52 protein-coding genes and 1 riboswitch (2 of these 53 cut by a window edge) are annotated in these 57,011 nt (G+C 66.2%); of the genes, 15 read left to right on the top strand and 37 right to left on the bottom strand.

Translation table 11 applies throughout. The features are described 5' to 3' along the window. Both QRN07_RS10585 and QRN07_RS10580 read left to right on the top strand, forming a co-directional pair. Positions 1-79: the 3' end of an acyl carrier protein gene (locus QRN07_RS10585; RefSeq protein ID WP_009359314.1), read on the top strand. Its footprint begins 167 nt before the window's first position; only the last 79 of its 246 coding nucleotides appear in the window; the start codon falls outside the window, past its left edge; its stop codon occupies positions 77-79. A gap of 166 nt (positions 80-245) precedes the next feature. After that, entirely contained in the window at positions 246-1,481 is a 1,236-nt protein-coding gene (locus QRN07_RS10580; RefSeq protein WP_050687141.1) for a beta-ketoacyl-[acyl-carrier-protein] synthase family protein, read from the top strand. A 99-nt stretch (positions 1,482-1,580) separates the two neighbouring features. Here QRN07_RS10580 and QRN07_RS10575 read toward each other — a convergent pair whose 3' ends face one another. The 3 genes from QRN07_RS10575 to QRN07_RS10565 form a co-directional block, all read right to left on the bottom strand. After that, a complete protein-coding gene (locus tag QRN07_RS10575) occupies positions 1,581-2,084 on the bottom strand; it encodes a DUF3145 domain-containing protein (protein ID WP_050687138.1) in 504 nt (167 codons plus the stop codon). 241 nt (positions 2,085-2,325) lie between these two features. Continuing rightward, the gene (locus tag QRN07_RS10570) at positions 2,326-3,252 is read right to left on the bottom strand and encodes a tyrosine recombinase XerC (RefSeq protein ID WP_285240997.1); all 927 of its coding nucleotides are present in this window, start codon (positions 3,250-3,252) and stop codon (positions 2,326-2,328) included. 57 nt (positions 3,253-3,309) lie between these two features. Further along, a complete protein-coding gene (locus tag QRN07_RS10565) occupies positions 3,310-3,921 on the bottom strand; it encodes a TetR/AcrR family transcriptional regulator (protein ID WP_050687133.1) in 612 nt (203 codons plus the stop codon). 137 nt (positions 3,922-4,058) lie between these two features. Between QRN07_RS10565 and QRN07_RS10560 the strand changes: the two genes are divergently transcribed. From QRN07_RS10560 to QRN07_RS10545, 4 genes are all read left to right on the top strand, one after another. After that, positions 4,059-4,910: an alpha/beta fold hydrolase gene (locus QRN07_RS10560; protein WP_285240996.1), complete on the top strand. Its 852-nt coding sequence runs from the start codon at positions 4,059-4,061 to the stop codon at positions 4,908-4,910. Further along, positions 4,911-5,909 carry an NADP-dependent oxidoreductase gene (locus QRN07_RS10555; protein ID WP_285240995.1) on the top strand — a complete coding sequence of 333 codons (999 nt, stop codon included), beginning with the start codon at positions 4,911-4,913 and terminating at the stop codon, positions 5,907-5,909. It begins immediately after the preceding gene. Between the two features lie 47 nt (positions 5,910-5,956). After that, entirely contained in the window at positions 5,957-6,820 is an 864-nt protein-coding gene (locus QRN07_RS10550; protein WP_285240994.1) for an alpha/beta fold hydrolase, read from the top strand. Between the two features lie 88 nt (positions 6,821-6,908). Further along, positions 6,909-7,109, top strand: a complete 201-nt coding sequence (locus QRN07_RS10545; RefSeq protein WP_285240993.1) for a hypothetical protein — start codon at positions 6,909-6,911, stop codon at positions 7,107-7,109. A gap of 217 nt (positions 7,110-7,326) precedes the next feature. Here the strand turns inward: QRN07_RS10545 and QRN07_RS10540 are convergent, their stop codons facing one another. Then, a complete protein-coding gene (locus QRN07_RS10540; protein WP_050687123.1) occupies positions 7,327-7,929 on the bottom strand; it encodes a TetR/AcrR family transcriptional regulator in 603 nt (200 codons plus the stop codon). Between the two features lie 165 nt (positions 7,930-8,094). Here QRN07_RS10540 and QRN07_RS10535 point away from each other — a divergent pair, with 165 nt between their 5' ends. Together QRN07_RS10535 and QRN07_RS10530 are read left to right on the top strand one after the other, a co-directional pair. Further along, positions 8,095-9,171 carry an alkene reductase gene (locus QRN07_RS10535; RefSeq protein WP_285240992.1) on the top strand — a complete coding sequence of 359 codons (1,077 nt, stop codon included), beginning with the start codon at positions 8,095-8,097 and terminating at the stop codon, positions 9,169-9,171. 84 nt (positions 9,172-9,255) lie between these two features. Next, on the top strand, positions 9,256-9,969 hold the full coding sequence (locus QRN07_RS10530) for an SDR family oxidoreductase (protein ID WP_285240991.1): 714 nt from the start codon (positions 9,256-9,258) through the stop codon (positions 9,967-9,969). Between the two features lie 47 nt (positions 9,970-10,016). On the opposite strand, the gene dprA is transcribed toward QRN07_RS10530, so the two are convergent. The 15 genes from dprA to QRN07_RS10455 all read right to left on the bottom strand — a co-directional run bounded on the left by dprA (position 10,017) and on the right by QRN07_RS10455 (position 21,637). After that, positions 10,017-11,219: a DNA-processing protein DprA gene (gene dprA / locus QRN07_RS10525; protein ID WP_285240990.1), complete on the bottom strand. Its 1,203-nt coding sequence runs from the start codon at positions 11,217-11,219 to the stop codon at positions 10,017-10,019. Next, positions 11,216-12,760 (bottom strand): YifB family Mg chelatase-like AAA ATPase, encoded by a 1,545-nt coding sequence (locus tag QRN07_RS10520; RefSeq protein WP_056598656.1) that lies wholly within the window; start codon positions 12,758-12,760, stop codon positions 11,216-11,218. The genes dprA and QRN07_RS10520 overlap by 4 nt, the downstream gene beginning before the upstream one ends. Then, positions 12,761-13,117, bottom strand: a complete 357-nt coding sequence (locus tag QRN07_RS10515; protein ID WP_050687108.1) for a YraN family protein — start codon at positions 13,115-13,117, stop codon at positions 12,761-12,763. Positions 13,118-13,236: 119 nt separating this feature from the next. Beyond that, on the bottom strand, positions 13,237-13,563 hold the full coding sequence (locus QRN07_RS10510; protein ID WP_050687107.1) for a DUF2469 domain-containing protein: 327 nt from the start codon (positions 13,561-13,563) through the stop codon (positions 13,237-13,239). 51 nt (positions 13,564-13,614) lie between these two features. Further along, complete coding sequence (gene rnhB, locus QRN07_RS10505; protein WP_082178376.1) at positions 13,615-14,442, bottom strand: ribonuclease HII; 828 nt, start codon at positions 14,440-14,442, stop codon at positions 13,615-13,617. A gap of 2 nt (positions 14,443-14,444) precedes the next feature. Beyond that, on the bottom strand, positions 14,445-15,344 hold the full coding sequence (gene lepB / locus QRN07_RS10500) for a signal peptidase I (protein WP_050687104.1): 900 nt from the start codon (positions 15,342-15,344) through the stop codon (positions 14,445-14,447). Beyond that, on the bottom strand, positions 15,345-16,022 hold the full coding sequence (gene lepB / locus QRN07_RS10495) for a signal peptidase I (RefSeq protein ID WP_285240989.1): 678 nt from the start codon (positions 16,020-16,022) through the stop codon (positions 15,345-15,347). 86 nt (positions 16,023-16,108) lie between these two features. Further along, positions 16,109-16,468 (bottom strand): 50S ribosomal protein L19, encoded by a 360-nt coding sequence (rplS, locus tag QRN07_RS10490; RefSeq protein ID WP_050687100.1) that lies wholly within the window; start codon positions 16,466-16,468, stop codon positions 16,109-16,111. 249 nt (positions 16,469-16,717) lie between these two features. Continuing rightward, on the bottom strand, positions 16,718-17,521 hold the full coding sequence (gene trmD, locus QRN07_RS10485) for a tRNA (guanosine(37)-N1)-methyltransferase TrmD (RefSeq protein WP_050687098.1): 804 nt from the start codon (positions 17,519-17,521) through the stop codon (positions 16,718-16,720). Continuing rightward, entirely contained in the window at positions 17,522-18,073 is a 552-nt protein-coding gene (gene rimM, locus QRN07_RS10480; protein ID WP_285240988.1) for a ribosome maturation factor RimM, read from the bottom strand. A 104-nt stretch (positions 18,074-18,177) separates the two neighbouring features. Further along, positions 18,178-18,420, bottom strand: coding sequence for an RNA-binding protein (locus tag QRN07_RS10475; RefSeq protein ID WP_050687093.1), 243 nt, complete (start codon positions 18,418-18,420; stop codon positions 18,178-18,180). Position 18,421: 1 nt separating this feature from the next. After that, entirely contained in the window at positions 18,422-18,838 is a 417-nt protein-coding gene (gene rpsP / locus QRN07_RS10470) for a 30S ribosomal protein S16 (RefSeq protein ID WP_050687150.1), read from the bottom strand. A gap of 204 nt (positions 18,839-19,042) precedes the next feature. Further along, positions 19,043-19,483, bottom strand: coding sequence for a hypothetical protein (locus QRN07_RS10465; protein ID WP_050687091.1), 441 nt, complete (start codon positions 19,481-19,483; stop codon positions 19,043-19,045). Between the two features lie 103 nt (positions 19,484-19,586). Beyond that, complete coding sequence (locus QRN07_RS10460) at positions 19,587-20,462, bottom strand: VOC family protein (RefSeq protein ID WP_285240987.1); 876 nt, start codon at positions 20,460-20,462, stop codon at positions 19,587-19,589. A gap of 92 nt (positions 20,463-20,554) precedes the next feature. Next, entirely contained in the window at positions 20,555-21,637 is a 1,083-nt protein-coding gene (locus QRN07_RS10455; protein WP_050687088.1) for an amidohydrolase family protein, read from the bottom strand. A 150-nt stretch (positions 21,638-21,787) separates the two neighbouring features. Next, positions 21,788-21,895, top strand: a riboswitch (TPP riboswitch). Here QRN07_RS10455 and thiC point away from each other — a divergent pair. Beyond that, on the top strand, positions 21,890-23,707 hold the full coding sequence (gene thiC / locus QRN07_RS10450) for a phosphomethylpyrimidine synthase ThiC (RefSeq protein WP_050687086.1): 1,818 nt from the start codon (positions 21,890-21,892) through the stop codon (positions 23,705-23,707). (Overlaps the previous riboswitch by 6 nt.) Before the next feature lie 21 nt (positions 23,708-23,728). Here thiC and QRN07_RS10445 read toward each other — a convergent pair whose 3' ends face one another. Next, on the bottom strand, positions 23,729-24,463 hold the full coding sequence (locus QRN07_RS10445; protein ID WP_050687084.1) for an alpha/beta fold hydrolase: 735 nt from the start codon (positions 24,461-24,463) through the stop codon (positions 23,729-23,731). A gap of 95 nt (positions 24,464-24,558) precedes the next feature. Then, entirely contained in the window at positions 24,559-26,142 is a 1,584-nt protein-coding gene (gene ffh, locus QRN07_RS10440; protein ID WP_050687082.1) for a signal recognition particle protein, read from the bottom strand. Positions 26,143-26,226: 84 nt separating this feature from the next. On the opposite strand from ffh, the gene QRN07_RS10435 reads away from it, so the two are divergent. Further along, positions 26,227-27,630, top strand: coding sequence for a glucose-6-phosphate dehydrogenase (locus tag QRN07_RS10435; RefSeq protein WP_050687080.1), 1,404 nt, complete (start codon positions 26,227-26,229; stop codon positions 27,628-27,630). Positions 27,631-27,727: 97 nt separating this feature from the next. Here the strand turns inward: QRN07_RS10435 and QRN07_RS10430 are convergent, their stop codons facing one another. Next, a complete protein-coding gene (locus tag QRN07_RS10430; protein WP_050687078.1) occupies positions 27,728-28,066 on the bottom strand; it encodes a P-II family nitrogen regulator in 339 nt (112 codons plus the stop codon). Then, positions 28,063-29,397 carry an ammonium transporter gene (locus QRN07_RS10425; RefSeq protein ID WP_050687076.1) on the bottom strand — a complete coding sequence of 445 codons (1,335 nt, stop codon included), beginning with the start codon at positions 29,395-29,397 and terminating at the stop codon, positions 28,063-28,065. Before QRN07_RS10425 ends, QRN07_RS10430 begins: the two co-directional genes overlap by 4 nt. 226 nt (positions 29,398-29,623) lie before the next feature. Here QRN07_RS10425 and QRN07_RS10420 point away from each other — a divergent pair, with 226 nt between their 5' ends. Further along, positions 29,624-30,877: an MFS transporter gene (locus QRN07_RS10420; RefSeq protein WP_050687075.1), complete on the top strand. Its 1,254-nt coding sequence runs from the start codon at positions 29,624-29,626 to the stop codon at positions 30,875-30,877. Positions 30,878-30,942: 65 nt separating this feature from the next. Beyond that, on the top strand, positions 30,943-32,640 hold the full coding sequence (locus tag QRN07_RS10415) for a hypothetical protein (protein ID WP_157370966.1): 1,698 nt from the start codon (positions 30,943-30,945) through the stop codon (positions 32,638-32,640). A 119-nt stretch (positions 32,641-32,759) separates the two neighbouring features. Here QRN07_RS10415 and ftsY read toward each other — a convergent pair whose 3' ends face one another. Continuing rightward, the gene (gene ftsY, locus QRN07_RS10410; RefSeq protein ID WP_050687996.1) at positions 32,760-33,962 is read right to left on the bottom strand and encodes a signal recognition particle-docking protein FtsY; all 1,203 of its coding nucleotides are present in this window, start codon (positions 33,960-33,962) and stop codon (positions 32,760-32,762) included. Between the two features lie 81 nt (positions 33,963-34,043). Beyond that, positions 34,044-37,628 (bottom strand): chromosome segregation protein SMC, encoded by a 3,585-nt coding sequence (gene smc / locus QRN07_RS10405; RefSeq protein WP_197273629.1) that lies wholly within the window; start codon positions 37,626-37,628, stop codon positions 34,044-34,046. A gap of 395 nt (positions 37,629-38,023) precedes the next feature. Between smc and QRN07_RS10400 the strand changes: the two genes are divergently transcribed. Further along, positions 38,024-44,365: a DUF4082 domain-containing protein gene (locus QRN07_RS10400; protein WP_285240986.1), complete on the top strand. Its 6,342-nt coding sequence runs from the start codon at positions 38,024-38,026 to the stop codon at positions 44,363-44,365. Between the two features lie 31 nt (positions 44,366-44,396). On the opposite strand, the gene QRN07_RS10395 is transcribed toward QRN07_RS10400, so the two are convergent. The 8 genes from QRN07_RS10395 to coaD all read right to left on the bottom strand — a co-directional run bounded on the left by QRN07_RS10395 (position 44,397) and on the right by coaD (position 50,717). Beyond that, positions 44,397-45,440 carry a TolB-like translocation protein gene (locus QRN07_RS10395; protein WP_285240985.1) on the bottom strand — a complete coding sequence of 348 codons (1,044 nt, stop codon included), beginning with the start codon at positions 45,438-45,440 and terminating at the stop codon, positions 44,397-44,399. Then, entirely contained in the window at positions 45,437-46,774 is a 1,338-nt protein-coding gene (locus tag QRN07_RS10390; protein ID WP_285240984.1) for an MFS transporter, read from the bottom strand. The genes QRN07_RS10395 and QRN07_RS10390 overlap by 4 nt, the downstream gene beginning before the upstream one ends. A gap of 4 nt (positions 46,775-46,778) precedes the next feature. Then, positions 46,779-47,168, bottom strand: coding sequence for a hypothetical protein (locus QRN07_RS10385; RefSeq protein WP_157370907.1), 390 nt, complete (start codon positions 47,166-47,168; stop codon positions 46,779-46,781). Positions 47,169-47,615: 447 nt separating this feature from the next. Further along, entirely contained in the window at positions 47,616-48,575 is a 960-nt protein-coding gene (mutM, locus tag QRN07_RS10380; protein ID WP_050687047.1) for a bifunctional DNA-formamidopyrimidine glycosylase/DNA-(apurinic or apyrimidinic site) lyase, read from the bottom strand. Positions 48,576-48,581: 6 nt separating this feature from the next. Beyond that, positions 48,582-49,307, bottom strand: coding sequence for a ribonuclease III (gene rnc / locus QRN07_RS10375; protein WP_050687045.1), 726 nt, complete (start codon positions 49,305-49,307; stop codon positions 48,582-48,584). Positions 49,308-49,328: 21 nt separating this feature from the next. After that, on the bottom strand, positions 49,329-49,532 hold the full coding sequence (rpmF, locus tag QRN07_RS10370; RefSeq protein ID WP_009356569.1) for a 50S ribosomal protein L32: 204 nt from the start codon (positions 49,530-49,532) through the stop codon (positions 49,329-49,331). A 36-nt stretch (positions 49,533-49,568) separates the two neighbouring features. After that, positions 49,569-50,093, bottom strand: a complete 525-nt coding sequence (locus QRN07_RS10365; protein WP_082178371.1) for a YceD family protein — start codon at positions 50,091-50,093, stop codon at positions 49,569-49,571. A 123-nt stretch (positions 50,094-50,216) separates the two neighbouring features. Continuing rightward, entirely contained in the window at positions 50,217-50,717 is a 501-nt protein-coding gene (coaD, locus tag QRN07_RS10360) for a pantetheine-phosphate adenylyltransferase (RefSeq protein ID WP_050687040.1), read from the bottom strand. Between the two features lie 43 nt (positions 50,718-50,760). Here coaD and QRN07_RS10355 point away from each other — a divergent pair, with 43 nt between their 5' ends. Together QRN07_RS10355 and QRN07_RS10350 are read left to right on the top strand one after the other, a co-directional pair. After that, positions 50,761-51,990, top strand: a complete 1,230-nt coding sequence (locus QRN07_RS10355) for an aminotransferase class I/II-fold pyridoxal phosphate-dependent enzyme (protein WP_231686108.1) — start codon at positions 50,761-50,763, stop codon at positions 51,988-51,990. Further along, positions 51,990-52,778 (top strand): spermidine synthase, encoded by a 789-nt coding sequence (locus QRN07_RS10350; RefSeq protein WP_197273603.1) that lies wholly within the window; start codon positions 51,990-51,992, stop codon positions 52,776-52,778. The genes QRN07_RS10355 and QRN07_RS10350 overlap by 1 nt, the downstream gene beginning before the upstream one ends. A gap of 9 nt (positions 52,779-52,787) precedes the next feature. Here QRN07_RS10350 and rsmD read toward each other — a convergent pair whose 3' ends face one another. The 4 genes in view from rsmD to thiL are tightly spaced (at most 39 nt apart) and all read right to left on the bottom strand, a layout consistent with a single transcriptional unit that may run on beyond the window. Continuing rightward, entirely contained in the window at positions 52,788-53,402 is a 615-nt protein-coding gene (rsmD, locus tag QRN07_RS10345) for a 16S rRNA (guanine(966)-N(2))-methyltransferase RsmD (protein ID WP_050687035.1), read from the bottom strand. 39 nt (positions 53,403-53,441) lie between these two features. Beyond that, the gene (locus QRN07_RS10340; protein WP_056597376.1) at positions 53,442-55,709 is read right to left on the bottom strand and encodes an ATP-dependent DNA helicase RecG; all 2,268 of its coding nucleotides are present in this window, start codon (positions 55,707-55,709) and stop codon (positions 53,442-53,444) included. Further along, complete coding sequence (locus QRN07_RS10335; protein ID WP_056597375.1) at positions 55,699-56,685, bottom strand: DAK2 domain-containing protein; 987 nt, start codon at positions 56,683-56,685, stop codon at positions 55,699-55,701. Before QRN07_RS10335 ends, QRN07_RS10340 begins: the two co-directional genes overlap by 11 nt. Positions 56,686-56,707: 22 nt before the next feature. Then, positions 56,708-57,011, bottom strand: the final stretch of a protein-coding gene (thiL, locus tag QRN07_RS10330; protein WP_056597503.1) for a thiamine-phosphate kinase. 740 nt of this gene lie beyond the right edge of the window; 304 of the gene's 1,044 nt are visible here — the last part of the coding sequence; the start codon falls outside the window, past its right edge; it ends in the stop codon at positions 56,708-56,710.

Below are 57,011 nucleotides of genomic sequence, written 5' to 3'. Positions count from 1 at the left end.
CCGCATCCCCGACGAAGAGGTCAAGAACCTCAAGACCGTCGGCGACGCCGTCAGCTTCATCGCAGGCGCACAGGCCTAGCAACCAACTGCGCCGGCCACCGGCGCGGCAGGGCTGCCGGTCTGGACCACCGGACCGGCAGCCCGCGCTTTTTCCGGCACACGTGCCACGCGGCACAGCGCCGAACATCAACATGCGGGACCCTTCGAGAAACGAAGCCGGATTCCCACCGACAGAGAGTGATCCCATGACACGCAAAGTAGTCATTACCGGTCTGGGTGCCACCACGCCCATCGGCGGCGACGTACCCACGATGTGGAACAACGCGCTCAAGGGGGTCTCCGGTGCCCGCACCCTGGAGGACGACTGGGTTGCCCAGTACGAGCTCCCCGTCCACTTTGCGGCCCGCTGCAGCACCCCCGCCCTCGACGTGCTGAGCCGCGTCGAAGCCAAGCGGATGGACCCCTCCACGCAGTTCGGCGTTATAGCCGCCCGCGAGGCCTGGGCTGACTCCGGCATCACGGAGTTCGACAAGGACCGCCTGGCCGTTGCCTTCGCAACAGGCATCGGCGGCGTCTGGACCCTGCTGGACGCATGGGACACGCTGAAGGCCAAGGGCCCCAGGCGCGTCCTCCCCATGACCGTTCCCATGCTGATGCCCAACGGTGTGGCCGCTGCCGTCAGCCTCGACCTGGGTGCCCGCGCCGGCGCCCACACACCCGTGTCCGCCTGCGCTTCCGGCACCGAAGCACTGCACCTTGGCCTGGAACTCATCCGCTCCGGCAAAGCCGACGTCGTTATGTGCGGCGGCGCCGAAGCCGCCATCCACCCGATGCCGCTGGCCGCGTTCGCCTCCATGCAGGCCCTGTCCCGCCGCAACGACGACCCGCAGGGCGCCTCCCGTCCATACGACACCGGCCGCGACGGCTTTGTTATGGGCGAAGGCGCAGGCGCCCTGGTCCTCGAGGCCGAAGAGCACGCCCTGGCCCGCGGCGCCCGCATTTACGGCGAACTGGCCGGCACCTCTGTCACGGCCGACGCGTACCACATCACCGCACCGGACCCGCAGGGACTCGGCGCAACCCGTGCCCTGAAGGCTGCCATGTTCGATGGCCGCATCCAGGCCGAGGACGTGGTGCACGTCAACGCCCACGCCACCTCCACCCCCGTCGGCGACAAGCCCGAGTACACGGCGCTCCGCGCGGCGCTGGGCACCCACGTGGACAACGTGGCCGTTTCCGCCACCAAATCGCAGATGGGCCACCTCCTGGGCGCTTCCGGCGCTGTGGAAGCGGTCCTCACCGTACTCGCCGTGTACGAGCGCAGGGCGCCGCTGACCATCAACCTGGAAAACCAGGATCCGGAGATCCCGCTCGACGTGGTCACCTCCCCCCGAACCCTGCCCGGCGGCAGCATTGTGGCGCTGAGCAACTCCTTCGGCTTCGGCGGCCACAACGCCGTGGTCGCGATCCGCAGCGTGTAGTACGCCGGCCCAGGTGGCCGGTGCACAAAAGGGAGGCCCCGCCGTTGGCGGGGCCTCCCTTTCGCTATGGAGATTCAGGGCTGGAACGGCCGACGGCGGTCAGCCCACCTGGTGCAGCCAGCGGACGGGGGCGCCTTCGGCCGCGTGCCGGAAAGGCTCAAGCTCCTCGTCCCAGGCCTCGCCCAAGGCAAGAGACAGTTCGTGGTAGACCGCCGCGGGATCTCCGGCGCCAGATTCGTAGGCGTAGCGGATGCGGTCCTCGGAGACCATGATGTTTCCGTGCACGTCCGTGACGGCGTGGAAGATGCCGAGTTCGGGGGTATGGGACCAGCGGCCACCGTCTACGCCCTGGCTGGGTTCTTCGGTGACTTCATACCGGAGGTGTGCCCAGCCGCGCAACGAGGATGCGAGCGTAGCACCCGTCCCGGGTGTGCCGGTCCAGGACAGCTCGGCGCGGAACATTCCAGGCGCGGCCGGCTGCGGCGTCCACTCAAGGTCCGTCCGCTTGTCCACGACAGACCCCACTGCCCACTCGACGTGAGGGCACAGTGCGGTAGGGGCAGAGTGGATAAACAGCACACCGCGGGTTGTTGAATCAGACATTCCATCCTCCATGGCTCTAGGTACGTCTTCCCCAACGACCTCTGCCTGGATGGAACTGCCGACCCGCTTCTGCGGTGGTGCTTCCTCCCCCGATATTAAGCTGTACTTCTCAAAGATGAGTCCGGACTTGCCCTGAGCACCAGACCCGAAGGGTTGAAGCTGCACTTGAAAGTTCCCGGACGTGACTCTCATTGTGCCGTACCCCGCAAAATAACGCCAGTGCGATTCCCCACACTTTCCGCTAAGCGCGGGGGTGCGCCTGCTGGTAGCTTTGCCGCAGCCGGTCAACGGAGACATGGGTGTAGATCTGTGTGGTGGCCAGGCTGCTGTGGCCAAGTATCTCCTGGACGGCACGCAGGTCCGCGCCGCCATCCAGCAGGTGCGTCGCGGCCGAATGGCGCAGGGCGTGTGGTCCGGAGGCGGAGGTGTCGCCGAGGGCTTCGAAGAGCCGGTTCACGAGCGTGCGCACCTGGCGCTGGTCCACCCGGCCGCCCCGGGCTCCCAGGAAAAGCGCAGGCCCGCTGGTGCCCGTGGCGACCAACGGCCGGCCCCGCCGCAGCCAGTCATCGACGGCGACCGCTGCGGGCACCCCATAAGGGACGGTCCGCTCCTTGTTGCCTTTGCCGATGACCCGCAATGTGCGGCGGTCGGGATCCAGGTCGTCCACGTCCAGCCCGGCCAGCTCGCCCACGCGGACGCCGGCGGCATAGAGGAGTTCCACGATGGCGCGGTCCCGGACCGCCAGCGGGCCGCCGTCGGACGCGGCCGTGGCGAGGCCCGCCAGCAGTCGGTCCAGCTGGGAAGCCTGCAGGACTCCGGGAAGGGACCGCTCCCGCTTCGGCGCCTTCAGCCGCAGGGCCGGGTCTGCGGGGATCCGCTCCTCCCGAAGGGCCCAGGATGTGAAGACCCGGGCGCTTGCGGACCTGCGCGCCAGGGTGGCGCGGGCTACGCCAGCCGAGTTCTGCGCCCCCAGCCAACGGCGGAAGGTGCCCAGCTCAAGGTCGGCCAGGCTTGCGGCGCCCTCCTGCGCAGCGTAGGCAAGCAACCCGGTCAGGTCACCAAGGTAGGCCCGCCGGGTATGGGGAGACACGGCACGTTCGCCGGAAAGGTAGGCGGCAAACGCCTCAAGAGGTTCGCCGAGCCCCGGCGGCAGGTCAGTGCACTCCACTCCCCCACCATCTCAAACCAGGCCCGGCCAGGCCCGGCAGACACGCTTAGGGCCAGGCTACTGGTTGGCTGAACTTCCCAGGGATACCTGGATCTGGCAGCGGATCCCATCGAGGACCTCTGCATCCGTGCGGGCGGCGTAGACAGCAGCGGTGGTGCCCAGGTGGAGGATGGCGGAGACGACCCGGGCCAGGACATCGGCGTCAGCAGGCTTGACGGATCCATCGCTCCGCAGAATGTCCGCCATCACCAGCTCCAGCTTTCTGGAAAGCTGGAGCCCCTCCTGCCGGAAGGGTTCGCGCGGGTCACCGAAAACCAATTCCTGCTGATAGCTCCGGCCGTTTTCCGGATGCTCCCGGATGCATTTCACAACGGGTTCCAGAAGCGCCACCAGGGCCGGGACTGCACCGGGCCCCCTGACGAGCCGGGCTGCGGAGTTCCCCTCCTGGATTGCAAGCTCAAACTTGACGTTCTGGACCATGATCAACAACTCGGCCCTGGTGGACGCATAAAGATACAGCGTTCCGATCGCCAGGCCCGCCCGGTCGGCTACCTGCTGCGTGGTTACACCGCGCACACCAGCCACGGCGAACAACTCCGCCGCAGCCGTCACGATCCGCAACCGCTTGTCCGCCTTGCGCCGTTCCCTGCGTCCCAGGGCTTCGTTCACGACGCCTCCTTGACAAGATTTATGAGTGTATTCATAATTGAGTCTACTCGGATACAACAGAAATGGCGAGATCATCAGGAGATACATTGGCGCACGAGGCGGAACCCGACCATAGGAGCGTCCCAACGCTGGAAGTAATGGCTGCGGGCCGGTCATTGGCGTACCGCGAGTTCGGCCGCCCCGGCGGCGTGCCGCTGGTTTTCCTGAACCACCTTGGCGCCAACCTGGACAACGCGGACCCCCGGATCATGGACGGACTGGCAGCCCATCGCCGTGTCATTGTCCTCGGCTACCGCGGTGTCGGAGGATCCGCAGGACGGGTCCGAACCACCATCGAGGAGATGGCAGCAGATACCGCGGCCGCCATCCGGGCCCTGGGTCATAACAAGGTTGATGTGTTCGGTTTGTCCATGGGCGGCATGGTGGCCCAGGAACTGGCAGAGTCCGTACCGGAGTTGGTGGACCGGCTCGTCCTGGTGGGCTCGGGTCCCCGCGGAGGCACTGACCTTACCCGGATGTCAGGCGTCACCCTCCGCGGCACCCTTAAGGCCACAGCAACGCGCAAGGATCCCAAAACCTTGTTGTTTTTCACCCGGACGGCCGCGGGCAGGACCGCAGCTGCCAGCTACCTGGGACGCCTCGCCGAGCGCACAGCGAACCGCGACAAGGCAGTCAAACCCGGGGTCCTCCTTGCCCAACTTGCCGCCGTGCGGCGCTGGGGTGCCTTGCCCGCGTCAACCTTGGCCCGGTCCTCGACTCCGGCGCTGATCCTCCATGGCGACAGTGACCGGATGGTTCCGCCCGCCAACGCAGCCGCGCTGGCTGCCCACTTCACCGAAGCAGCACTGGAGGTGTTCGCAGACTCCGGTCACGGCGCAGCCTTCCAGAACCACGCCCGGACAGTACAACTGACCCTCGAATTCCTGGACCGCCAGACCGGAAGCCCGGCCGCACGGAACACCACCAGCCCCAACCAAGGAGACATCTGAATGCGCGCGTTCGTCATCGAAAAGTACAAGCAGCCCCTGCACGAGGCAGACGTGCCGGAACCGACCGTCGGCGACCATGATGTCCTGATCCAGGTCGCTGCGGCAGGCCTGAACCAGTTGGACGAAAAGATCCGCGAAGGCGAGTTTAAGCAGATCCTGCCGTACACCTTCCCGCTAACACTGGGACACGATGTTGCCGGCACAGTTCTTAGTGTCGGCGCCAAGGTGGTGGGGTTCGCGCCGGGCGATGAGGTGTACGCCCGCCCGGCAAAAAATCAGGTGGGTGGTTTTGCAGAGCGGGTTGCAGTGGCTGACCGCGACCTTGCCCTGCGTCCAACCTCCGTCAGCCTGGTGGAAGCCGCTTCGCTGCCACTGGTGGCACTGACCGCATGGCAGGCGCTGGTGGAGAGGGGAAACGTCCGCCCCGGCCAGAAAGTCCTGATCCATGCGGGCGCCGGCGGAGTGGGCAGCATCGCCATCCAACTGGCGAAGCATCTTGGTGCCACCGTCGCCACCACCGTGAGCGGCCCCAACACCGGGTTTGCCCGCAGCCTCGGCGCAGATATTGTCATCAACTACAAAACGGAAGACTTTGAACAGCTGGTCAAGGACTACGACCTGGTCCTGGACAGCCTGGGCGGGGAAAACCTGGCCAAATCCCTGCGGGTACTCAAGCCGGGTGGCCTGGCAATCGGCATTGCCGGCCCTCCGGACCCCAGCTTCGCGGAGGCAAACGGCCTCAATGCGCTGCTGCGCTTTGGAATCGGCGCCATCAGCTCAAAGGTCCGCCGGCAGGCCAAAAAACTCGGCGTCAGGTACGAGTTCCTCTTTATGCGGGCCAGCGGCGACCAGCTGCAGAAGCTTGCACACCTTGTTGACAACGGTTCCATCCGGCCAGTGGTTGGCAAAGTCCTGCCATTCGATCAGACACCTGAAGCCCTCGCTTCGCTGGCCAGGGGCGGCTTCCGTGGCAAAGCGGTTATTTCCATCGGGCATTGAACCCGCACCCGGCCTAGAATTCAGTCACCCTCAAAGGAGAACCAGCCATGAGCAGCAACAACAGCGCCGAACCGGTTATCGCGTCCTACGCCCAGGCGCCCACCAGCACGGTAGACGCCGGAGGCACCACCTACGCATACCGTGAGCTGGGGCCCAAGGGCGGCATTCCCGTGGTGTTTTTTGTCCACTTGGCAGCGACGCTGGATAACTGGGATCCCCGGATCGTGGATCCCATCGCCCGCCACCGGCACGTCATTACCTTCGACAACAAGGGTGTGGGAGCTTCCACCGGCCAGGTTCCACAAACCATCGAGGAGATGGCCGACGATGCCTTCACCTTCATCAAGGCACTCGGGTACACCAGGATCGACGTCTTTTCGTTTTCCATGGGCGGGATGGTGGCGCAGGACCTCGTGGTGAAGCACCCGGACCTGGTCCGGAAGCTGGTCCTGACCGGCACTGGCCCCCGGGGCGGCAAGGACATGGACAAGGTCCTGCGCACCACGTACCTCGACCTGGTCCGCGCGGGGATCACCCGCTCGGACCCCAAAGAGTTTCTCTTCTTCAACCGCAACGCCACGGGAAAGCGGGCGGGTAAAGCCTTCATCAAGCGGCTGCAGGAGCGTACCGCCGGTCGGGACAGCGAGATCAGCCTGAAGGCGTTCCAGACACAGTTGCGGGCCATCCAGCGTTTTGGCCGGTCGGCTCCATCCGACCTGTCACACCTGACCCTGCCTACACTGATCGCCAACGGCGACAACGACAGAATGGTGCCCTCAATCCTCTCGAATGACCTGCACCAGCGAATCACGGGCAGCGAACTGGTGATCTACTTCGACTCAGGCCACGGCGGAATCTTCCAGTTCCACGAGGAATTTGCGCCGTTGGCCACCCGTTTCCTGGCATCCTGACCCAACTATTCCGCAAAAAGGCAGGCTCCACAATGGATGACAATCCGCGCACCGCCGTCAGCAAGCACTTCGCCAGCTCCATTCTCTTGTGGATGCGCAGCGACAAGCCCCGCCAGGATGGGATGGGCGGAAGATTGATGGCCTTGCGGAAGTAACCTTCACCTCCCTCCTGTCGCCACTGCTGGGCCGCAAGCAAACAGCGCTGGCGTACCAGGACGAAGTCAACGTTTTCCGCCGCGCCCTCCCGTATGCGGCTGCCCCGAACACGTCCCGCTGGTACGCGGCGTGACTGGCCTTACGGAGCTTGCCGGGGCCGATGACCGGGACAACTTCTGCACGGCAGGCGGTGCCGGCGGTGTCAGCAGCCTGCTGGCACCCGCCGTATCAGCGATCCACGCCTACGACGTGGCAAAAAACGCTGACTTACGTCCGGGGTGGCCAGAGACTGACCGCACCGGAATGAGAGTATCGTCCAGCAGCCGGTAACCGGATCGGCGCGGCAGCGGTCAGCGGGTCAGCAGCACTTCAACTTGGCCCTTGATGTCCTGGAACACCTGGTCGGCATCCGCGGCCGCGTTGAGGCTGACCGCCATGCTGAGGAACATCACTGCCGAGATCACCCTGGCCAGCGTCGCAGCCTCGGCAGCATTGAAGTTCCCGCGGTCCGACAGGAGACCGGCCATGGCCTCCTCGGTCTCGCCGACGATCGCAAGCGCCTCCCCATGGCGGGGTTCCTGCGGGTCTCCGAACGCCATTTCGCGAAGATAGGTCCGTCCGTTGTCCACCTGCTTCCGGTTGCATTCGACGATCGGCCGGACAATTGCCAGCACGGCGTCGGTGGGGTCATTGATGGCAGACGCTTTCGCTTTGCCCGCTGCGAGCGCCTCGGCATAGGTGGCGTTTTGCACCATGAGCAAAAGCTCGCCCTTGCTTTTGGCATACAGGAACAAAGTTCCCGCGCCGATGTCAGCTTTCTCGGCGATCTGCTGCGTGGTGACATCGTCCACACCGAATTCAGCGAACAGCTGGTCTGCCGCAGCCTTGATGCGGTCCAGCTTCTCCTGCTTGTTCCGTTCGCGTCGTCCTGGCGGCTGCTCTGCGGTGCCCATGGGTTGTTTTCTTTCTGGAATAATTAATGACCATACTCAGTTATGAGTATAGTCAACGCATCGGGATGCCGGTATCTCCGAACCATTCTCCCACGGCCGATCTCCACGAGCCGTTGACCGGCCTCGTTCAAACCCCTCACAAATAGTGCGAAGGATCACCCACCCATGATTTCAGCTTCCCTCTGGCAACCGACCACTCTAGGCCGTCTTGAGCTTCCCCACCGCCTGGCCATGGCACCAATGACCCGGAACCGCGCAAATGCCGATGGCACCCCCGGACCACTGATGGCCGAATATTACGGACAGCGCGCGTCACTCGGGTTGCTCATCACCGAAGGTGCGCAGCCGTCCGCTGATGGGCAGGGCTACCTGAACACACCCGGGATCTACACGGCAGAGCAGATCCAGGGCTGGCGGGAGGTCGCCGAAGCAGTCCATGCACGCGGTGGGCATCTGTTCATTCAACTGATGCACGTTGGGCGCATGTCCCACCCGGAAAACACTCCCCACCACCGACAGCCGGTAGCGCCGTCGGCCATCTCCGCCGAACAGGATATGTTCACTCCAACCGGTCCGAAGAAGACACCGGTTCCCCTGGAACTCGACTCCGAAGGAATCCAGCAAACCATCGCTGACTTCCGGAAGGCGGCCGCGGCGGCGATTGAAGCGGGAGCCGACGGAGTGGAGATCCACGGCGCCAACGGTTACCTCCTCCACCAGTTCCTGTCCCCCAACGCCAACACCCGAACCGACGGCTACGGCGGGTCCGTAGCGAACAGGGCCCGTTTTGTTGTGGAAGTGGCCAGGGCAGTTGCCGGGGAAATCGGCGCCGACCGCACGGGCATCCGCATCTCCCCCGCCTTCCCGTTGGGCGGAATCGACGAAGGTGATACCGAAAGCGTCCGCCGGCAGTACACCCACCTGGTGGGCCAGCTTGCCACGCTGAAGCTCGCTTACCTGCACGTCCACCACCTCGGTGACGACGAGCTCCTGCGCTCGTTCCGCGACCTCTGGCCCACAGCCGTCCTGGTACTCCGATACGGACGCACCAAGGAGCAGATTGCAGACGAGATCGACGCCGGGCTGGCCGACATTGCTCCCTTGGGCCGCTTCGCCCTGGCCAACCCGGACGTCGTGGAACGGCTCAGGACCGGCAGCGCCCTGAACGAGCTGGATCCAGCCACGCTGTACGCAGGCGGCGCCGCAGGCTACACAGACTACCCAACGCTTGCCAGCGCCTGACCCCGGCCAACTTTCCATCGCAGGCGGCGTCCAGCGCTGCCACCCACCCACAAGCATGATCTTCACCAGAAAAGAGCACCAACAATGACTTCACTCAACGGAGCAATCGTCCTCGTCACCGGCGCCAACGGCGGCCTCGGCACGCACTTCGTCCACCAGGCTTTGGCGCGCGGCGCCGCAAAAGTGTATGCCAGTGCCCGTACGCCCCAGTCATGGGATGACCCCAGGGTTGTCCCGCTGACTCTTGACGTCACAGATTCCGAATCCATCGCGGCTGCAGCCGCCGCTGCGCCGGACGTGACCGTGCTGATCAACAACGCCGGTGCTGCCGTGTCCACCCCGGGCATCCTGATGCACACTGACGAGGAAATCCGCCGCAACGTGGAGACCAACTTCCTGGGTCCGCTCTTTCTGGCGCGGGCCTTGGCACCAGCCCTCAGGGCCAACCACAACGCAGCCATCATCGACATCCACTCCGCTTTGAGCTGGTACGCCGTCGCGGGCATCTACAGTGCCACCAAAGCTGCGCTGTGGTCAGCCACAAATTCACTCCGACTTGAACTCGCTCCTGCCGGGGTCCAGGTGGTTGGTGTCCATGTCGGCTACGTGGACACGGCCATGGCGGCCCACACCGACGATGCCAAGGCCGACCCCGCTGAGGTTGTCCACTCCGTCCTGGACGGCCTCGAGGCAGGCGCCCATGAGGTCCTGGCAGACCAGACCTCCGTGCAGCTCAAAGCGGGGCTCAGCGCTCCGATCGACGTTGTATACCCGCAGCTGCAGGAAACAACGCCCTAAGGCCCCGGGGCGCCAGCTGTCCTGCACCGGACCGCCGGCGCCCCCTGTCAGGCATCTGCTTTGCCCCGTTTCCACCCGCCACGCTCCGAAACGGCCAGTCCCAACAAACCCAGCCGTCCAAGGCCTGCCCGGACGGACTCCTGCCCCAGGCCGGCCACCACACCAAGCTTCTCAATGGATGTGGTGGACCGCAGCGGCAGGGCATCGAGCAGAATCAGGTCCTCAAGGGTCAGTCCGTCCTGCACCTGGACGGCGCCCTGGCGGAAGTCCTCCGCCAAGCCGTCACCGCTGGCGGAAGCCAGCTCCGCGACTTCAGCCGCGTCGGTGACACACACGGCACCACCATCCCGCAGCAGCCGGTGGCAGCCGGCGGAATTGGCACTGTGCACCGATCCCGGCACGGCACCCACCGACCGGCCCAGCATTTCCGCGTGGTGGGCTGTGTTCAACGCGCCGGAGCGCCAGCGTGCCTCCACGACCACGGTTACGGCGGCAAGGGCCGCGATGAGCCGGTTCCTTTGGAGGAACCGGTAGCGCGTGGGCGCAGAGCCAGGCGGGACCTCGGCAAGCACCGCCCCCTGGTTGCACACAGCCCGCAGGAGATCCTCATTTCCGGACGGATAGAACCTGTCCACGCCACCGGCCATAACGGCGATGGTGGGCAACGGCCCGACGCCGCCGGCCAATGCAGCCCGGTGGGCATGGGCATCAATGCCGTACGCTCCGCCGGACACCACCGTGTAGCCACGCTGCGCCAGGGAGTAGGCCAGGTCCCCCGTCACCGTGGCGCCGTAGCTGGTACTGTCCCGCGAACCCACCATGGCAATGCACCGCGCCGCCGCCCGGAGGGGTTGCTCAGTGCCCCGCCACCACAGGCAGAGCGGCTCCTGGAGTCCCAGATCGGCCAATTGGACCGGCCACAACGGGTCCGAGGGGATAATCATCCGCCCGCCCAACCGTGCCATGGTGGCCAGATCCCGTTCCGGCGCCAGCTCCGGACTGCGCGGCAGCCAGCGCTTCAGGGCGGCACCCAGCCCCGACCAACCCGGGCCCGAACCGCCGGCGGCAAGCAGTCCCGTCATTTCCCGCTCCAGTTCGGGACCGGCAGCCAGCTGGCCGGTGGCGATCCGCAGGCCGTCCACGGCGCCCGCCACCTGCACCAGCGCGAGCCCGGCCGCGTCCTGCGGCTCCATCAGCCGGGATAACGCTGCCCTGGCAATCCGCTCCCCGCTGAACCCGCCGCCGATCATGCCGCCACCGCCGATGCCTGGCGCAGGCTCAGTGCCTGGCCGATGTCGTTATCGTCCGGGGTGTCACGCAGGCCCAGGTCCGCAAGCGTCCACGCCAGTCGAAGCACCCGGTCATAGCCGCGTGCCGTGAGGATTCCGCGTTCGAGGGAGCGGTCCAGGATTCTGGTTGACGCCGGTGCCAGCTTCAGCTCGCCACGCAGGATCCGCCCGGGAACCTGCGAATTGGTGTCCAATCCAAACCTGCCCAGCCGCCCCGTCTGACGGGCCCGGGCGGAACCTACGCGCTGTGCGATGGCTGCGGTGTTTTCCTCCGCCCCGGCCTGGCCGAACTCGGCGAGCGACACGCGCTCCACCTGCAGTTGGATGTCTACCCGGTCCAGCAGAGGCCCGGAGAGCCGGGAAAGGTACCGCCGCCGGGCCATCGGGGTGCACGTGCACTCGAGGCCCTTGCCGGAGGCTTTGCCGCAGGGGCAGGGGTTGGCGGCCAGGACCAGCTGGAACCGCGCCGGGTAGGCGGCTGTCCCCGCCGACCGGTGGATCACCAGTTCGCCGCTTTCCAACGGTTGGCGAAGTGCATCAAGCACCCGGCTTTCGTATTCCGGTGCCTCGTCCAGGAACAACACACCACGGTGGGCCCGGGATGCAGCACCGGGCCGCGGCAGGCCGGAGCCGCCACCGATGATGGCGGCCGCAGTAGCCGAATGATGGGGATTCTCAAACGGCGGCCGCCGCAGCAGCTGAACCGCAGCTGACGGCAACCCGCAGAGCGAGTGGATGGCCGTCACCTCCATGGCTTCCTGGTCCGCGAGGTCCGGCAGCAGCCCGGGAAGCCGTTCTGCAAGCATGGTTTTCCCCGCGCCGGGAGGTCCCGTCAGAAGCAGGTGGTGGGCGCCCGCGGCCGCGACTTCCAGGGCACGCCTGGCTTCCGCCTGGCCGGACACGTCCGCCATGTCCGGACCCGGGCCAGGGTCAGCGCCTGCGGCCCCTGCTTCTTCCGGGTCCTCGGGTTCAAAGTCCAGTGCAAGGTCCTGCGGATCGGCACCGCAGTCCAGCGCCAGCCGGGCGAGCGTACGGTACCCCCGGACTTTGGCGCCGGGAACCAGGGCGGCTTCAGCGAAGTTGGCCTGGGCCACCACGATGTCCGGAAAACCGGCCTGCACGGACGCCATAACGGCCGGCAGGATGCCCCGGACCGGCCGGAGCCGGCCGTCCAGCCCCAGCTCGGCGATGAACACCGTCCGGCCGGTGGGCCGGATGTCGTTGGCAGCCCGCAGTACGGCGATGGTGACAGCAAGGTCGAAGCCGGATCCGCGTTTAGGCAGTGACGCCGGAATCAGGTTCGCGGTAATTTTCCTGCGGCTCAAGGGGATGCCGGAGTTTTTGGCTGCGGACCGGATCCTCTCCTTGGCTTCGTTCAACGAGGCGTCGGGCAGGCCCAAGATAACGAATGCGGGCAGCGTCTGGCCTATGTCGGCCTCCACCTCCACCAGGTAACCGTTCAGTCCCACCAGGGCGATGGAGTACGTGCGGCCCAAAGCCACTCACCCCACCCCCTTGAGGTGTTCGAGCACAGGTTCGCCGCCGCCGTCGTCCACCACGGCGATCACGTCCACCCGGCGCAGCGGCATCCGCAGTTCCCGCGCCCGGCACCAGGCCGAGCCCAGCCGGTGGAGCCGGGAAAGTTTCTCCTGCCCTACCGCCTCAAACGGGTGCCCGTAATCGAGGGAACGCCGCGTCTTCACCTCGGCGATGACCAACGCGTCCCCGTCCAGGGCCACAATGTCGATTTCGCCCTCGGAACAGCGCCAGTTGCGCTCCACTACCAGCATGCCCAGCGACTCGAGATACCCCGCCGCGAGATCCTCGCCGTGCCGGCCCAAAAGGTCCTTGGATTTCATGACCACCTCCGCGACCAGCCTGCAGCCAGGCCACGATGGCCGGAACCACAGGGATCAGGTATGTGGACAAAGGGGGCCGGGACAGCAGCTGTGGAGGAAAGGAGAGGGGCAAGGCCCTGCTAGTTCCCCAGGTCAACATCCTTGGGCAGCGCCAGTTCCTCGTTGCGGGGAAGTTCCTCGACATTGACGTCCTTGAAGGTGAGGACCCTGACGCTTTTCACAAAGCGCGCCGACCTGTACACGTCCCAGACCCAGGCGTCCTGCAGCGTCAGGTCGAAGTAGACTTCCCCGTCTGCGCTCCGCGCCTGCAGGTCCACGTGGTTGGCAAGGTAAAAACGCCGTTCGGTCTCGACAACGTAGCTGAACAGGCTGACAACATCGCGGTATTCACGGTAGAGCTGCAGCTCCATGTCAGTCTCATAGTTTTCAAGATCCTCAGCACTCATGCATCCATCTTGCACCATGACCGGCGCCGTCAGCGCCGTGGCACTGCCGCGTCAGTAATCCCCTCCAAGGCCGTCCGCGGCTTCTCCGGCCGGTAACTGCCCCGCGTCCTGTAGTTCACCGCCCAGAAGCCGCCAGCTGACGCGGTGGTGCGGCGACGGCCCGGCGGCCCTGATCGCGTCGCGGTGCAGGGACGTGGCGTAGCCTTTGTTGACGTCCCAGCCGTAGTCCGGATAGCCGGCGTGGAGGGTGCGCATGGCCTGGTCCCGCTCAACTTTGGCGATGACGCTGGCTGCCGCGACACTGAGGCACTGCATATCGGCTTTGATCCGGGTGCGGACCGGCGCTTCACAGGCTGCCGCCAGGACGGGGCCATCGAAGAGGGACTCCTGGGCGGGGGCCGAGAGCCAGTTGTGGTTCCCGTCGAGCAGCACCAGGTCCGGAACGATGCCACCGGCCAGCACGCTGTTCCAGGCCCGGGTGCCTGCCAGCCGCAGGGCCGCGATGATCCCCACAGCGTCGATCTCTGCAGCCGTGGCGTGGCCCACCGCGCAGGCCACGCTCCAGCGGCGGACCAGGGGCTCCAGCCGCTCCCTCTCACTGACGCTGAGCAGTTTGCTGTCCCGGACACCGGCCAGTGGCTTTTGCTTCGCCAGGTCGACAACGGCGATGCCAACGCTCACAGGTCCGGCCAGTGCGCCGCGGCCAACTTCGTCCACGCCGGCCAGGTAGCGTACGCCCTCAGCCTTGAAGGTGCGCTCAAAGCGCAACGTGGGCGCTTTTGACCGGACCGGCGTTTTGGCGGCCTTGGCGGTTTTCCGGACGGCCCTGACAGGCGCAGCGGCTGCCTGGGTTTCCGCTGCGTCCACGGGGGTGGACATGCTCAGCCTGCCGCCGGGACGCCCCGGAACACGTCCGGGTAGTTATCCAGCGCGGTGATGCGGTTCAGCGGCCAGGCGATGACAGCGGCCTTGCCTTCGAGGTCGTCGAGGTCGATGAACCCGCCGTCGGCGTCCGTGTGGGCACGGGAATCCGCCGAGTGGTTGCGGTTGTCGCCCATGACCCAGATCTTCCCTTCGGGGACCACAACGTCGAAATTGCGTACCTGCGGGATCTCGGCCGGGTTGATGTAGGTCTCGTTGATGGCCGCGCCGTTGATGGTGAGCTTCCCGTCCGCGTCGCAGCACGTGACGTGGTCGCCGGGAAGGCCGATGACCCGCTTCACCAGGTGCTGCTCGGAGTTGTCCGGGAGGAGCCCCACAAAGGCCAGCCCGTCCTGGATCCAGGTGAACGGACCCTGCGCCTTGTCGGGTGCGGCCGGCAGCCAGCCCTTGGTGTCACGGAACACCACAACGTCTCCCCTGTTCAGGCCGAACGGCTCAGGGACCAGGAGATTGACGAAGATGCGGTCATCGACTTCCAGGGTTTCCACCATGGAAGGGGAAGGGATGAAGAAGGCCCGGAAGAGGAAGGTCTTGATCAGGAAGGACAGGACCACGGCAATGACCACAACGGTGGCCACTTCCTTCAGCCAGGCGAAAACCGGACTGCCGGTGGGCTGGGCCTTCGCGGAGCGGCGGCCCTGGGGAACGGCCGGCGTACCGGCTTCCGAAGCGCCGGAATCCGAATGACCGGAATCCGCGGCACCTGCATCAGCGCCGGTTTCCGCAGCGCGGGGACCCGTTTCGCCGTCAGCCGCCGCGGGGTTGGTTGCTTCGCCGGACGGGAGGTCCGATGCGCCGTCCGGACGCGGCTCTGAAGGCCGCGCGTTGTTCTCGGGCATCTACTGTCCGTTCTCTGTTGATGTTCCGGCCAAAGGCGGCCGGGCTACTGCTGCAAATCTATCAAGCGGCCAGATGATCTGGACCGGCCGGCCGATGATCCGGTCCACCGGAACCATGCCGCCGCCGGGGGCGCCCAGCAGGCTGCGTGAATCCGCCGACAGGGACCGGTGGTCGCCCATCAGCCAGAGCCGGCCCTCCGGGACCACGGAATTGAACTTCTGGGTGCTCGGGGCGTCGCCGGAAAAGATGTACGGCTCCGCCAGCGGCTTCCCGTTGACGGTGACCTGTCCGGCCGCGTCGCAGCACACCACGTGGTCGCCCGGCACTCCGATAACGCGCTTGACGTAGGTGGTGTCGCTGCCGGTCAGGCCCAGCCACTGCGTCACCGCGGAGACCGCGTCGCCAAGCGGACCCTTTCCGCTGTTGAGCGGGGCGAACGTACCCCGGCCGTCAAAAACCACAATGTCGCCGCGCTGAACGGGTTCGTCCCGGAAGCCGGTCCGGGACACCATGATCCGGTCCCCGCCCTGGAGCAGGGGTTCCATGGATTCCGATGGAATGTAGTAGACGTCCAGCCACAACGAGCGCACCAGGCCGCTGGCAACCACGGCCAGTGCCAGCGCCAGGAACGCAAAACGCCAGCCCTTTTTGCGGGGCTGGCGTTTTGTGTGGTCCATAATCCGTATCCTGGGCGCTGGTGCTGGAGGGCTCCGGCGCTGGCCGGCTACGGCTTGCGGCCCGGCCTTGCAGGTCCGGAAGGGACCTACTTGGCGGAGCTGAAGTCGCGCTTTTCCTTGATCTTTGCAGCCTTGCCGCGCAGTGCGCGCATGTAGTACAGCTTGGCGCGGCGGACGTCACCCTTGGTGACAACCTCAATCTTGTCGATGATCGGGGAGTGCACCGGGAAGGTACGCTCCACGCCCACGCCGAAGGAGACCTTGCGGACCGTGAAGGTCTCGCGGACGCCGTCACCCTGGCGGCCCAGGACGAAGCCCTGGAATACCTGGACACGGGAGTTCTTGCCTTCGATGATGTTCACGTGCACCTTGAGGTTGTCGCCTGCGCGGAACGCGGGAACATCGGTGCGCAGCGAAGCTGCATCTACGGAATCGAGAATATGCATGATTGCACTCCTGGTGAACGCCACAGGTCATTCACTTTGGGTCACGGCCGCCAGGCCCGGGCGCTGATGCGCACCGGAAATCACGGCCGAAAGGTAAGTGTCCTGCCCCCGTCACTGATTGAAGGGGCCGGTTGTCTTGGCTGTTGGTAACGCTCCCCCTGTAGCAGGCGCGGACCCAGCAGACACAAGGACTAATTTTGCCACAGCGCGGCGCTTACAGCCAATCAACCCGGCCAGGACGCGGAAGGTTCAGTCCCGCTGCGCGTCCGGGCGGCGCACCAGGGCGCCGTCCACCACCTCGTAGCCCAGGTTGTACAGCTCGTTCCGGTCCGCCCGCGGCAGGTTGACGGCAACGAATGAGTCCATCAGGTCCGGGCGGCGGGCGGCCGTCCGGCGGTACTGCTCGTGGCGCCGCCACTGCGCAATTTTGCCGTGGTTGCCGCTCAGCAGGACCGCAGGGACCTCACGGTCGCGCCACACGGACGGCTTGGTGTAGACGGGGTACTCCAACAGCCCGTCTGAGTGGGACTCCTCGACGAGTGATTCCGGATTTCCCACCACCCCGGGAAGCAGCCGGCCGATGGCCTCCACCATGGCCAGGACCGCTACCTCGCCGCCGTTGAGGACGTAGTCACCCAGGCTGACGGGCCGGACAGTGAAGTGCTCATGGGCCCATTCAATGACCCGCTCGTCGATGCCCTCATAGCGCCCGCACGCAAAAGCGAGGTGCTTTTCCTCGGCCAGTTCATAAGCCAGCGCCTGCGTGAACCGCTCGCCGGCAGGCGAGGGGACGATCAGGACCGGCTTCCCACCGTCCTGGGGGTGCATTCCCGCGACCGCGGCCAGCGCCTCGGCCCACGGCTCAGGCTTCATCACCATTCCGGCGCCGCCGCCGTAGGGCGTGTCGTCCACGGAACGGTGCTTGTCGGTGGTGAAGGTCCGGAGGTCGTGGACCACCAGGTCCAGCAGCCCGTCCTGGCGCGCCTTGCCGATCAGCGACAGTTCAAGGGGCGCCAGGTAGTCGGGAAAGATGCTGACGACGTCGACGCGCATCTAGGCGGTGCCTTCCGGGCCTTCGGGGGCGCCGGCGTCGTCCGTGTTGACTTCGAAAAGTCCGTCCGGCGGGGTGATGACGATGTAGCCGCCGGCGACGTTGACCTCGGGCACGATCTGCTCCACAAAAGGAACGAGGATTTCGGTTCCGTCGGGGGTAGTGACCATCAGGAGGTCCTGGACCGGCATGGTGTTCAGCGCGGCGATTTTTCCGACCACGCGACCGGCAACCCGGGCCTCGAGCCCGACGAGCTCGTGCTCGTACCAGCCCTCGTCGTCGTCATCGTCGTCGAGTTCCTCCGTTTCGATGAACAGTTTGGCGCCCCGCAGGGTTTCCGCCTGGTTCCGGTCGGCCACCTCGTCGAAGGCCAGCAGGAGGATGTCCTTGTTCCAGCGTGCGCTGACAACCGTCAGCGGGCCGGCGGAGGCCGGTTCAACCACGAACTCGGTGCCGGGGGCAAAGCGGTCGCCGGGAACATCCGTCAGGACCTGGACCGTGACTTCCCCGCGGATGCCGTGGGGTTTGCCGATACGCGCCACCTGGAGCTGCATGTGTTCCTCTGTTCGGGATTGAAATACTGGATGTGGGGTCAAAGCACTCCGGCCCCTCCACCAGGGGTGGAGGGGCCGGAGGTAAAGCTGAAACTGCGTGGCGTTCAGCGGCGGCGGTCGGTATCGACGACGTCGACCCGTACCGGCTCGCCACCGGCCAAGGCAGCCACAACGGTGCGCAGGGCGCGTGCCGTGCGGCCTTGACGGCCGATCACCCGGCCGAGGTCTTCCTGATGAACCCGCACCTCGAGAGTGTCCCCGCGGCGGTTGTTCTTGGAGCTGACCTTGACGTCGTCCGGGGAATCAACGATTCCGCGGACCAGGTGTTCGAGCGCGTCTGCCAGCAATCTACTCAGCCTCGGTGGTCTCTGCTTCGGCCGGCGCCTCGGCTGCGTCAGACTTGGCTGCCTTCTTGGTGATGGCTTCCGGGATGATCACGGACTTCTTCTCCGGGGCAACAAAGGCTTCCTTGGGAGCTTTCGTCTTCAGGGTGCCTTCCTGGCCCGGCAGGCCCTTGTACTTCTGCCAGTCACCGGTGATCTTCAGGATGGCGGCAACCTGCTCGGACGGCTGGGCGCCGACGGAGAGCCAGTACTGTGCACGCTCGGAGTCAACCTCGATGTATGAGGGCTCTTCGGTGGGGTGGTACTTGCCGATTTCTTCGATGGCGCGGCCATCACGCTTGGTGCGTGAATCGGCGACGACGATGCGGTAGTACGGTGCGCGCATTTTGCCAAAGCGCTTAAGGCGAATCTTTACGGCCACTTTTGTGGTCACTCCTGTTTCAGAAAAGGGGCGAAGCAATCGTTCTGCACCCGTGGGGCGGGCCATACTTGAAGGTTCAAAGGACAGGATCCGGACGCGGAGAGAGGGGCCACGCGGATCGAGTACCTGTCCATTGTGCCAGATCAGCGTCCGGATTTCGACTTGACACCCCGACCTCAGGCCGGGGGAACCGCGGCGGAAGGCTCAGGCGGACCAGACGTAAAGGCCGGTGCGCTCGGAGTCATCCACAGAGCCGGCGAGTTCGGCGACCTGCTGCACGTATTCCTTGGCCTTCGCGGCGTCGAACGGCATGTCGTCCTGGGCGGCCCACTGCCCGGAAACGTCGTCGAGGACCTCGCCGTCACCCTCGGTTTCGTAGGTGAGCAGGTCTGCCAGCGCCCGGACCATGGCGGGCGGGACCGCCAGCAGCGAGTCGCTGGAAACGTCCACCATAGTCAGTTCGTAGTCGGCACCGCCGGCGTGGACGGCTGTGCCGGCGAGGTCACCGAGCTGTTCCACTTCGAAGTCGCTGATTCCCGTGATCCGCACCGCCTTCGCGGCCGGTGCGCTGCTGCCTGCATCCAGGACGCCGGCATGTTTCAGCGCTGCGTCATGGGTGGCCACGAAGATCTCGGTGAAGCCCATGGAAATGTCCCTCGTTTTCGTTGACGGTGCGGCCTCCCGGCGCGGCGGTACCGCAGCCCCGGCCCTTCGGTTTCAGCCTAGTGCACGGCCACCGCCGCGGGCTTCAGGCTGCGGCGACGCGAATGCTGTTCTTCCACGGATCCTCGAAGCGCAGTTCGGCGCCGGTGTGGTGGGCGGCGATGCCGGCCACCTTGAGGCGGTCGGCGAGGGATCCGACGTCGTCCCCGGCCGGTACCTGGATCAGTACCTCGCCGAGGCCCAGGGTGTCCTTGCGGGGTCCTGCGCCGCGGCTGTTCCAGACGTTCATGGCCATGTGGTGGTGGTAGCGGCCGGCGGAGACAAAGAGCGCCTGGCCGTGCCAGCCGGCGGTCTTTTCGAAGCCGAGGACACCGACGTAGAAGTCATGGGCGGACTGCACATCGCCCACCTGGAGGTGGACGTGGCCCACTCCGGCGCCGGTGGCCTGCTGGCCTGCCACGGATTCCTCGGTGAGGTGCGTATCCAGGTAGCGCTGCGGGGGAAGTGCCAGGCTGTCCATCACCACATCGGTGCCGTTCCAGGACCAGTTGCTCCGCGGCCGGTCCCAGTACAGCTCAATGCCGTTGCCCTCGGGGTCATTGAAGTAGAAGGCCTCACTGACCAGGTGGTCGGCGCTGCCGGTGAAGTACCGGGGCTCAAACCGGGCGGCGGAGGCCACCGTAGCGGCCAGCGCCGACTGGTCCTCGAAGAGCAGGGCGGTGTGGAAGAGTCCCGCCTCTCCCATGCCGGGCAGGTTCAGGCCGGGGGCTGGGGCAAGGTGAACCAGCGGCTTCTGCAGCCGGCCCAGGTACAGTCCACCGTCCTGCTCGGCCACCACCTCCAGGCCGAGCGCGCGCTGGTAGTAATCGGTCATGACCTTCATGTCGCCTACCTTGAGCATCACGGTGCCCATGGTGAGGTCGGCGGGAAGAAGGTCACTGCTGCTGGCTGCTGCGGTCATTGGGTGCTCCTGGTGCTGGGCCCTCGGTGCGGGGGCCTTCACTCTTAAAATTACTTGAAGCTTCAATTTATTCCAAGCGAGGTGCGAGGGCTTCAGCGAATCAACTCCCCGCCAAGCACCACGTGCGAAAGCCGGGTGATGTCCAGAGGGTTGAGGCGCGGGTCCCCTGCGCACAGGACGACGTCGGCCCGCTCCCCTTCGCGGATGCCTTCCGCTTCCAGCCAGTCCCGGGCCGCCCAGCAGGCCGCATCGAGTGCTGCGGCCATGGGCAGGCCGGCTCCATGCAGGGCAAGGATCTCGTCCGTGATCCGGCCGTGCCGGATAACGCTGCCGGCGTCGGTGCCCGCGAAAATCCGCACCCCGGACTCGAAGGCTTCCAGCACCCGCTCCGCCCGCCGCTCCCACAGTGAGCGCATATGTGCGGCGTAGCGCGGGAACTTCGCTTCCGCCCTGGCCGCGATGTCAGGAAAGGTGGCGATGTTGATGAGGGTGGGCACGATGGGTACCCCCTGTTCAGCGAAACGCGGCAGGTGCCGTGGCTGCAGCCCGGTGGCGTGTTCGATGCAGTCGATGCCGCCGTCCAGCATCTGGTCCAGGGTGTCCGCTGCAAAACAGTGGGCGGTAACGCGGGCGCCTTCGTCGTGCGCCGCCGCGATGGCGTCACGGACGACGGCGGCAGGAAAGGAGGGTGCGAGGTCACCGGCATCCCGGTCAATCCAGTCGCCCACAAGCTTGACCCAGCCGTCGCCGTCGCGCGCCTGCTTCCGCACCGCCTGGACCAGGTCAGCCGGCTCCACTTCCTCGGCGAATCCCCGCAGGTACCGCCGCGTGCGGGCCACGTGCCTGCCGGCCCGGATAAGCACCGGGAACTCCCGTCCTGACTGCAGCCAGCGGGTATCCAGCGGTGCGCCCGCATCCCTGACCAGGAGGGTGCCGGCGTCCCGGTCCGTGCGGGCCTGCTGCTCTGCTTCTTCCCGGCCCACGGCGCCACCCGGCCCCAGGCCCAGATGGCAGTGCGCGTCCACAAAACCGGGAAGGACCCACCCGTCGAGGGTTTTCCCGGGTGCCTGCCGCGGCCGGTTGAACGTCAGCACGCCATCGACCGACCACATGCCGTGCCGCACGGTATCCGGTCCGGTGAGGACCGGGCCGCTGAACTCCAGTACCTGGGTCACTGTCGCGCACCTTGAAAAGCGGACGGCCGCCGGGGGCCCGGAAACGGTTTTTGTGGCGGCCCGTCCTGGGCCTTATGTGGGCTAGTGGTCACGCATGCAGGCTAGCACCGCAGTGTGACACACCCCCGGTCGGGGCTTGTGGTAGCTTCTTGGTGACCACACGGGTGCCCCTGCAGGGGCTGAGATCGGGCTGACGCAGCCTGCGACCGTCGAACCTGTCCGGGTAATGCCGGCGAAGGAAGTGAGTATTCCTTGAATACATCCAAAACACCGTTCAACCCTGCCCAAAATCTGCCTGCTACCGGGGACGGCACGGGGGCGGAGACCCGTTCGTTGGCCTCGCACTCGCTGGCCTACCTCGAAGACCAGGCCGCCGGGATCAGAGTTCCGGTGACGGAAATTGCGCTGGAGCCCTCCCCCGGAGGTACCGCAAACTCCCCGTTCCGGACCTACCGGACTGCGGGCCCTGGAAGTGATCCGGTCCTGGGCCTGGCGCCGTTCCGGACGGAGTGGATCGCGGCACGCGGGGACACAGAGGAGTACGGCGGCAGGGAACGGAACCTGCTCGACGACGGCCGGTCCGCGGTGCGCCGCGGAGCGGCTTCCGCGGAGTGGAAGGGAGCGCATCCGGTGCCCCGCCGCGCCGTCGGCGGGCGGAACGTCACGCAGATGCATTATGCCCGGAACGGCATCGTCACCCGGGAAATGCGGTTTGTGGCCCTGCGCGAAAATTGCGACGTTGAACTGGTGCGCAGCGAACTCGCCGCCGGCCGCGCCATCCTCCCGAACAACATCAACCACCCCGAGTCCGAGCCGATGATCATCGGCAAGGCGTTCCTGGTGAAAATCAATGCCAATATCGGCAATTCCGCGGTGACCAGCTCGATCGCCGATGAGGTGGACAAACTCCAGTGGGCCACCCAGTGGGGCGCCGACACCGTGATGGACCTGTCCACCGGCGATGACATCCACACCACGAGGGAGTGGATCATCAGGAACTCCCCGGTCCCGATCGGGACCGTGCCCATCTACCAGGCGTTGGAGAAGGTCAACGGCGAAGCCAACGCCCTGACCTGGGAGATCTTCCGGGACACGGTGATTGAGCAATGCGAGCAGGGCGTGGACTACATGACGGTGCATGCCGGCGTCCTGCTCCGCTACGTGCCGCTCACCGCCAACCGCGTCACCGGCATCGTGTCCCGCGGTGGTTCCATCATGGCCGGCTGGTGCCTTGCGCACCACCAGGAGAACTTCCTCTACACGCACTTTGACGAGCTGTGCGAAATATTCGCGCGGTACGACGTCGCGTTTTCCCTCGGTGACGGCCTCCGGCCGGGTGCCACTGCCGACGCCAACGACGCCGCCCAGTTCGCCGAACTGGACACGCTGGCCGAGCTCACCCAGCGGGCCTGGGAATACGACGTGCAGGTGATGGTTGAAGGCCCGGGCCACGTGCCCTTCCACCTGGTGCGGGAGAACGTGGAACGCCAGCAGGAGCTGTGCAAGGGCGCCCCCTTCTACACCCTGGGACCGCTGGTCACGGATGTCGCTCCGGGTTATGACCACATCACTTCAGCGATCGGCGCCACGGAGATCGCCCGGTACGGCACGGCCATGCTCTGCTACGTCACACCGAAGGAGCATCTGGGCCTGCCCAACCGGGATGACGTCAAAACGGGCGTGATCACTTACAAGATCGCCGCACACGCCGCTGACCTGGCGAAAGGCCACCCGGGAGCGCATGAACGCGACGATGCCCTGTCCAAGGCACGGTTCGAGTTCCGGTGGCGGGACCAGTTCGCCCTGTCACTGGACCCCGTCACGGCGGAGGCCTTCCACGACGAGACCCTGCCCGCGGAACCGGCCAAAACAGCGCATTTCTGCTCCATGTGCGGGCCCAAGTTCTGCTCCATGCGGATCAGCCAGGACATCCGGGACGAATACGGCTCCGCGGAAGCGCAGGCCGCGCTGGCGGAGATGGCCACCGGCATGCGGGAAAAAAGCAACGAGTTCCTCGCTTCCGGCGGAAAGGTTTACCTGCCGGAGCCGGTGATGCCGGCAGGAAGCTAGGCAGCTTCTGCCGGCGGCCGGTCAGGATGCTTTGGCCTGCACTCCACGGCTGACGTCGCTGATGAATCCCCGGATGGCGTGGTCGCCGTCCGGGGAGTCCTGGGGCCGGTGCCCGCCCGCAGCAATGCGGTGCAGGGCGCCGGTTTCCCGGAGGTAGCCGGCGATTTCCTCATACAGTGGTTCCCAGCCTCCGGTCAGCACCAGGGTGGGCACACCCGGAACAATGTGCAGCGGCGCTTCCCACGCGGGTACCTGCAGCCGCAGCCGCCGGGCGGACCGCTTCTCCTCCAGCGAGGTGGGCTCCTGGAGGTCCGTGGCGTACACGCGGCGGACAAACCCACGCTGGAAGTCTTCGTCGCTGAGCTGGTGCCGGGCATCAAAAAGCGGCTGCATCAGCCTGATGTGGGCGGCGGTGGCAGGCAGGCCCGCTGTCAGCGACAGGCAGGCCGGCTCCACCAGCGTGAGGGAGTGGACCAGGTCCGGCCGTTCGACGGCGGCCATCATGGCCGCCACTGCCCCTTGTGAATGCGCCACAACGTGCCCGCCGGCGGTTCCCCGGCCGTCGTCGGCCAGTGCCTCAAGGATCACCGCTGTGTCCGCCCCGAAGGAGGACTCCACTGGTTCAGCGACGGGATCGTAGCCGTGCCGGCGCAGGAACAAGGCGTCGTACGTGAGCGCCATGCCGTGTTGCCGGGGCCAGGCGGCCGCGCCGAAGCTTCCCTCGCCGTGCACGAACACCACCCGTTGCTTGACCATGTCCCAACCCTATTCGACGGTACCGACATCCCAACCGGGTAGCGCCAAGTGTCGTCCTGAGTGTTCAGAACGGCACTTGGCGCTACTTGGTTGGGCTACTTCCCGAGGAACTTGTCGAAGCCCTTGGGCAGGTTGAGCTGCGAGGGATCGAAGTCCCCCTGCTGCTGGCCGAAGGCAGCCCCGGTGGGCAGCGCCTTGGGGCCTGCTGCGCGCCGGGCTGCCGCGTCCTTGAGCTCCTGGGCCGCCTTGGCCGGGTTGCCGGACTTGGCTTTCTTCTTGGGCGCGTTCTTGGCGTTCTTGCGGGCACCGCCACCGGCGCCGGGCATGCCAGGCATCCCGGGCATTCCCGGCATGCCGCCCTGGGCCATTTTTTTCATCATCTTCTGCGCCTGGGCGAAACGCTCCAGCAGGCCGTTGACCTCGGAAACGTGGACACCGGAACCGCGGGCGATGCGGGCCCGGCGGGAGCCGTTGATGATCTTGGGGGCCACGCGCTCGTGCGGCGTCATGGACCGGACGATTGCTTCGACGCGGTCGATCTCGCGCTCGTCGAACTGCTCGAGCTGCTGGCGGATGTTTTGCGCACCCGGCATCATCATGAGCATTTTCTTCATGGAGCCCATGTTGCGGATCTGCTGCATCTGGGCGAGGAAGTCGTCCAGGGTGAAGTCTTCCTGATCGGCGAATTTCTTCGCCATCCGGGCTGCTTCGTCCTTGTCCCAGTTTTTTTCGGCCTGCTCGATGAGCGTGAGCACATCACCCATGTCCAGGATGCGCGAAGCCATCCGGTCGGGGTGGAACAGTTCGAAGTCGTCGAGGCCTTCGCCGGTGGACGCAAACATCACGGGCTTGCCGGTGACCGACGCGACGGACAGGGCGGCACCGCCGCGGGCGTCGCCGTCGAGCTTGGACAGCACAATGCCGGTGAAGTTGACGCCTTCATCAAAGGCGAGCGCCGTGTTCACGGCATCCTGGCCGATCATGGAGTCAATGACAAAGAGGACTTCATTGGGGACGATGGCCCGGCGGATCTGGCGCGCCTGCTCCATCATGTCCGTATCCACGCCCAAGCGGCCGGCGGTGTCCACAATCACCACGTCGTGCAGCTTCTGGCGGGCTTCCTCGACACCGGCCCGGGCAACCTCAACAGGATCGCCTGCCGGGTGGTCGAGCTCGGTGTAGGTGGCACCCGGGTGCGGTGCGAACACCGGCACGTTGGCTCGCTTGCCCACCACCTGGAGCTGGGTGACGGCGTTGGGCCGCTGCAGGTCACAGGCCACCAGGATGGGGCTGTGGCCCTGGGCCTTCAGCCACTTGGAGAGCTTGCCGGCCAGGGTGGTCTTACCGGCGCCCTGCAGGCCGGCCAGCATGATGACGGTTGGGCCGTTTTTGGCCAGGCGGATCCGGCGGGTTTCGCCGCCGAGGATCTCCACCAGTTCCTCGTTCACGATCTTGACGATCTGCTGGCTGGGGTTCAGCGCGGCTGCGACCTCGGCGCCCAGGGCGCGTTCGCGTACCCGGCCGGTGAATTCACGGACCACGGATACAGCGACGTCGGCATCCAGGAGGGCGCGGCGGATCTCGCGGACTGTGGCATCAACATCAGCCTCAGTCAGGCGGCCCTTGCCACGAAGATTCTTGAAGGTTGCTGTCAACCGGTCAGAGAGTGAATTGAACACGCGCCGTGAACTTCTTTCAGTGGATGATCGGGACTCGACTATCTAGGGTACCAAGTCGGGCCCGCATGATGGCATGCTGGCAAAATGACGAGCCAAACAACTGTACGGACCCTGCTCATCCTTGGCGCCTCCGGCGACCTGACCGGGCGGCTCCTGCTGCCGGGCCTGGCCAGCCTGGTGGTGCGCGGCCGCGCCGATGGCCTGACCCTGGTGGGTGCAGGCTCCGATCCGTGGACAGCCGCGCAGTGGCAGGAGCGGCTGCAGGCGTCGTTCGCCGCTGAAGGTGCAGAGGCCGGCGCCGACGGCGCGGCGGCCCTGAAGTCCCTGGCCGCCGCCAGCAGCTACCACCAGCTGGATGTCACGGCGGAAGACGGGCTGGCCTCGCTGCTGCGGACACTCGATGGCCCGGTCGCGGTGTACTTCGCCCTGCCGCCGAAGATCAGCCAGCTGGCGTGCGGGGTCCTCCGGCCGGAGGAGGTTCCCGCCGGCACCCGGCTGGTGATGGAAAAGCCCTTCGGGGCCGGTGCCGAGTCTGCCCGGGAGCTGAACCGGACCCTGGCCCGGCTGGTGCCGGAGGACCACATCCACCGGGTGGACCATTTCCTGGGCAAAGCCACGGTGCTGAACATTCTGGGCCTGCGGTTCGCCAACAATTTCCTGGAGCCGGTATGGAACCGGGAGCACATCGAGAAGGTGGAGATCATCTTCGACGAGGACCTGGCCCTGGAAGGCCGCGCCCGCTATTACGACGGCGCCGGAGCGCTGCGGGACATGATCCAGAGCCACCTCCTGCAGATCATGGCGCTGATGGCCATCGAGCCGCCTGCCAGCATCCACGAGCGGGACCTCCGCGACGCCATCGCCGGGGTGCTGCGCGCCAGCAGCGTCAACGGACCATTCAACCGGTCCACCCGCCGGGCGCGGTACACCGCCGGCACGGTTGGCGGGAAGGACGTCCCGGACTATGCCGCCGAAGAAGGCGTGGATGCCTCCCGCGGGACCGAAACCCTTGCCGAAGTCCAGGTCGGCATCGATAACTGGCGCTGGAAGGGTGTGCCCTTCATCCTGCGGTCAGGGAAGGCGCTGGGCGCCAAACGCAAGGAGGCGGTGGTGACGTTCCGGCCCGTCCCGCACCTGCCCAAGGGCTTCAGCGGTGTTGACTCCCCCAACCAACTCCGGATCGGGTTCGGGCCGGACACGCTGCAGTTCGACGTCGACGTGGATGGGCCAGGGGACCTCTTCACGTTGACGCGGACCACCTTGGAGGCCGAACTGAGCGGCGCCGACCTGCTCCCCTACGGCGAAGTCCTGGAAGGTGTGCTTACCGGGGATCCGCTGCTGTCCGTCCGCGGCGACACCGCGGAGGACTGCTGGCGCATTGTTGAACCGGTGCTGCAGGCGTGGCAGGACGGCGAGGTGCCGCTGGATGAGTACGACGCCGGATCGGAAGGCCCCGCGTCCTGGTCCGGAGCCGCCGGGGCCAGGTAGGCCGCTGCCGGGCCCGGGGGCCGTTCACCCCGGCAACGCAGGAAGGGCAGGGAACCTGACCGGTTCCCTGCCCTTCCTTATTGCTTCGCTGCCAGTGCTAGATCGCGGCCACGCCGCGCTCCCCGGTGCGGACCCGGACTGCCTCAAAGACGTCCATGGTCCAGACCTTGCCGTCTCCGGCCCGGCCGGTGTTGGAACTGGCGATGATCACGTCGAGGATGTCATCCGCCTGCTCATCGGTGGCCAGCACCTCCACCCGGATCTTGGGCAGGAGATCCACGTTGTACTCAGCGCCGCGGTAAACCTCCGTATAGCCACGCTGCCGGCCGTAACCGCTGGCTGCGCTGACCGTCAGGCCCTGGACCCCGTAGGATTCCAGTCCCTCCCGGATTGCTTCGAGCTTTTCCGGCCTGACGATTGCAGTGATCAGTTTCATGCCCCCACGCTTTCCTTGCCTGTTGCTGCTTCATTCCTGCCAGCCGCTTCGGGCTGGGACTTGCCGGTGATCATGTCGTGGAGCGGGGAGAAGCTGCCGCCGTGTCCGCCAACACCGAACTCGTAGGCGGTCTCGGCGTGCAGGCTGAGGTCCACACCCACCGATTCCTGTTCCTGCGAGACCCGGAAGCCCATGGTCTTGTGGATTGCCAGGGCGATGATGGTGGTCATCACCGCTGAGTAGGCGATGGCGATGCCGGCTGCTGCGAGCTGGGCCCACATCTGGGTCATGCCGCCGCCGTAGAAGAGGCCGCCGCCCACGCCTTCTTCGGGGAGGGCGATGAAGCCCAGTGCCACGGTGCCGATGATGCCGGAGACGAGGTGCACACCGACGACGTCGAGCGAGTCATCGAAGCCCCACCTGAACTTCAGGCCGACCGCCAGGGCGGAGGCCACACCGGCCACCACGCCGAGGCCCAGGGCGGCCACGGGGCTGACGTTGGCGCAGGCCGGGGTGATGGCCACGAGGCCTGCGACGACGCCTGATGCGGCACCGAGGGACGTAGGGTGGCCGTCGCGGATGCGTTCGGTGACGAGCCAGCCGAGCATTGCCGCTGCGGGTGCTGCCAGCGTGTTGATCCAGATGAGGCCGCCCTGCTCTGCGGTGGTGGCCGCGCCGCCGTTGAAGCCGAACCAGCCGAACCACAGGATGGCCGCGCCGAGCATCACAAACGGGATGTTGTGCGGGCGGTGGTTGGGGTCCTTACCGAACCCCTTGCGGTTGCCCACGATGAAGACGAGGATCAGTGCCGCGACGCCGGCGTTGATGTGCACCACGGTGCCGCCGGCGAAGTCGATGGCTTCCCCGAGCGCTGCACCAACGGCACCCTCCGTGCTGAAGAGGCCACCGCCCCACACCATGTAGGCCAGGGGGCAGTACACCAGGGTGACCCAGACGGGGACGAACACGGTCCAGGCGCCGAACTTGGCGCGGTCGGCGATCGCACCGCTGATGAGCGCGACGGTGATGATGGCGAAGGTGGCGCCGAAGCCAACGGCGATGAGGCCGTCAGGGGTGTCAATGCCTTCCAATCCGAACTTGGCGAAGGGGTTGCCCACCATCTGGAGGAAGCCATCGCCGGAGGACATGGAGTAGCCCCAGAGAATCCAGACAACGCCCACCATGCCGATGGAGATGAAGCTCATCATCATCATGTTCAGTGCTGCTTTGGCGCGTGTCATGCCGCCGTAGAAGAATGCCAAGCCCGGTGTCATCAGCAGCACTAGCGCTGCAGACACCATGACCCATACGTGACCTGCGGTAAGTTCCATGGTGCACGTCCTCTCTCACTCGAATCTTGCGGAGTTCTCCGCCTGCCAACGCCGTTTGCGTCCTGTAACGAGTGTGTCGGCGCCGTGTTTCGCTCGCGGAGGATTTAGATTGCGGGCCTGTTACAACAACCTCTAGGAAGTAAATGGTGCATATCCGCCTTGTTACGGTTATGTTTCTGCACTTTCGCCGGATCCCGGCGTCCCACCCGGCAAGGAATCACGCATCATGACCGCAACACCGCGCACCGGCGGCGCCACTGCACGGATTTTGGCCCGGCTCCGGCCGCCACGCGAGCGCCTGCCGCGGGACATCAAGGTGATGCTTGCCGCCGCGTTCCTGATTGCCCTCGGATTCGGGCTTGTTGCGCCGGTATTGCCGCAGTTCGCCACAACCTTCGACGTGGGGGCAACAGCGGCGGCCGTCATTGTGAGCATCTTCGCGTTTATGCGCCTGGTGTTTGCGCCTGCCGGCGGGGTGCTGATCGCCCGGCTGGGTGAGCGTCCCGTGTACGTGGGCGGGCTGCTCATCGTGGCGGCCTCCACCGCGGCCTGCGCCTTCGCCCAGGACTACTGGCAGTTGCTGGTGTTCCGTGGCTTGGGCGGCGTGGGGTCGGTGATGTTTACGGTAGCCTCCATGGCCCTGGTGATCCGGTTGGCGCCGCCCGAGAGCCGGGGACGCGTCTCCGGGGCCTACGCCTCGGCGTTCCTCATTGGCAACGTGGCAGGACCCATCGTGGGCGGGCTGCTGGCCGGCTTCGGGTTGCGGGTCCCGTTCCTTGCCTACGCCGCCGCTTTGGTGCTGGCCGCCGTTGTGGTCCAGACCCAGCTCAGCCATCAACGGAGGTCAGCGGACGACGGCGGCCCCGCCATCCCTGCGATGCTCTTCTCCGAGGGCCTCCGGATCCCCGCCTACCGATCGGCGCTGCTGTCCAGTTTCGCCAACGGCTGGGCTACCTTCGGCGTCCGCATGGCAACAGTTCCCTTGTTTGCAGTGGCCGCGCTGGGGGCCGGGCCGGAATCGGCGGGTCTGGCGCTGGCCGTCTTCGCTGCCGGAAACGCCGCTGCGCTGACGTTTTCCGGCCGGCTGGCAGACTCCCTGGGGCGCAGGCCCATGATGGTCGCCGGCTTGCTGGTGGCCGGGCTTTCGACCGCTGGAATCGGGCTCACGTCCGGGTTGGGCTGGTTCCTGGCGGCGTCGGCGGTGGCGGGGATCGGCTCCGGCCTGCTGGGACCGGCCCAACAGGCAGCGCTGGCGGACGTGATCGGCAACGGCCGCTCCGGCGGCAGGGTCCTGGCCGCCTACCAGATGACGGCGGACATCGGCGCGATCGCCGGTCCTGTCCTGGCAGGCATCCTGGCGGACAAACTGGGGTACGGATGGGCGTTCGGCATCACCGGCGGCATCCTGCTCCTGGCCGCGGCGGCCTGGACCGCCACCCCGGAAACCCTCGTCCGGCGTCCAGCCGGGCCTGCCCAATAGCAGCAGGGGAAGCGTCATTCGCTAGGCTATGCGGTAACACACCCAAACGTTGGAGTAACCTGCGCATGCCTTCTTCTGATCCCTTGCCACCCGAACATCCGCCCGGCCCGGCCCGCCGGGACACCAGGCCCGGCTCCCGGAAATGGTGGCCGCTGGCACTGGTCGCCGCCGTTGTGGTGATCGCCCTGATCATCTTCGTCCTGCCGCTCCTCCAGAATGGCGGCGGTACCCCGGCAGCCACCTCGCAGCCCACCAGCGAACCGACGGCCACAGCCACAGCCACAGCGACGAAGTCGTTGCCGCCCGCGCCGCCTGTCACGTATTACAACCAGGCCGGTCCGCCGGCCGGTTCGCCGCTGACCGCCGTTGACGCCATGACCCTGAAGGTCTCTGCCGACAAAACCGGAACGTCCATGCCGGAGGGCATCGTGGGCCTTTCGCTGGAAGCCACCGACCTGGCGGACACTAATTTGCGCGGCGACAACGCCGAAATGGTGGCGCTCCTTTCCGGCCTCAAAAAACCCCATCTCCGCTTTGGCGGCAGTTCCGTGGACAGGCGGATGTACTGGACGTCCACGGGCGAGCCCATCCCGGGGAACCTGACCGGTGACAAGCCCCGCCCGGTCCGGGCTGTTACTCCGGCGGATTTCGAACGCGTCAACACGCTCCTCGAGGCGACCGATGCAACCATCAGCCTGACTGTGGACCTGGGCCACTTCGACCCACCCCGGGCAGCGGACATGATGAAGTACGCCGCAGATATCTTCAAAGCCCGGCTGGTCAGCGTCACCGTAGGGAACGAACCGAACGGTTTCCCCACCAGCGGCGTGCGGCCGTCAGGATGGGACCGCGACGACTATTTGGCTGAGCTGAAGGAATACGCCGACGCCATTTTTGCCGTGGCACCCCAGGTTCCGTTGCTGGGACCGGGCGCTTACGCCGAGTCCTGGTGGGAACCGTTCGTAAAAACGACCACGCAGCAGAAGAAGATCCTGTCGCTGCATCACTACCCGCTGACCAGTTGTGATGCGAAGGACCCGCAAAGTGCGCCGACCATGGCGAACCTCATGACGCGCCAGATGCATGACCGCACGCTCGCCTACCAGAAGGCGGCGCTGGAGATTGCCGGTCCGGCAGGCCTGCCGGTGTGGATCCCGGAAACCGGAATCTCGGCCTGCGATGGCGCCAACCCCACCAGCCGGACGCATGCGTCCGCGCTCTGGAGCGTTGACTACATCCTCGCGTCCGCCCAGAACGGCATCCAGCGGCTCGGCTTCCACAGCTCCCTTTTGACCTGCAAGGGCGGGCCCCCCTTGTCGCCGCTCTGCTCCGGCGGCGCCTACCTGAAGCCGGATGGCACCGTGTTTGAGCGGTCCCCGTTCTTCGGCATGTCCGTCGCGGCGGACCTGACTGGCGGTGAGTTCCTGAAGCTGGAAACCACCGGCGGCGGCCTGGCCTACGGGTACGCCCTACAGAACGCTGACGGCAGCACCAGCGTGGTCATCGTCAACGAGAATGATCCGACGCAGGCTGCGCAGACCAGCGTAAAGCTGGAACTGCCGGGCAAGGCGCTGACCGGAACCATGACCCAGATGACCGGACCGTCCTACTCCGCCGAAGGCGAAACCAAGATTGACGGCGCGCTTGAGGCTTCGGTGCCTGTGGCCTCGCGGCCCACCGTGCCCGGCTTTGCCTACGGCGAGAAAACCCAGACGTTCCAGCTGACGGCCGGCACCGCCACGGTGCTGAACTTCACCTACTGAGATCGAGCCGGCCCTCCCGGGGGCACCACAACAAAGCCCTGCTTCCGGAACCGGAAGCAGGGCTTTGTTGTGGTGCGGGGTGCCGGGGCTTGAACCGGACGCGCCGGCTGGCCGGCCCGTCAGTTGAGCAGTGCGTCCACAAAGCTTTCGGTTTCGAAGGGCGCCAGGTCATCGGCACCTTCACCCAGGCCGATCAGCTTCACCGGAACGCCCAGGGCCCGCTGGATGGCGACGACGATGCCGCCCTTGGCGGTGCCGTCCAGTTTGGTCAGGACAATGCCGGTGATGTTCACAACTTCGGCGAAGACGCGGGCCTGGTTCAAGCCGTTCTGGCCGGTGGTGGCGTCCAGGACCAGGAGCACCTCGTCCACTTCAGCCAGTTTCTCCACCACGCGCTTGACCTTGCTGAGCTCGTCCATGAGGCCCACTTTGTTCTGCAGCCGGCCCGCGGTGTCGATCATCACCACGTCGACTTCCTGGTCGATGCCGGCCTTCACCGCCTCGTAGGCAACAGAGGCCGGGTCTGCACCGTCGACGTCGGACTTTACCGTCGGTACGCCAACCCGGGAGCCCCACGTGGCAAGCTGTTCAGCTGCGGCCGCGCGGAAAGTATCCGCCGCACCCAGCAGCACGTCCTTGTCCTCGGCGACCAGAACCCGGGCAAGCTTGCCCACCGTGGTGGTCTTGCCGACGCCGTTGACGCCCACCACCATCACAACGGCGGGCTTGTCCGCGTGCCGCTGGACGTTCAGGGTCCTGTCCATGGTGGGGTCAACCAGCTTGATGAGCTCTTCACGGAGCAGCGCTTTAACGTCCTCCGGGGTGCGGGTGCCCAACACCTTCACCCGCTCGCGGAGTGCGTCAACCAGTTGCATTGTCGGTTCGGTGCCCAGGTCCGCCAGAAGCAGCGTTTCCTCGACCTCGTCCCAGACGTTTTCGTCGATTTTATCGCTGGAGAGCAGGGCCAGCAGGCCCTTGCCCATGATGTTGTTGGAGCGGACCAAGCGTTCGCGCAGCCGCGTCAGGCGGCCGGCCACCGGCAGTGGAGTCTCCACGCGGATGGTTTCCAGGCCGGCGGCGTCGTCCGGGACGGTGGTGTCCAGGCCTGCCATGTCAACTGCGGAAGGGGCCGCAGGTTCTGCGCCGGCGGGCCGGTCCTCCTCCAGGGTGCTGCCCCCCGGCCGCACCTCAGGGTCGTTGGCGTCGCGTTGCCCCGGATACTGGGTGATGTTCCTTCGGGTCTTGAGGAAAACCGGGATCAGCCCGCCGATAACCGCCAGGGCAGCAACAATGGACAAAACAATAGGAAGGATGTCATTCACATCCCCTAGCTTCTCATAATTGCACCGGCTGCCCGGGGCTGCCCGGGGCTGTCCGGGCACGGTGACCTGCCCCGCCATACGTCAGGTGTCGGCGCCCATCCGTTGGCTGATGACGGTGGAGACGCCGTCGCCGCGCATCGTCACCCCGTAAAGGGCATCGGCCACTTCCATGGTCCGCTTCTGGTGCGTGATCACGATCAGTTGGCTGGACTCGCGGAGCTCCTCGAAAATGGTGATCAGCCGGCCCAGGTTTGTGTCGTCAAGGGCGGCTTCCACCTCGTCCATAACATAGAAGGGGGAAGGCCTGGCCTTGAAGATGGCTACCAGGAGCGCGACGGCGGTGAGTGAACGTTCGCCGCCCGACAGCAGCGAGAGCCGCTTGATTTTTTTACCGGCCGGCCGCGCTTCAACCTCGATGCCGGTGGTGAGCATGTCGGTGGGGTCGGTCAGGACCAGCCGGCCTTCACCGCCGGGGAAAAGTCTGTCGAACACGCGGACGAACTGGGCCTGGGTGTCCTCGAACGCCTCCGTGAAAACGCGCTGGACCCTGTCGTCAACTTCCTTGATGATGTCCAGCAGGTCCTTCCGGCTGGCTTTGAGGTCCTCCAGCTGGCTGGCGAGGAACTGGTGCCGTTCCTCCAGTGCCGCGAACTCCTCAAGGGCCAGCGGGTTGACCTTACCCAGGCTGGCCAGGTCCCGCTCGGCCTTGCGGAGCCGTTTCTGCTGTTCCTCCCGCACGTAGGGTATTCCTTCGACAACAGCGGCCCCGTCCTGGTCAACTTCAGTGCGCAGGGCCGCCCACTTGTCCTGGCTCTCCCCCGCCGCAACGGGAACGGGGAGCTCCGGCCCGAACTCTGCCACCAGCGCCTCCGGGGTGATGCCCAGTTCGTCGATGGACCTGGTTTCCAGGGCTTCAATCCGGGCGCGCTGCTGGGTCCGGGCCAATTCGTCCCGGTGCGCGGTATCGGTAAGGTCGGCGTGCTCCCGGGCCAGGGCATCGTTGGCGGCCCGGATTTCCACCAGCCCCTGGTCCCGCCGTTCGCGGTTCTGTTCGGCAAGGTCCCGTCCGTGCGCCGCCAGGTCCACGGAAATGTCCACGAACCGGTTGGCCACCTCAACCGCTGCCGAAACCGCCGACGCACGCCGTGCCTGCAGGCGCCGGCGACGGGCACGCTCCGCCGCTTCCTCCCTTGCCCGGCGCTCAGTGGCGGCCGCCCGTTCGAGGGACACGGCCCGGTTGCGGGTAGCGGTGAGCTGTTCTTCGGAACTGCGCAGCGAGAGCCTGGCTTCCACCTCTGCGGCACGGGCCGCTGTGGCAGCAAGCGCCAGCCGGTCCCGCTGGTCAGTGGACGGTTCCTCGTCGGCGGGGACCTCCTGCGCTGCTGCCAGCCTCGCGGCGATCCCCGCCAGCGCTTCCTCCTCCGCCACCACGTTGGCTTCCGCCCGCAGCAGGGACGCCTGGAGGCGTTCATCCTCTCCCACGGCGCTGCGCAGCACCGAATTCAGGTGGCCAAGCCGTTCGGCCACGGCAGCCAGGCGGGCGTCGGAGTCGTGCAGCTTGTCCAGGGCCGCATCTGCCCGCTGTTTGGCTTCGGACTGGCGGCCCTCGGCGCCGGCCAGGGCAAACCTGCTCCGCTCCAGCCCCGCGCTTACCCCGGCAAGTTGGGTTTCGGCGTCGGCCACTGCGGCCTGGACTTCGAGCAGTGACGGCGCCTTCGCCGAACCGCCGGTCGCGGAGACGGCCGTAAAAACATCGCCGGCCAACGTCACGGCAACTGTCTCCGGGCTCCGTGCCACCAGGGCAGCCGCTTCCGTGATGTCGTTGACGACGGCGGTCCCGGCGAGCAGGTGCCGCACCGCCGGGAGGTGTCCACCGGCACCGGCCACCAGGCCGGAAGCCCATTGGGCGCCAGGCGGCAGGTCCACGTCCCGCTGGGGCGCGGTGCCCGATACCCCGGCAGAGCCCAGCAGCAGCGCCGCCCGCCCGGCGTCGTCCGACTTCAGCAGTTCCAGGACAGCAGCTGCGGCCCCCGGGTCCTGGACCAGGACAGCCTCAGAGGCGTCCCCCAGCGCAGCGGCAATGGCTGTCTCGAAGCCTGCCTGCACCGTGAGTTCGCCGGCGAGGGTGCCCAGTACGCCGGCCACTCCGGCCTGTACTGCATGGCGGGCGCCGTCCTTGCGTTCCAGGCCAAGCCTGAGGGCATCCAGCCTGGCGGCCAGTGCGTCGCGGCGGCGGATCCCTTCATTGACCTCCAGTTTGAGGCCGGCGATGTCTTCCGTCACGCCGTCAAGAGCGGCCGACGCCTCCTCGTAATCGGCGTCCAGGGATTCCTCTCCCTCTTCGACGCCCGCCACCTGGTTTTCCAGGGCAGTGAATTCGGCCTGGGCCTTGGCGCGGCGGCCTGAGCCGGCGGACAGGGACTCCCGCAGCCGGCCCAGTTCGGCCTGGGCGGACTCCACCCGCGAACGGGCTGCGGCAACCTGACCGGCGAGCCGGGCCAGGCCTTCGCGCCGGTCTGCGGCCGCGCGGAGTTCGGCCGCAAGACGTTTATCCTCGGTGAGCGCTGCCTGCTCCGCTTCGGCTTTTTGCGCGGTGGCGGCGGCCAAGGTGGTGCGCAGGCCCTGGACGGTAACGCCCAGGCCCGCGGCTTCGGCCTGGACCCGGGCGGCCTGCTGCTCCAGATGTTCGGGGTCGCGGCCGGTTGGCGGGGCCTCATCCGACCCGAGCAGGCGGCTGCGTTCCTGCGCAAGTGACCCGAGTGAGCGGAGCCGTTCCCTGGCTGCGGACAGCCGGTACCAGGTATCCCGGGCGGCGTTCAGCTGCGGCGTGGCCTCAGCTGCCAACTGTTCCATAACGGCCTGCTCACGGCGGCCTTGTTCAAGCGCCTGCCCAACGGCGGCGCGCCGGGTTTTCAGCGCAGCCTCATCGGCGACCTCCCGGTCAAGGGCCCGCTGCAGTGACACGAGGTCGTCAGCCAAAAGCCGGGCCCGGGCGTCCCGGACGTCGAACTGGACCCGTTGTGCCCGGCGGGCCACTTCCGCCTGCTTTCCCAGGGGCGTCAGCTGGCGGCGGATCTCGCCGGTGAGGTCCGAGAGCCGCTGCAGGTTGGCCTGCATGGCCTCAAGCTTGCGCACCGTCCGTTCCTTGCGGCGGCGGTGCTTCAGGATGCCGGCGGCTTCCTCAATGAAGCCCCGCCGGTCCTCGGGGGTGGCGTGCAGGACCCTGTCGAGTTGCCCCTGCCCCACGATGACGTGCATTTCCCGGCCCAGGCCCGAATCGGAGAGCAGTTCCTGGATGTCCAGCAGCCGGCAGCCGGCACCGTTGATGGCGTACTCGGATCCGCCGGTCCGGAAGAGTGTCCTCGAAATGGTGACTTCGCTGTATTCAATGGGCAAGGCGCCGTCTGCGTTGTCGATGGTCAGCGATACGTGGGCACGGCCCAGCGGCGGCCGGCCGGAGGTGCCCGCAAAGATGACGTCTTCCATCTTCCCGCCGCGGAGTGTTTTGGCCCCCTGCTCCCCCATCACCCAGGCAAGGGCGTCCACCACATTGGATTTGCCGGACCCGTTCGGACCCACCACGGCGGTGACGCCCGGTTCAAAGTCGAAGGTGGTGGCGGACGCGAAAGACTTGAACCCCCGGACGGTCAGGCTTTTGAGGTGCAAGGTGTTTCTGGTCTCCTGGCTGGTGGTGCTGTCGCTTACCGGCCTTAAATCTACTTGCTTCCACCGACAGTGGGTGGACCTGCGGACTTCCACACACTTTTGCGGGATCGCGGCCCACATCCGCAAACTGCCTTGCCCGGCTTTTTCGGCGGGCATAGGCTCACGATCACAGGTTGCTAGAAACCGCTTGGCCAAGTGGTCTCACCCGGGTCCTCGGACCGGTTCCACTCATGGCTGGATCCTTCGCAGGTGCAGACTGCGCGGATGGGCGTTTCAAAGATCAGCCGGATTAACTGAATATCTTGGTTTGGCCGCCTCTGGGGTGGGCGGTGAAGGTTCGGGCCACATCCATGTCGGCCGCCAACGCATTGCGCGTCTTCAAATCAGGAGTTCCCATGCCAGCATCCCCCGCCCAGCGGCCTCTCACAGCCTTCCAGCGGATAGTAGGTCCACTAGCCGTCGCGCTCCTCGCCGCGCTGCTGCCGGTGGGACTTCCGGCGGGATTCCTGGCGTCGGCAGCTGCCGCGGACCCGTGCGCACCGCTGATCAACGCCGTCGCCTGCGAGAACTCCAAGCCCGGTGCTGACCCCAACGTCTGGGACATCGACGGAGCCGGTGACGAATCCATTCAGGGGTACGCCACGGAAATGAGCGTCAATGCGGGCCAGCCAGTGCGGTTCAAAGTCGACACTGCTGCGCCCAGCTACACCATCGCCATCTACCGGACAGGCTGGTACCAGGGCCTGGGCGCCCGGAAAATTGCCGACGTGACACCGTCGGCCCCGCGCCAGACCCAGCCGCAGTGCCTGCGGGACGCGGCCACAGAACTTTACGATTGCGGGACCTGGGCCGTTTCGGCCACATGGCAGGTTCCGGCCACCGCAGTGTCCGGCGTGTACTTTGCCCTGCTCACCCGCCCCGACACAGGCGACAGCAGCCACATCACCTTCGTGGTCCGCAACGACAGCAGCCACTCGGACGTCGTCTTTCAAACATCCGACACCACCTGGCAGGCCTACAACAGCTATGGTGGCTCCGACTTTTACGAAGGTGCCGCCAATGGCCGCGCCTACAAAATCAGCTACAACCGGCCTATCAATACCCGCAACGGCACCGACGGACGCGACTTCTTTTTCAGCAATGAGTACCCCTTGGTCCGCTTCCTCGAGAAGAACGGTTACGACGTCAGCTATATCAGCGGTCTGGACACCGACCGCAGCGGCGCGTTGCTGCTGAACCACAAGGTTTTCCTCTCCGTTGGCCACGACGAGTACTGGTCCGGGCCACAGCGCAGCAACGTCGAGGCGGCACGGAACGCGGGCGTCAACCTGCAGTTCCTCTCAGGGAACGAAATGTATTGGCGCGTGCGGTTTGAACCCTCCCCGGTGGACGGGGCCGCGCACCGGACCATCACTTCGTATAAGGAGACCTGGGCCAACGGCAAGATCGATCCCAGTCCAGGCTGGACCGGTACATGGCGGGATCCGCGGTATGCCTCCCAAGCCAACGGCGGCGGCCTGCCTGAAAACGCGCTGACCGGCACCATGTACATGTCCAACTACACGGACATGCCGATTCGTGTCAGCTCTGCGGAGGGAAAATCCCGGCTTTGGCGCAACACATCGCTGGCCAGCCTGGCTGCCGGTTCCACAGCCGCACTGGCTGAACACACTGTGGGGTATGAGTCCGATGAAGACCTGGACAACGGTTTCCGGCCAGCGGGCCTGATCCGGCTGTCCACCTCGACCGGAACCACACCGGAGTATCTCCGCGACTACGGAAACACTGTTTCCGCTGGCACCACCACCCACAACCTCACCCTGTACAAGGCGGCCAGTGGGGCACTGGTTTTCGGTGCCGGAACCGTGCAATGGACCTGGGGGCTGGATCAGGAACACGACGGCCCCGGGGCGCCGGCTGACCCCAGGATCCAGCAGGCCCAAATCAACCTGCTGGCTGACATGGGTGCCCAGCCGGGCACCAGGGACACCGCGCTGGCGGCCGCTGCGCGCAGCACAGACACGACCGGCCCCACAGTGGCAATCACCGCACCGGCGGACAACGCCGGTCTGGTGCACGGGACCAGCGTCACCGCCTCGGGGACTGCCACGGACGTGGGGGGCATTGTGGCCGGCGTCGAAGTTTCAACTGACGGCGGCACGTCCTGGCACCCAGCCCAAGGAAAGCAGAACTGGACATACACCTACATCCAAAAAGGTCTGGGCACTGCTGCCCTGAAGGTGCGCGCCGTGGACGACAGCGCGAATATCGGTGCCGTTGCCACCCGGACCGCCCAGCTCACCGGCCCCTACTCCGTATTTGGCCAGCAGATACCAGCGATACCCGACGCCCAGGATGGCGGCGCGTATGAGCTCGGATTGAAGATCACCCCCACCGTGGATGGTTTCATCAGCGGCGTCCGGTTCTACAAGAGTTCAGCCAACACGGGAACACACAACGGTTCACTCTGGAATTCCGCCGGCCAGCGGCTGGCCACGGCGGCCTTCACGGCCGAGACAGCTTCCGGCTGGCAGAAGGTGAGCTTCGGCCAGGCCGTCGCCGTCTCTGCAGGCAGCACCTACACGGTTTCCTACACAGCCCCGAACGGCCACTACGCGAGCACCAACTACCAGTGGGTCAGCTTCGGCTCCGTCGAGCCCCCGTTGACCGTGGCGGGGGGCTTCGGCAGCCCGCCGGCCGGTGTCTACGGTGTGGCCGGCTCCCATCCCACCAGCAGCTACAACAGCGGAAACTACTTCGTCGATGCGTTGTTCGAACTGACCGACAACACGCCACTCTCCGCGGGCGGGCAGTGGCCCCTCCCGGGATCGTCCAGTGTTCCGCAGGGCTCCACCGTCGGGGCAATCTTCTCCAAGCCCGTCACGGCGTCCACGGTCAGCCTGACCCTGAAGGATGCAAATGGCGCGCCGGTTGCCGGGGCCTCGGCCTACGATCCTGTCTCCCGGAAGGCCACCTTCACCCCGGCTGCTCCGCTGGCCCTTGCCACCACCTTCACCGCGACGCTCACGGGCACCACTTCCAGTGGGGTCACCCTCAGCTCGGGTGGGTCCTGGTTCTTCACCACAGTAGTTTCCCCGCCACCGCCAGGTTCCTGCCCCTGCAGCTTCTATGACGAGTCCGTGGTCCCGGCCATCGAAGAGGTCATGGACGGCGTTCCATTGACCCTCGGGATCCGCTTCTCCGGCACCACCAGCGGAACTGTAACCGGCGTGAAGTTCTACAAGTCCGCCGGTAACACGGGCACCCACACCGGTTACCTTTTCACAGGCGGTGGCCAGCAGCTCGCCTCCGTCACCTTCGCCAACGAGAGCACCTCCGGATGGCAAACAGCATTCTTTGACCAGCCGGTGTCCATCAACGCCAACGCGGAATACGTTGTCGCCTACAAGTCGCTTACGGGTGCCTACTCGGCAACCGGCAACGGGTTCGGCAACGGCTTGAGCGTAGGAAACCTGCGGACTTACTCGGACGCCGGTGCCTACTCATACTCCGGCGACTTCCCAGGATCGCATTCCTCGGCGAGTTACCTGGTGGACGTGGTGGCGCAGTTCCCCGACCCGCCGTTCACCGCCGGCGGGCAACAGCCCCTGGCCGGATCCTCCAGCGTGGCACTGGACAGCACCGTCTCCACCGTCCTGTCCAAACCCGCCACCGCCTCAACCGTCAAAATAACCCTCACCGGACCCGGCACCACATACGTCGCCGGCACCACCGCCTACGACCCCGCCACCAACAAGGCAACCTTCACCCCCACCGCTGCCCTGGCCCCAGCCACCACCTTCACCGCCACCCTCACCGCAACCTCCACCACAGGACAGCAACTCTCGGCAGGCAGCATCTGGACCTTCACCACCGTCCCCGAACCACGCATCGCAGGAGCCTGCCCCTGCACCCTCTTCCAGGACACCGTCACCCCCGGCATCTACGAAATCAACGACGGCGTCCCCCTCACCCTCGGCGTCCGCTTCAGCAGCACCACCGCCGGGACCATCACCGGGGTCCGCTTCTACAAAGCCGCCAGCAACACCGGCACCCACACCGGCACCCTCTTCACCGCTTCCGGCCAGCAGCTGGCCACCATCACCTTCACCAACGAAACCACCGCCGGCTGGCAAACCGCCACCTTCAACCAACCCGTCCCCATTAACGCCAACACCGAATACGTCGCCGCCTACACCACCCCCGGCACCTACTCCGCAACCTCCGGCGGACACGGCACCGCCCTCACCAGCGGGCCACTCCGCACCACAGACGGCGCAGGAGCCTTCACCTACTCCCTCGGATTCCCCGGCAACGGATCCAACGCCAGCTACCTCCTCGACGTCGTCTTCCAGGCAGCGGATCTTCCCCTCACTGCCGGCGGGGAACAGCCCCTGGCCGGATCCTCCAGCGTGGCACTGGACAGCACCGTCTCCACCGTCCTGTCCAAACCCGCCACCGCCTCAACCGTCAAAATAACCCTCACCGGACCCGGCACCACATCCGTCGCCGGCACCACCGCCTACGACCCCGCCACCAACAAGGCAACCTTCACCCCCACCGCTGCCCTGGCCCCAGCCACCACCTTCACCGCCACCCTCACCGCAACCTCCACCACAGGACAGCAACTCTCGGCAGGCAGCACCTGGACCTTCACCACCGTCCCCGAACCACGCATCGCAGGAACCTGCCCCTGCACCCTCTTCCAGGACACCGTCACCCCCGGCATTTACGAAATCAACGACGGCGTCCCCCTCACCCTCGGCGTCCGCTTCAGCAGCACCACCGCCGGGACCATCACCGGGGTCCGCTTCTACAAAGCCGCCAGCAACACCGGCACCCACACCGGCACCCTCTTCACCGCTTCCGGCCAGCAGCTGGCCACCATCACCTTCACCAACGAAACCACCGCCGGCTGGCAAACCGCCACCTTCAACCAACCCGTCCCCATTAACGCCAACACCGAATACGTCGCCGCCTACACCACCCCCGGCACCTACTCCGCAACACCCGGTGGACACGGCACCGCCCTCACCAGCGGGCCACTCCGCACCACAGACGGCGCAGGAGCCTTCACCAACGGTGCAGGGTTCCCCGGCAACGGGTCCTCGGCGAGTTACCTGGTGGACGTGGTGGCGGAGTTCCCCGACCCGCCGTTCACCGCCGGCGGGCAACAGCCCCTGGCCGGATCCTCCAGCGTGGCACTGGACAGCACCGTCTCCACCGTCCTGTCCAAACCCGCCACCGCCTCAACCGTCAAAATAACCCTCACCGGACCCGGCACCACATCCGTCGCCGGCATCACCGCCTACGACCCCGCCACCAACAAGGCAACCTTCACCCCCACCGCTGCCCTGGCCCCAGCCACCACCTTCACCGCCACCCTCACCGCAACCTCCACCACAGGACAGCAACTCTCGGCAGGCAACACCTGGACCTTCACCACCGTCCCCGAACCACGCACCGAAGGTACCTGCCCCTGCACCCTCTATCAGGACACCCTCACCCCCGCTACCAGAGACATCGACGATGTCACGGCGCTGACGCTCGGCGTCCGCTTCAGCAGCACCACCGCCGGGACCATCACCGGGGTCCGCTTCTACAAGGCCGCCAGCAACACCGGCACCCACACCGGAAAGCTCTACACCGCCGGCGGCCAGGAACTCGCCACCATCATCTTCACCAACGAAACCACCGCCGGCTGGCAAACCGCCACCTTCAGCCAATCCGTCCCCATCACCGCCAACACCGAATACACAGCCGCCTACACCACTCCTAACGGCACCTACTCCGCCACCACCGGCGGAAACAGCACAGCCCTCACCAGCGGGCCACTCCAAACTGCCCCCGGCGCAGGGGCTTTCACCTACTCCCTCGGATTCCCCGGCAACGGATCCAACGCCAACTACCTCGTCGACGTCGTCTTCCAGGCAGCACCTCCGGCCGCTCCGCCTGCACCGCAGGCGCTGACGGTGGGCGCCCAAACACCGGCGCCGGGTGCGGTGAACGTCCCCCGCGATGCCAAACCGAGCCTGACAGTTTCAGCGGCGCTGCGGGCTGGATCGGCTTTGCAGGCAACCACGGCGGGGACCAGCGTGGCGGGCACGTCGGCGATTTCCGCAGACAGCAAAACGATCACGTTCTCCCCCGCCAGCCTGCTGGCTGCCAACACCCAGGTGACTGTCCGCGCCGTCAATGTGATCTCCACCGACGGTGCGGCGTTGCCGCCCACCAGTTGGCAATTCACCACGGCCAACCCGGCAAACCAATCCATGTTTGCCACTGTCAACCCGGCATCCTCCATCTCCAGCGAGACGCGGGCCATTGAACTTGGCGTTTCGTTCCGGACCACACGCACCGGGCTGGTGACGGCCATCCGGTTCCACAAGGGTGCACTGAACACGGGAACCCACTATGGGTCGCTCTGGACCGCCGCCGGCGCCCGCCTGGTGCGGGTGGCATTCACCAATGAAACACTGTCCGGCTGGCAGACGGTGACGTTAGGCACCCCGATCCTTCTGGCCGCCAACACGGACTACGTCGTCTCCTACAACGCACCCCGTGGCCGGTACTCCTTCACCACCAACTATTTCAGCCAGGCCAGGACAGTGGGCTACCTCACCGCCGCCGCGACCCGGAATGGTCTTTACAGGCTGGGAACGGGCACCGCTGTGCCCAACCTGACCAGCAACGCCACGAACTACTTCGTGGATGTGGTCTTCTCCCCCGCGTCGTAGCGGAGGGCAGGACCTATCCAGCCCTTCAGGGTCAACGGACCACCGATGGAGACCAGGCGTGCTCCAGGAAAACAGCCGGAGCTCCCCCGGCTTTGGCGGGGAGGCTCCACACGTCGCTGTCGCCCGGTTCCCCCTCGCGCGGCAATCCGTACAGCAGCGTCTGGTCATCCAGCCACTCCACCTGGTCATCGACGTTGCGTTCCTCACCGAGAGTGACGCGCGTTCCCGTGGCGAGGTCCAGGACGGCAACCCGCCACTGGGGAGTCAACCCCGACGAGACGTTGGTTTTGAAGGCAACGCGGGTGCCATCGGGCGAGACGGATGGGCACTCCACACCATCGGCTACAGCAGTCAGCGTCCGCCGGGAGATGCTGCCCCGGACAAGCCAGAGCCTGCCGGAAGAGGCCGCAGTGGCATAAAACGCATCGGGCTCACCGGGGACAAACGTGACACCCCATAGGTTCCGGTCCGCAGCGGTGACCTGCTGCCCGTTCACCATCAACGCGAAGTCCTCCAGGTTATCCGGCGCCATTCCGCCGCCCACATGGGTGATCACGGTATCGGTGGAGAAACCCGCCGCAGCGTACGAGTGCCCCGTGACGAATACAGTCGTGGCGACAAGGCTGCCGTCGCCGCTCGACCTGGTCCGGCTGGGAATACCTTTAAGCGACCACTCCTGCAGCCGCTGATAGCTGCCACCCAGCAGGGCAGCGTCAAACCGGGTGACCATGCCGCGTTCGGTGGCCAGGCACATAAATCCGCTGCCCGTCGAGTAGACCCTGTCGCACGGCACGGTGCTGAGTGACCGGGCGCCTGTGGGATCGGCCAGGGGCACGGTGCCAGCCATACCGTAGCCCTGGCCGGCCGCCGTGTTGCGGAACAAAAGATACTGGCCATCCGGCAGCGTCCCCCCGCCCGAAGTGACAATGACGGAAGGCAGGGCAGCGCTGCTCTCCTGCAGCCGCTGGAACGCCATCACCGCGTACAGCCCGGTTCCTGCCAGGACCACCCCAGTGACCACCAAGAGGATAACCCACCGCATCCGGTTGGGCGCTGCTTCGGTCTCCGGACTCACGCAGCCGTGCCCTGGTAGCGGGCGTTCCGGAGGATGAAGTACGAGGCCGGAACAGCCACCGCCAGCAGGCACCCGACGATCACCATCGCCAGAGACGCGCCCACAACGAACCACAGCACACCAAATAGGGTGGACGACAGCACGCGGCTGAGCGCCACAACAGTCTGCGCGGCGCCGATTCCAGTGGCCAGTTTGTGCTGTGGGGTCAGTTGGCTGGCGAAAGCTGACAGCACCCCGTCGGTGGCGGCGTAGAAGGCTCCCAGGAGAACCAGGCAGCCCAGCGTTCCAGTCAGTCCCATGGCGGGGGCCGCAGCAAGGAAGTAGCAGGCCAGCAGTGCCACATGCCCGGCCAGGAACACCTTTCCCTTGCCCCACGTGTCGGCCAGCCGGCCCATGGGAACGGCCAGCAGCAGGAACACAACGTTGGTACCGACATACAGCAACGGGAACCACTGCACTGCGAATTGGTCCTTGTTTTGCAGGACCAGGTAAATGAAACCATCGCCAACGGTCAGGACGCCCAGGACAGCTGATGCCACCAGGAGCCGGCCGAGGCCGGGTTCGCGGAACATCGACCAGCGGATCGCCGGAATCCTGCGCCGCCGTGCCTCCAGAGCAGGCTCCCTGAGCACACCGGGCTCGGCCGCCCTGGCCTTCTTCACCCGGCTCTGCCGCCGGATGGGCCGGCCGGTGCGCAGATCGGGAACCACCAACACCAGGGCTGCCACCCCGATGGCGGCGAAAGCGAGCGAAACCACAAAGACTGTGCCATAGCCGTTGGGCATCAGCATGAGGATGACAAAGGCGATCAGCGGTCCGGCGGCGGCACCGATGTTGTCGAGCAGGCGGTGAACACCAAAGTGCCTCGCCAGATGCTCAGGCTGTGCCGCCGTCGTAATCAACGCGTCGCGGGGTGCGGTCCGGATCCCTTTGCCGATCCTGTCGCCCGTGACCACTGCGGCGATCGACCAGAACCCGCCGGCGAAGAGGAACCCGATCCGGGCCACCAGGGACAGGCAGTAGCCGGCCATGGCGACAGCCTTGGGTCTGCCGGCCCGGTCCGAAGCCCAGCCCGCAGCAATGCGGACCAACGCGCTGGCGCCCTGGTTGATGCCGTCAATAACACCGAACGCGATCACGGACAGGCCAAGGAAACCGGTGATGTAGAGGGGCAGCACCGCCGCCACGGATTCGGAGGAGATGTCTGTGGCCATGCTGACCACGCCGAGCCAGAGAATGGCGGGGGAAAGCCGGAAAGGCGGCGCTGGGGTGCCTTGGCTTTCTTCAACCGTGCTTTTCCTGCCGCCCTGGCGGTCCGACATGGAGATGTACATGGATCTAAGCCGCCGGCCCGGCGGTGAAGTTCCCCAGGAGGGAAAAACGGGTACTGCCCGTTCCTGTAGTAGACAGCGTCACTGACACGGAGTCGGTGCCCCTGCTCAGGCGCCGGGCCTGCTGGTCGGCCGCTGACGCGGCGTCTTCCGATGTGAAGCCTTTGGGCTGGAGGATCTGCTGGAAATAGCCTGCCACCTCATCGCGGCTGAGCCCGACTATCCCCTCTGCCGTGGCCTGAAGCCTGTCGCCGTCCGAGCTGACGCCCGTGAAGACAATCACCGTTCCTTCCGGAAAGCTCAGCACCTGGGACGGGAAACCGTCCACGGTCTTGCCTTGGGCCGATGCGGTCGCGGGCAACGGTGCCCGGATCAGGGCCGGCAGCGGCGCAGGCATGGGCAGTCCGGTAGGTGGCGCGGTGACCGGCGGCAGAACCTCCAACGGTTTTTCGTCAGGTTCGGGCACTCCGGCGGCAACACCGGGGGGCGGCCGGTCACCGCTGACCTGCCCCTCCCCGGCGCCTTGGTTTGGGCTTTCGGCCGGTTGCGCTGCGGGCTCTGAGGCAGGCGTTCCGGGCGGCGGTGCAGCGGACATCGTGCCGGACCCGCCAGCCGTTTCCCGGCCCCCGGGTTCCGCTTGAATGGAGCTGTCCGCCTGCTGGCGGGCAATGCTGTCCAAGGCAACGGCCGAGCCCCCGAGGACTATGGCGGCAGCTGCTCCAATGAGCACCAAACGCTTCACCAACATGCGCCCAGTCTGGCACCGGGGAAAGCCACTTCATAGGTGTATTCCCACAACATTCCCGCGCTTTCCGCACCGGAATTCCGCAGACTTCGCCGGGGCCTACCAGCGTCCGTTACGCGGGCGGGGCTGGCAGACCGGGCAGGTGTGGGAGGAGCGGTTCATGAACTGCTCCCGCCGGATGGTTGCGTGGATGCCCGCGGCGGCGCACCGCTTGCAGGGCTGGCCCTCGCGCCCATAGGCGTCCAGTGACCTGTCAAAGTACCCCGATGCCCCATTGACGTTGACGTAAAGGGAATCGAAACTTGTGCCGCCCGCTGCCAACGCATCCGTCATGACTTCGCGGGCGCTCTCCAGTACCCGCTCCGCGTCGCTGCGGCGCAGCGTATCCGTGGGCCGGGCGTAATGCAGCCGGGCGCGCCATAGGGCTTCATCCGCATAGATGTTCCCGATGCCTGACACCAGGCCCTGGTCCAAAAGGGCCCTTTTCAGCCCCGTCCTGCGGCGGCGCAGCCGGGCGTAGAACAGCGGGAAGGAAAATGCCGGGTCCAGGGGGTCGCGGGCAATGTGCGCGGCTTCCTCGGCAATGAGCGGCACCGGTGTGGCTGACAGGCCGCCCGGGCCGCCGTCGTCAGTGGGGATCAGGGCCGTGACGAACAGTCCGCCGAAGATCCGCTGGTCCACGAACCGCAGTTGGGCGGGCATGCCGTCGCGGCGGCTGAGCCGGAAGCGCACTTTGAGATGCTTCTGGTCAGGAGCGTCGTGTTCCTGGAGCAGAAGCTGGCCGCTCATGCCCAGATGTGCCATCAGCGCCACTTTAGGTTCAGCGGCGGCGCCGTCCGTTGAGTGCGGATTGTCCGTCAGAGGCAGCCAGAGGAATTTCCCGCGGCGCACCACATCCGTCACCACGGCGCCTTCCAGGTTGCCCCGGAAGTCCTCAACGCCAAGGGCATGGCGGCGGATGGACCGGGGATCGAGCACGTCCACGGCCTCGATGGTCCGGCCGCTGACCCAGCTCGCCAGGCCGCGGCGGACCACCTCAACCTCGGGCAGTTCAGGCATGGATTCCTACTTTTGGGCCCCGGAGCCGGCGGCGCCGGCCTCGACGCTCCCCGGAGTTCCCGAAAGCACGCGCCAGGCGTCGGCGGCTGCTTCCTGCTCGGCTTCCTTCTTCGAGTGGCCGGCGCCCTTGCCGTAGTCGGTCCCGCCAATCCGCAGCACTGCGCTGAACGTCCTGGCGTGGTCCGGGCCGGCGCCGTCCACTGCATAGTGGATGGTGCCGAGCTGGCGGCTCGCGGCGAGCTCCTGGATGCTGGTTTTCCAGTCGGTCCCGGCACCGAGCACGGCGGCGTCCTTCAGGAGCGGACCCACAAGGCGCATCACCAGTTGCCGCGCAGTTTCGATGTCGTTGGACACGTACGTGGCACCGATCAGGGCTTCCATCGTGTCCGCGAGGATCGAGGCCTTGTTCCGGCCTTCGGTGAGTTTCTCGCCCTGGCCCAGGTAGATGAACTCGCCGATGCCAAGGCTTCGGCCGATGCCCGCGAGGGCGCGCGTGCTCACCACGGCGGACCGGCGCTTGGCCAGGTCCCCCTCGGGCAGCCCGGGGTTGTCGCGGTAGAGCGCGTCAGTGACGGAGAACCCAAGGATGGAGTCGCCCAGGAATTCCAGCCGCTCATTGGTGGGGATGCCACCGTTTTCATACGCGTAGGAGCGGTGTGTGAGCGCAAGACGAAGCGTCCCGGCGTCAATAATGACACCGAGACGCTTCAGAAGCTCTTCAGTTGAAGACATCAAGTCAGCCTGGATGGCCGATTAGACGTCTGCGACCTTGCGGCCCTTGTATTCAAGGAACAGCGCGGTGCCGGCAGAGTCGGTGACGACCTTCGCCTGGTGGGGCAGGCTGTAAGTAACCTGACCGTTTTCAACGGTCTTCACCAGGTGGGGGGCGGTCGCCTTCCACTGCGAGCGGCGGGCGCGGGTATTCGAGCGAGACATTTTCCGCTTCGGGACAGCCACGGCTAACTCATTTCTCTCTAGACAAACACGTACAAATCAATTTTGCCGGTCAGGCTTAGCCATATCAGCTAGGGCAGCCCAGCGAGGATCCAAGACCTCGTGGTGGTGCCCCGGCTCGTCTTCCAGGCGTACTCCGCATTCGGAGCAAAGGCCCTGGCAGTCTTCCCGGCACACCGGCTGGAACGGCAGGTTGGTGACAACCGCGTCCCGCAACACCGGTTCAAGATCGATTACATCGTGCTCGACTCGACGTTGCTCTTCATCATCTTCCCCGTCCGAAAACACAGCGTCTTCGTAGAAGAAAAGTTCTTGCACAGGTACCTCAAGGTCATACGCAAGGGGATCCAGGCATCGGCCGCATTCGCCTTTTACTTCAACGAATGCGCTTCCTGATACCAGAATTCCTTCGTGTACGGCCTCAAGCCTCAGATCCAGCTCGATTTCCGAGCCTTCCTGAACACCAATGAGTGCCACACCAAGATCACCTGGTGCGGGTACATGTTCCGTCAGTGTCCGCATGCTTCCCGGGCTGCGCCCGAGGTCCTTGACGTCGAACGCCAAGGGCGAACCAGCATCTCTTTTAATGAGAACTCCTGTTGAACATATGACCGACGTACCATCCTAGCCTGAAGAGCCGCAGGGACTCAAACCGGGCAGGCGGCGGCGCCGAAGTACCGGTCCAGCCTACCCCTTTGCCGGCCGATCCGCTGGCGGCTCGCCCGTGAGCATACGCCGCTGCACCGATCTGGGGATGTAGTCGGACACACTTCCGCCCAGGCCGGCCACTTCCTTGATCAGTGTTGAGGAGAGGTGGATGTAGTGCGCCTCCGCTGGGAGGAAAACCGTTTCCACGCCGCTGAGCTGGCGGTTCATGGTGGCCATGGGCAGCTCATAGTCGAAGTCCGAGGAGGATCGGAGCCCCTTGACGATCGCGGAGACCCCCCGCTGGCGGCAGTAATCGGCCAGGAGTCCTTCACCGACCGGCTCCACCACAATGCCCCTAAGCGAAGCCAGGGTTTCCCTGGCCATGTCCAGGCGGTCCGGCAGGGAGAACCGGTACGTCTTTGCAGGGTTGGTGGACACCGCCACGATGACCTCATCAAAGAGTCCGGCCGCCCTGGCAATGACCTCGAGGTGGCCGTTGTGGATGGGGTCGAAGGATCCGGGGCAGACAGCGCGTCTCATGCACCGAACCTACCCCATGGAAAGGCCGGGATACCATGACTGGATGCATCCGGACCGGGAACTTTTCACCCCTTCAGCCCCCGCCCCCTGGCAGCGGACAGCGCTCGGCGCCAACCTGCTCGCTCCGGACGGCGGCCTGGGCATCACCATCTTCGAGGAGATGACGGCACTTGCCTCGCGGACGGGCGCCATCAACCTGGGGCAGGGCTTCCCGGACGAGGATGGACCGGCGGAAATACGTGCCGCGGCGCAGGCGGCCATAGCCGCCGGGGCAAACCAGTACGCCCCTGGAAAGGGCATGCCTGAGCTGCGTGAAGCCGTTGCCGCGCACCAGGAGCGCTTCTACGGCCTGACGCCCGACCCTGCCACGGAGGTGATCATCACCACGGGAGCCACCGAGGGTATCGCCGCGTCGCTCCTGGCCTTCGCCGGCCCGGGCGATGAGGTCCTCACCTTTGAGCCCTTCTACGATTCCTACGGCGCGGTCATCGGGTTGAGCGGTGCCACGCATGTGACCGCTCCCCTGCTTGCCCCGGACTTCCTGCCGGACCCTGCCGCCCTTGAAGCAGCATTCAGCGACCGCACCAAGGTGGTGCTGCTGAACAATCCCCACAACCCCACCGGCGCGGTCTTCCCACGTGAGGTCCTGCAGCGGGTTGTTGACCTCGCGGCGCGCCACAACACCCTGATCGTCACCGACGAGGTGTATGAGCACCTTACGTTCGGGGTCCGGCACATCCCGGTGGCCACGTTGCCGGGGGCGGCGGACCGCACCATCACCATTTCCTCCGCGGGAAAGACGTTTTCGCTGACCGGCTGGAAGATCGGCTGGCTCACCGGCCCCGAAGCCCTGGTGGCGGCGGTGCGGACCGTCAAGCAGTTCCTCACCTACAGTTCCGGCACGCCGTTCCAGGGTGCCATCGCCGCCGGGCTCGCGCTGCCGGATGAATTTTACGACGGCGTCGCCGCCACCCTGGCGCACAAGCGTGACATCCTCAGTGCCGGCCTCCGGGACGCGGGCTTCGACGTCTTTACCCCGCAAGGCACCTACTTCGTCAATGTGGACACGGCACCGCTGGGCATCAGCGACTCCGTGGACCTTGCGCGGAGGCTGCCGGACCTGGTGGGCGTCGCAGCCATACCCGTCCCGGTGTTCTGCCATCCTGAGGGCGCCGAACGGACCCGCAGCCTGCTTCGGTTCGCGTTCTGCAAAAAGACGGACCTGCTTGAAGAAGCCGCAGCCCGGCTCGCCACCCTCAGCAGCCGGCTCTGATGCGGCGGGACAGCAGCGGACGGACGGAGCGGTTCCTCCGCACCACCGGACAGCATGCAGCGGTGGAACCGGATGCCTTCACGGCGGGCAGCTACGTTCTGAGCATCGGCGGTGCGGAGCAGTCACACGTCAACCTGGCACAGCCGGCGGAGATCTTCTACGAGTACCTGCGCCGCATCGGACACGTGGTGGACCTCGCGGCTCCCGCCGGCCAAGCCATCCGCGCCCTGCACCTGGGCGCCGGCGCCCTGACCCTCGCCCGCTACATCCAGGCCACCCGCCCTGGGTCCGTGCAGTACGCGGTGGAGCTGGAACGGGAACTGCTCGACTTCGTCCTCCAGCAACTCCCCCTGCCGGAGGGGACGGACCTGCACCAGGTCATCGGCGACGCGCGCGACGCCCTGGCGGACTTCGGCGGGGACCCGGCGTTTGACGTCGTGATCCTGGACATCTTCTCCGGACCGGAGGCGCCGGCCCATATTGCCTGCGCCGGCTTTTACCGGGAGGCGCGCGCCGTCCTCAGCCCGGACGGCGTCCTGATCGTCAACGTGGGCGACGAGCCCGGGCTTACCCTGGTGCGCAGCCAGGTGGCGGCGCTGCGGGAGGTCATGCCTGATGTGGCAGCCTTCGCCGAGTCCGGCATGTTTGCGGGCCGCCACCCTGGCAACATCATCCTGGCCGGGACGCAGTGGCCCTGGCCTGCCGCATGGAGCACTGAGCTGACAGCGCGCGGGCCGCATCCGGGGACAGTGCTGGCCGGAGTCGATCTGGACCAGTTGACCGGCTGACGCCGCCCTTCAGGAGCCTGTGACTGACGGAACGTCCTCGTCGCCAATGGCGTCCGGAACAAACGGCTCGGCAAACCACAGCATGGTTTCGCCATACTTTTTCCCGGCAAACCGGTCCATTCCTCCCGGCCAGGCCGGCTCCGGCGACCGTGAGGACCTTTCCACCACCACCACACCGCCCGGCGCGAGATGCGCTGCAAGCTTCAGCAGCACAGCGGACAGTGCTTCTTCATCCAACGGGTAGGGCGGATCCAGGAACACGAGGTCCCAGACGGCGTCCGCCGCGGCGCGGTCCAGGAACGGCTCCACCTTGGACCGGTGCACGGTCACGGCCTTGCGGCCCAGCACGCCGTTGATGAGGTCTGCGTTGCGCTGGCAGACGGCGCTGGCCTTCCCATCAAATTCCACAAGTTCCACTGCCAGCGCTCCCCTGCTGCCGCTTTCAACCCCCAACGCACCGGATCCGGCGTAGAGGTCCAAAACCCGGGCACCGGAGATCACATCAAACGCGTCCAGGCGGGAGAAGAGTGCTTCCTTGACGCGATCCGTGGTGGGCCTGGTCAGCGAGCCGGGGACGCCGGCCAGGGGCGTGCCACCGGCAGCCCCGGAAATGATGCGGGTCACCGGCGTCCCGCCCCGCCGCCGCAGGTCCAGGGTGCCGTGCTAACCGCGTTCAAGGAACGCCTCCTTTTCAGGGTTGAGGTACTTGTCAATGGCCTGGGCCAGTTCCGGATGGTGTGCCAGGCCGGGGTCCATATTCACCAGCCGTTGCGCGTCGCCGCGCGCCTGCGCGATGAGGTCGCCGTGGTCGATCACCCGCAGCAGCTTGAGGGTGGACCGGCCGCCTGATTGTGACGCGCCGAGGATGTCGCCCTCACGCCTGAGTTTGAGGTCTTCCTGCGAGAGGACAAAACCGTCGGTGGTTGCCGCCACGGCCTCGAGCCTGCGGCGGCTGGGGTGGTCGGGCTCCAGGGCCGTGACCAGCAGGCAGGTGCCCGGCAGCCCGCCACGGCCCACCCGGCCGCGGAGCTGGTGGAGCTGGGAAATGCCGAACCGGTCGGCGTCCAGGATCACCATGAGGGTCGCATTATGGACGTCCACGCCCACCTCGATCACGGTGGTGGAGACCAGGAGCTTGGTTTCGTTGGCCGTGAATCCAGCCATGGCGGCCCGTTTGGTATCCGGGTCCTGGCGCCCGTGCAGGGGTGCCAGGGCGATGCCGGCAAGTGCCGGTTCGGTCAGCAGGTGTTCGACGACGGCAGTCACCGACGCGAGTTCGCGGGCATCCGGACCGGCTTCGTCCGGCGGCGGGCCGGATTCACCAGGGCTGAAGTCGCCGTCGTCGTCGGTGCCAATCTTGGGGCAGACCACATAGACCTGGTGGCCGGCGTCGATTTCCTCCCGTGCACGCGCCCAGATCCGGCCCGCCCAGGCGGGGTTCTCAGACAGACCCACCAGGTGCGTGGTGATGGGCGCACGGCCCTTGGGCAGTTCGTCCAAAGTGGAGGTCTCGAGGTCGCCGAACACCGTCATGGCAACGGTGCGCGGGATGGGGGTGGCGGTCATGACCAGCAGATGCGGGGGCTTGCGTGCCTTTGCCCGGAGCACGTCCCGCTGCTCGACGCCGAAACGGTGCTGTTCGTCCACCACGATCAGGCCAAGGTCGTAGAAGGAGACGTTGTCGCTGAGGAGGGCGTGGGTGCCGATCACGATGCCCGCGGTGCCGGCTGCGGCGTCCAGCATGGCCTGCTTCCGCGCCGGCCCGGACATGGACCCGGTGAGCAGCGTGACCTGCACGGAGCCGCTGCCGCCCAATCCGCCCAGGAGCCCGTCCGCTGCGAGCGGGCCCAGGGTGCGGCGGATCGAGTCATAGTGCTGGGCGGCCAGCACTTCGGTGGGCGCCAGGAGCGCCGCCTGCCCGCCGGCGTCCACCACCTGCAGCATTGCCCGCAAGGCCACGACGGTCTTCCCGGAGCCCACTTCGCCCTGCAAGAGGCGGTTCATGGGGTGGTTGAGGGCGAGCTCCGCTGCAAGCGTTTCGCCCACATCCACCTGGCCGGCCGTGAGCGTGAACGGCAGGTCAGCATCAAAGGCGGCCAGCAGTCCTGCGGGATCCGGCTTCCGGGCGGTGGCTTCCTCGGCCGCAACCGCTGCGCGGCGCCGCGCCAGCGAGGTCTGCAGCACCAGGGCTTCCTGGTAGCGGAACCGCTCCTGCGCGCGTTTCCAGTCAGCGCCGGTTTCCGGCTGGTGGATCAGCCGGTAAGCCTCGGCGATGGACAGGAAACCCTCCCGTCGGGCAACCAGGCGGGGAACAGGGTCCGGCAGGGCCTCAAGGTCCGCGGTTTCCACCAGGGTGCTGATGACGGCCTGGATTTTCCAGGTGGGAAGTTTCGCCGTCGCCGGGTAAACGGGGATGGGCATGGCAGCGATCTTTTCGGGGTCTTTGCTGCCGTTGGCGAAGGGGTCGTTGTCCAGGAGGACAAAATCGGGGTTGGTGAGGCCCAGCGCGCCGTTGAAGCTGGTGACCTTGCCGGAGAAGAGCGCCCGCTGCCCTGGGACGAGTTCGGCTTTGGCTTTGTAGGCATTGAAGAAGCTGATCTTCAGGGTGCCGGGGACGGTGCCGTGGTAGTCCTGGCCGCCCACCAGCCGCAGGCCCTGGGCGCCGTCGTCATCGGAGATGACAATGTCGGTGATGGTGCCGCGGCGGGCGCGCATGGACCGGGTGGTGCTGGAGACAACCCGGGCCAGCAGCGTTACTTCCTCATCGCGGGGGATGCCGGCGATGGGCGTCAGTTCGGCACGGGTCATGTAGCGGCGGGGAAAGTACCCGAGAAGCCCTTCCACCGTGGTGATGCCCAGGTGCTTTTCCATGACCGCTGCGGACTTTTTCCCGATCCGGCGTTCCAGGGGCAGGTCCGATTCAGCGCTCATGCCCGCTGGAGTTCACTGCGTCGGCAGCAGGGTCGCGTGGCAGCGCGAGGTCGCTGATGCTGATTTGCGAGGGGCTGCCGAGCGACTCGATGATGCTGACGGCCTGGTCCGGTTCGGGCACGTGGACGTGGACCCGCCAGCGGTAATTGCCGTCAGGGTCGGCACCCGCGCCCACCTGGCTCATGATGACGGACTCGCCGATCTCGTCGAGGCGCTGCCGCAAAGTGGCGGCATTCAATGGCGACAGGGAAATGGTGCACATAACTTCCACGCCGTCGTCGTCCGGAAGCGAGGCATGGATGTGGGGATCGGACACGTCGTAACCATGCAGGCCATCCACCAGTTCGCTTTGCAGTTCCTGGCCCATAACGGCCGACCGCAGGCAGTCCAGGATCAGCAGCATGCCAACGCCGCCGGCATCCACAACGCGGGCCGTAGTGAGGGCGTCCAGCTGGTCTTCGGTGTGGATGACGGCTGCGAGGGCGCCCTCGACGGCGGCATCAAGGGCCAGCCCCAGGGCATGGTTGCTGTCATCCCCGTTGTGCGCGGCGTCCACGGCTGCGGCCGAACGGGCGGCCGCCTCCATGACGGACAGCATGGTCCCGGGGACAGGGTCGCTTAGCGCGGACCAGGCCCGGATCTGGGCCCGGTGCAGGGAGGCAGCCAACAACGTGGAAGTGAGCCTGGTGTGCCCTGCCAAGGGTTCGGCGGCCGCGCAGAGGAACACGGAAAACAGGGTGCCTGAGTTCCCCCGGGCTTCTTCCATGGCCGCCTGGCCCGCTGCGGCCAGGACAACTCCGACGTCCATCTGGGCCGGCTGGTCCGCGTCTGCCGTCAGGGCGCGGGCGGCGGCACGGACGGTGAGATAAAGGTTGGTGCCGGTGTCCCCGTCTGCCACGGGGAAGATGTTGATGGCGTTAAGACGGTCGCTGTGGTTGCCCAAAGCGGTTTCGGCCTTGCCCAACCATCGCTTCATCGCTTGCGCGTTGGCAGCAACCTTAGTCTGCAAAGTGATCCCATCCCCCGGTGTCTGCGGCCCGGCCCGCAATTCTGACGACCGGGCTTTCTTCGATTCCCAGTGCTTCTATTGAGCCTATCGCAGTGAATCCTGCAGGAAGCTGTATACCGGCAGGGAAAGTCGCCAGCAGCCCATGGTCCTCGCCACCGCCCAGCACCCAGCCGGAAGGATCCGTTCCCAGCAGCTCCACCGCAGGGGCCAGCCCTTCCGCGAGGACTGCCAGCCGGGCCGGGTCGAGGTCCAGTGCCACGCCGCTGGCTGTGGCCATCCGCAGGCCGTCCCGG

The sequence above is a fragment of the Pseudarthrobacter sp. MEB009 genome (genome assembly GCF_030208875.1).
Classification (GTDB): domain Bacteria; phylum Actinomycetota; class Actinomycetes; order Actinomycetales; family Micrococcaceae; genus Arthrobacter.
This window is presented reverse-complemented; position numbering and strand designations above follow the sequence as displayed.

Bases quoted from the DNA above. Each gene is read 5' to 3' on its own strand.
- QRN07_RS10515 (WP_050687108.1), bottom strand. From the start codon at position 13,117: ATGAAATCCAAGGACCTTTTGGGCCGGCACGGCGAGGATCTCGCGGCG.
- lepB (WP_050687104.1), bottom strand. From the start codon at position 15,344: ATGCCCGAGAACAACGCGCGGCCTTCAGAGCCGCGTCCGGACGGCGCA.
- rnhB (WP_082178376.1), bottom strand. From the start codon at position 14,442: ATGTCCACCCCCGTGGACGCAGCGGAAACCCAGGCAGCCGCTGCGCCT.
- QRN07_RS10530 (WP_285240991.1), top strand. From the start codon at position 9,256: ATGACTTCACTCAACGGAGCAATCGTCCTCGTCACCGGCGCCAACGGC.
- QRN07_RS10460 (WP_285240987.1), bottom strand. From the start codon at position 20,462: ATGACCGCAGCAGCCAGCAGCAGTGACCTTCTTCCCGCCGACCTCACC.
- dprA (WP_285240990.1), bottom strand. From the start codon at position 11,219: ATGATCGGCGGCGGGTTCAGCGGGGAGCGGATTGCCAGGGCAGCGTTA.
- coaD (WP_050687040.1), bottom strand. From the start codon at position 50,717: ATGAGACGCGCTGTCTGCCCCGGATCCTTCGACCCCATCCACAACGGC.
- QRN07_RS10340 (WP_056597376.1), bottom strand. From the start codon at position 55,709: ATGAGCGCTGAATCGGACCTGCCCCTGGAACGCCGGATCGGGAAAAAG.
- QRN07_RS10355 (WP_231686108.1), top strand. From the start codon at position 50,761: ATGCATCCGGACCGGGAACTTTTCACCCCTTCAGCCCCCGCCCCCTGG.
- QRN07_RS10400 (WP_285240986.1), top strand. From the start codon at position 38,024: ATGCCAGCATCCCCCGCCCAGCGGCCTCTCACAGCCTTCCAGCGGATA.
- QRN07_RS10555 (WP_285240995.1), top strand. From the start codon at position 4,911: ATGCGCGCGTTCGTCATCGAAAAGTACAAGCAGCCCCTGCACGAGGCA.
- QRN07_RS10390 (WP_285240984.1), bottom strand. From the start codon at position 46,774: ATGTACATCTCCATGTCGGACCGCCAGGGCGGCAGGAAAAGCACGGTT.
- QRN07_RS10560 (WP_285240996.1), top strand. From the start codon at position 4,059: ATGGCTGCGGGCCGGTCATTGGCGTACCGCGAGTTCGGCCGCCCCGGC.
- QRN07_RS10435 (WP_050687080.1), top strand. From the start codon at position 26,227: ATGACGAGCCAAACAACTGTACGGACCCTGCTCATCCTTGGCGCCTCC.
- trmD (WP_050687098.1), bottom strand. From the start codon at position 17,521: ATGCGCGTCGACGTCGTCAGCATCTTTCCCGACTACCTGGCGCCCCTT.
- QRN07_RS10415 (WP_157370966.1), top strand. From the start codon at position 30,943: ATGCCTTCTTCTGATCCCTTGCCACCCGAACATCCGCCCGGCCCGGCC.
- QRN07_RS10335 (WP_056597375.1), bottom strand. From the start codon at position 56,685: ATGAAGCGATGGTTGGGCAAGGCCGAAACCGCTTTGGGCAACCACAGC.
- QRN07_RS10385 (WP_157370907.1), bottom strand. From the start codon at position 47,168: ATGCCTGCGCCGCTGCCGGCCCTGATCCGGGCACCGTTGCCCGCGACC.
- QRN07_RS10465 (WP_050687091.1), bottom strand. From the start codon at position 19,483: ATGGGCTTCACCGAGATCTTCGTGGCCACCCATGACGCAGCGCTGAAA.
- QRN07_RS10425 (WP_050687076.1), bottom strand. From the start codon at position 29,397: ATGGAACTTACCGCAGGTCACGTATGGGTCATGGTGTCTGCAGCGCTA.
- mutM (WP_050687047.1), bottom strand. From the start codon at position 48,575: ATGCCTGAACTGCCCGAGGTTGAGGTGGTCCGCCGCGGCCTGGCGAGC.
- rimM (WP_285240988.1), bottom strand. From the start codon at position 18,073: ATGCAGCTCCAGGTGGCGCGTATCGGCAAACCCCACGGCATCCGCGGG.
- rnc (WP_050687045.1), bottom strand. From the start codon at position 49,307: ATGTCTTCAACTGAAGAGCTTCTGAAGCGTCTCGGTGTCATTATTGAC.
- QRN07_RS10430 (WP_050687078.1), bottom strand. From the start codon at position 28,066: ATGAAACTGATCACTGCAATCGTCAGGCCGGAAAAGCTCGAAGCAATC.
- QRN07_RS10420 (WP_050687075.1), top strand. From the start codon at position 29,624: ATGACCGCAACACCGCGCACCGGCGGCGCCACTGCACGGATTTTGGCC.
- QRN07_RS10550 (WP_285240994.1), top strand. From the start codon at position 5,957: ATGAGCAGCAACAACAGCGCCGAACCGGTTATCGCGTCCTACGCCCAG.
- QRN07_RS10580 (WP_050687141.1), top strand. From the start codon at position 246: ATGACACGCAAAGTAGTCATTACCGGTCTGGGTGCCACCACGCCCATC.
- QRN07_RS10575 (WP_050687138.1), bottom strand. From the start codon at position 2,084: ATGTCTGATTCAACAACCCGCGGTGTGCTGTTTATCCACTCTGCCCCT.
- QRN07_RS10540 (WP_050687123.1), bottom strand. From the start codon at position 7,929: ATGGGCACCGCAGAGCAGCCGCCAGGACGACGCGAACGGAACAAGCAG.
- rplS (WP_050687100.1), bottom strand. From the start codon at position 16,468: ATGCATATTCTCGATTCCGTAGATGCAGCTTCGCTGCGCACCGATGTT.
- QRN07_RS10510 (WP_050687107.1), bottom strand. From the start codon at position 13,563: ATGAGTGCTGAGGATCTTGAAAACTATGAGACTGACATGGAGCTGCAG.
- QRN07_RS10445 (WP_050687084.1), bottom strand. From the start codon at position 24,463: ATGGTCAAGCAACGGGTGGTGTTCGTGCACGGCGAGGGAAGCTTCGGC.
- QRN07_RS10535 (WP_285240992.1), top strand. From the start codon at position 8,095: ATGATTTCAGCTTCCCTCTGGCAACCGACCACTCTAGGCCGTCTTGAG.
- lepB (WP_285240989.1), bottom strand. From the start codon at position 16,022: ATGGACCACACAAAACGCCAGCCCCGCAAAAAGGGCTGGCGTTTTGCG.
- QRN07_RS10350 (WP_197273603.1), top strand. From the start codon at position 51,990: ATGCGGCGGGACAGCAGCGGACGGACGGAGCGGTTCCTCCGCACCACC.